The 57,671-nt window shown below is 62.0% G+C and carries 49 protein-coding genes, 2 tRNA genes, 1 pseudogene and 1 CRISPR repeat array (2 of these 53 running past the window's edge); of the genes and pseudogenes, 10 read left to right on the top strand and 42 right to left on the bottom strand.

Features of this window, described 5'->3' with window-relative positions; all coding sequences use genetic code 11:
• From moaC to rutA, 14 genes are all read right to left on the bottom strand, one after another.
• On the bottom strand, nt 1-439 hold the 5' portion of the coding sequence (moaC, locus tag CCD76_RS06930) for a cyclic pyranopterin monophosphate synthase MoaC (protein ID WP_087718808.1). 377 nt of this gene lie to the left of the window's left edge; 439 of the gene's 816 nt are visible here — the first part of the coding sequence; the start codon lies at nt 437-439; the stop codon falls past the left edge of the window.
• A 131-nt stretch (nt 440-570) separates the two neighbouring features.
• Nucleotides 571-1,146, bottom strand: coding sequence for a molybdopterin-guanine dinucleotide biosynthesis protein B (gene mobB, locus CCD76_RS06925; protein ID WP_087718807.1), 576 nt, complete (start codon nt 1,144-1,146; stop codon nt 571-573).
• Nucleotides 1,139-1,759, bottom strand: coding sequence for a molybdenum cofactor guanylyltransferase MobA (gene mobA, locus CCD76_RS06920; protein WP_087718806.1), 621 nt, complete (start codon nt 1,757-1,759; stop codon nt 1,139-1,141). The genes mobB and mobA overlap by 8 nt, the downstream gene beginning before the upstream one ends.
• Nucleotides 1,756-2,385, bottom strand: coding sequence for a uracil phosphoribosyltransferase (upp, locus tag CCD76_RS06915; RefSeq protein WP_087718805.1), 630 nt, complete (start codon nt 2,383-2,385; stop codon nt 1,756-1,758). The genes mobA and upp overlap by 4 nt, the downstream gene beginning before the upstream one ends.
• Before the next feature lie 57 nt (nt 2,386-2,442).
• The gene (gene ung, locus CCD76_RS06910) at nt 2,443-3,132 is read right to left on the bottom strand and encodes a uracil-DNA glycosylase (protein ID WP_087718804.1); all 690 of its coding nucleotides are present in this window, start codon (nt 3,130-3,132) and stop codon (nt 2,443-2,445) included.
• An 18-nt stretch (nt 3,133-3,150) separates the two neighbouring features.
• Entirely contained in the window at nt 3,151-3,639 is a 489-nt protein-coding gene (gene gpt / locus CCD76_RS06905) for a xanthine phosphoribosyltransferase (protein ID WP_087718876.1), read from the bottom strand.
• A gap of 53 nt (nt 3,640-3,692) precedes the next feature.
• Nucleotides 3,693-4,244: an adenine phosphoribosyltransferase gene (locus CCD76_RS06900; protein WP_071230149.1), complete on the bottom strand. Its 552-nt coding sequence runs from the start codon at nt 4,242-4,244 to the stop codon at nt 3,693-3,695.
• 134 nt (nt 4,245-4,378) lie between these two features.
• Nucleotides 4,379-5,005 (bottom strand): riboflavin synthase subunit alpha, encoded by a 627-nt coding sequence (locus tag CCD76_RS06895; RefSeq protein WP_087718803.1) that lies wholly within the window; start codon nt 5,003-5,005, stop codon nt 4,379-4,381.
• A 287-nt stretch (nt 5,006-5,292) separates the two neighbouring features.
• Entirely contained in the window at nt 5,293-6,807 is a 1,515-nt protein-coding gene (locus CCD76_RS06890) for an NCS1 family nucleobase:cation symporter-1 (protein WP_087718802.1), read from the bottom strand.
• Between the two features lie 97 nt (nt 6,808-6,904).
• Entirely contained in the window at nt 6,905-7,369 is a 465-nt protein-coding gene (locus CCD76_RS06885; RefSeq protein WP_256961179.1) for a flavin reductase, read from the bottom strand.
• Between the two features lie 132 nt (nt 7,370-7,501).
• Nucleotides 7,502-8,275: a pyrimidine utilization protein D gene (gene rutD / locus CCD76_RS06880; RefSeq protein ID WP_087718800.1), complete on the bottom strand. Its 774-nt coding sequence runs from the start codon at nt 8,273-8,275 to the stop codon at nt 7,502-7,504.
• A 36-nt stretch (nt 8,276-8,311) separates the two neighbouring features.
• Nucleotides 8,312-8,698, bottom strand: coding sequence for a pyrimidine utilization protein C (rutC, locus tag CCD76_RS06875; protein ID WP_087718799.1), 387 nt, complete (start codon nt 8,696-8,698; stop codon nt 8,312-8,314).
• 2 nt (nt 8,699-8,700) lie between these two features.
• Nucleotides 8,701-9,486 carry a pyrimidine utilization protein B gene (gene rutB, locus CCD76_RS06870; RefSeq protein ID WP_087718798.1) on the bottom strand — a complete coding sequence of 262 codons (786 nt, stop codon included), beginning with the start codon at nt 9,484-9,486 and terminating at the stop codon, nt 8,701-8,703.
• Nucleotides 9,483-10,586 carry a pyrimidine utilization protein A gene (gene rutA / locus CCD76_RS06865; RefSeq protein WP_087718797.1) on the bottom strand — a complete coding sequence of 368 codons (1,104 nt, stop codon included), beginning with the start codon at nt 10,584-10,586 and terminating at the stop codon, nt 9,483-9,485. The genes rutB and rutA overlap by 4 nt, the downstream gene beginning before the upstream one ends.
• A gap of 394 nt (nt 10,587-10,980) precedes the next feature.
• On the opposite strand from rutA, the gene rutR reads away from it, so the two are divergent.
• A complete protein-coding gene (gene rutR / locus CCD76_RS06860) occupies nt 10,981-11,628 on the top strand; it encodes an HTH-type transcriptional regulator RutR (RefSeq protein WP_087718796.1) in 648 nt (215 codons plus the stop codon).
• A gap of 102 nt (nt 11,629-11,730) precedes the next feature.
• Here rutR and CCD76_RS06855 read toward each other — a convergent pair whose 3' ends face one another.
• On the bottom strand, nt 11,731-12,321 hold the full coding sequence (locus CCD76_RS06855) for a malonic semialdehyde reductase (protein WP_087718795.1): 591 nt from the start codon (nt 12,319-12,321) through the stop codon (nt 11,731-11,733).
• A gap of 278 nt (nt 12,322-12,599) precedes the next feature.
• On the opposite strand from CCD76_RS06855, the gene CCD76_RS06850 reads away from it, so the two are divergent.
• From CCD76_RS06850 to CCD76_RS06835, 4 genes are all read left to right on the top strand, one after another.
• On the top strand, nt 12,600-13,643 hold the full coding sequence (locus CCD76_RS06850; RefSeq protein ID WP_087718794.1) for a methionine ABC transporter ATP-binding protein: 1,044 nt from the start codon (nt 12,600-12,602) through the stop codon (nt 13,641-13,643).
• Nucleotides 13,624-14,277 carry a methionine ABC transporter permease gene (locus CCD76_RS06845; RefSeq protein WP_087718793.1) on the top strand — a complete coding sequence of 218 codons (654 nt, stop codon included), beginning with the start codon at nt 13,624-13,626 and terminating at the stop codon, nt 14,275-14,277. Before CCD76_RS06850 ends, CCD76_RS06845 begins: the two co-directional genes overlap by 20 nt.
• 172 nt (nt 14,278-14,449) lie before the next feature.
• Complete coding sequence (locus CCD76_RS06840) at nt 14,450-15,250, top strand: MetQ/NlpA family ABC transporter substrate-binding protein (RefSeq protein WP_087718792.1); 801 nt, start codon at nt 14,450-14,452, stop codon at nt 15,248-15,250.
• Nucleotides 15,251-15,383: 133 nt separating this feature from the next.
• Nucleotides 15,384-15,857 carry a GAF domain-containing protein gene (locus tag CCD76_RS06835; protein ID WP_087718791.1) on the top strand — a complete coding sequence of 158 codons (474 nt, stop codon included), beginning with the start codon at nt 15,384-15,386 and terminating at the stop codon, nt 15,855-15,857.
• A 39-nt stretch (nt 15,858-15,896) separates the two neighbouring features.
• Here CCD76_RS06835 and CCD76_RS06830 read toward each other — a convergent pair whose 3' ends face one another.
• The 11 genes from CCD76_RS06830 to glpK form a co-directional block, all read right to left on the bottom strand.
• Nucleotides 15,897-16,730, bottom strand: coding sequence for an HDOD domain-containing protein (locus tag CCD76_RS06830; RefSeq protein ID WP_087718790.1), 834 nt, complete (start codon nt 16,728-16,730; stop codon nt 15,897-15,899).
• A 181-nt stretch (nt 16,731-16,911) separates the two neighbouring features.
• The gene (locus tag CCD76_RS06825; protein ID WP_218776988.1) at nt 16,912-18,588 is read right to left on the bottom strand and encodes an ABC transporter substrate-binding protein; all 1,677 of its coding nucleotides are present in this window, start codon (nt 18,586-18,588) and stop codon (nt 16,912-16,914) included.
• 158 nt (nt 18,589-18,746) lie between these two features.
• Entirely contained in the window at nt 18,747-19,019 is a 273-nt protein-coding gene (locus CCD76_RS06820; RefSeq protein ID WP_087718787.1) for a DUF2160 domain-containing protein, read from the bottom strand.
• Between the two features lie 29 nt (nt 19,020-19,048).
• Nucleotides 19,049-19,849, bottom strand: a complete 801-nt coding sequence (locus CCD76_RS06815; RefSeq protein WP_087718785.1) for a carbohydrate ABC transporter permease — start codon at nt 19,847-19,849, stop codon at nt 19,049-19,051.
• Between the two features lie 7 nt (nt 19,850-19,856).
• A complete protein-coding gene (locus CCD76_RS06810; protein WP_087718783.1) occupies nt 19,857-20,720 on the bottom strand; it encodes a carbohydrate ABC transporter permease in 864 nt (287 codons plus the stop codon).
• Nucleotides 20,717-21,820 carry an ABC transporter ATP-binding protein gene (locus CCD76_RS06805; protein ID WP_087718781.1) on the bottom strand — a complete coding sequence of 368 codons (1,104 nt, stop codon included), beginning with the start codon at nt 21,818-21,820 and terminating at the stop codon, nt 20,717-20,719. Before CCD76_RS06805 ends, CCD76_RS06810 begins: the two co-directional genes overlap by 4 nt.
• A gap of 12 nt (nt 21,821-21,832) precedes the next feature.
• A complete protein-coding gene (locus CCD76_RS06800; protein ID WP_087718780.1) occupies nt 21,833-22,930 on the bottom strand; it encodes an ABC transporter ATP-binding protein in 1,098 nt (365 codons plus the stop codon).
• A 394-nt stretch (nt 22,931-23,324) separates the two neighbouring features.
• Nucleotides 23,325-23,401 (bottom strand) — tRNA-Val (locus CCD76_RS06795).
• Nucleotides 23,402-23,431: 30 nt separating this feature from the next.
• Nucleotides 23,432-23,508, bottom strand: a tRNA-Val gene (locus CCD76_RS06790).
• A gap of 202 nt (nt 23,509-23,710) precedes the next feature.
• Nucleotides 23,711-24,439 (bottom strand): MIP/aquaporin family protein, encoded by a 729-nt coding sequence (locus tag CCD76_RS06785; RefSeq protein ID WP_087718778.1) that lies wholly within the window; start codon nt 24,437-24,439, stop codon nt 23,711-23,713.
• A complete protein-coding gene (glpK, locus tag CCD76_RS06780; RefSeq protein ID WP_087718776.1) occupies nt 24,436-25,941 on the bottom strand; it encodes a glycerol kinase GlpK in 1,506 nt (501 codons plus the stop codon). Before glpK ends, CCD76_RS06785 begins: the two co-directional genes overlap by 4 nt.
• A gap of 313 nt (nt 25,942-26,254) precedes the next feature.
• Here glpK and CCD76_RS06775 point away from each other — a divergent pair, with 313 nt between their 5' ends.
• From CCD76_RS06775 to CCD76_RS06765, 3 genes are all read left to right on the top strand, one after another.
• Nucleotides 26,255-27,061 carry a DeoR/GlpR family transcriptional regulator gene (locus CCD76_RS06775; protein ID WP_087718775.1) on the top strand — a complete coding sequence of 269 codons (807 nt, stop codon included), beginning with the start codon at nt 26,255-26,257 and terminating at the stop codon, nt 27,059-27,061.
• A 191-nt stretch (nt 27,062-27,252) separates the two neighbouring features.
• Nucleotides 27,253-28,779, top strand: coding sequence for a glycerol-3-phosphate dehydrogenase (gene glpD, locus CCD76_RS06770; RefSeq protein ID WP_087718774.1), 1,527 nt, complete (start codon nt 27,253-27,255; stop codon nt 28,777-28,779).
• Between the two features lie 183 nt (nt 28,780-28,962).
• Complete coding sequence (locus CCD76_RS06765; protein ID WP_087718773.1) at nt 28,963-30,039, top strand: endonuclease/exonuclease/phosphatase family protein; 1,077 nt, start codon at nt 28,963-28,965, stop codon at nt 30,037-30,039.
• A gap of 123 nt (nt 30,040-30,162) precedes the next feature.
• Here the strand turns inward: CCD76_RS06765 and CCD76_RS06760 are convergent, their stop codons facing one another.
• The 3 genes from CCD76_RS06760 to attM form a co-directional block, all read right to left on the bottom strand.
• Entirely contained in the window at nt 30,163-31,542 is a 1,380-nt protein-coding gene (locus CCD76_RS06760) for a class II fumarate hydratase (protein ID WP_087718771.1), read from the bottom strand.
• 114 nt (nt 31,543-31,656) lie between these two features.
• The gene (locus tag CCD76_RS06755; RefSeq protein ID WP_087718769.1) at nt 31,657-32,784 is read right to left on the bottom strand and encodes a zinc-dependent alcohol dehydrogenase family protein; all 1,128 of its coding nucleotides are present in this window, start codon (nt 32,782-32,784) and stop codon (nt 31,657-31,659) included.
• 98 nt (nt 32,785-32,882) lie between these two features.
• Nucleotides 32,883-33,668 carry an AttM family quorum-quenching N-acyl homoserine lactonase gene (attM, locus tag CCD76_RS06750; RefSeq protein WP_087718768.1) on the bottom strand — a complete coding sequence of 262 codons (786 nt, stop codon included), beginning with the start codon at nt 33,666-33,668 and terminating at the stop codon, nt 32,883-32,885.
• A gap of 283 nt (nt 33,669-33,951) precedes the next feature.
• Between attM and CCD76_RS06745 the strand changes: the two genes are divergently transcribed.
• Nucleotides 33,952-34,368 (top strand): secondary thiamine-phosphate synthase enzyme YjbQ, encoded by a 417-nt coding sequence (locus CCD76_RS06745; RefSeq protein WP_087718767.1) that lies wholly within the window; start codon nt 33,952-33,954, stop codon nt 34,366-34,368.
• Nucleotides 34,369-34,547: 179 nt separating this feature from the next.
• Here CCD76_RS06745 and CCD76_RS06740 read toward each other — a convergent pair whose 3' ends face one another.
• From CCD76_RS06740 to CCD76_RS06730, 3 genes are all read right to left on the bottom strand, one after another.
• Entirely contained in the window at nt 34,548-36,338 is a 1,791-nt protein-coding gene (locus tag CCD76_RS06740) for an IlvD/Edd family dehydratase (protein ID WP_087718766.1), read from the bottom strand.
• 94 nt (nt 36,339-36,432) lie between these two features.
• Nucleotides 36,433-37,833 (bottom strand): GntP family permease, encoded by a 1,401-nt coding sequence (locus CCD76_RS06735; RefSeq protein ID WP_087718765.1) that lies wholly within the window; start codon nt 37,831-37,833, stop codon nt 36,433-36,435.
• Nucleotides 37,834-38,200: 367 nt separating this feature from the next.
• Complete coding sequence (locus CCD76_RS06730) at nt 38,201-39,427, bottom strand: aldose epimerase family protein (protein WP_256961170.1); 1,227 nt, start codon at nt 39,425-39,427, stop codon at nt 38,201-38,203.
• 173 nt (nt 39,428-39,600) lie between these two features.
• Between CCD76_RS06730 and CCD76_RS06725 the strand changes: the two genes are divergently transcribed.
• Nucleotides 39,601-40,614, top strand: coding sequence for a LysR substrate-binding domain-containing protein (locus tag CCD76_RS06725; protein WP_087718763.1), 1,014 nt, complete (start codon nt 39,601-39,603; stop codon nt 40,612-40,614).
• 90 nt (nt 40,615-40,704) lie between these two features.
• On the opposite strand, the pseudogene CCD76_RS20630 reads toward CCD76_RS06725, so the two are convergent.
• The 10 genes and pseudogenes from CCD76_RS20630 to CCD76_RS06680 all read right to left on the bottom strand — a co-directional run.
• Nucleotides 40,705-40,776: pseudogene (locus tag CCD76_RS20630) on the bottom strand (HdaA/DnaA family protein); the annotation flags it as partial.
• 126 nt (nt 40,777-40,902) lie between these two features.
• Nucleotides 40,903-48,620: direct repeats of the CRISPR family, unit length 33 nt; unit sequence GTTTCTATCCGCGCGACCCGTGCGGGCCGCGAC.
• Nucleotides 48,621-48,808: 188 nt separating this feature from the next.
• Nucleotides 48,809-49,099 carry a CRISPR-associated endonuclease Cas2 gene (gene cas2, locus CCD76_RS06720; protein WP_087718762.1) on the bottom strand — a complete coding sequence of 97 codons (291 nt, stop codon included), beginning with the start codon at nt 49,097-49,099 and terminating at the stop codon, nt 48,809-48,811.
• Nucleotides 49,100-49,113: 14 nt separating this feature from the next.
• Nucleotides 49,114-50,154: a type I-C CRISPR-associated endonuclease Cas1c gene (gene cas1c / locus CCD76_RS06715; protein WP_087718761.1), complete on the bottom strand. Its 1,041-nt coding sequence runs from the start codon at nt 50,152-50,154 to the stop codon at nt 49,114-49,116.
• Nucleotides 50,155-50,160: 6 nt separating this feature from the next.
• Complete coding sequence (gene cas4 / locus CCD76_RS06710; RefSeq protein ID WP_087718755.1) at nt 50,161-50,799, bottom strand: CRISPR-associated protein Cas4; 639 nt, start codon at nt 50,797-50,799, stop codon at nt 50,161-50,163.
• Nucleotides 50,800-50,809: 10 nt separating this feature from the next.
• Nucleotides 50,810-51,691, bottom strand: a complete 882-nt coding sequence (gene cas7c, locus CCD76_RS06705; RefSeq protein WP_087718754.1) for a type I-C CRISPR-associated protein Cas7/Csd2 — start codon at nt 51,689-51,691, stop codon at nt 50,810-50,812.
• Nucleotides 51,688-53,487: a type I-C CRISPR-associated protein Cas8c/Csd1 gene (gene cas8c / locus CCD76_RS06700; RefSeq protein ID WP_087718753.1), complete on the bottom strand. Its 1,800-nt coding sequence runs from the start codon at nt 53,485-53,487 to the stop codon at nt 51,688-51,690. Before cas8c ends, cas7c begins: the two co-directional genes overlap by 4 nt.
• Nucleotides 53,484-54,152 (bottom strand): type I-C CRISPR-associated protein Cas5c, encoded by a 669-nt coding sequence (gene cas5c, locus CCD76_RS06695; RefSeq protein ID WP_087718752.1) that lies wholly within the window; start codon nt 54,150-54,152, stop codon nt 53,484-53,486. The genes cas8c and cas5c overlap by 4 nt, the downstream gene beginning before the upstream one ends.
• Nucleotides 54,153-54,194: 42 nt before the next feature.
• Nucleotides 54,195-56,435 carry a CRISPR-associated helicase/endonuclease Cas3 gene (locus CCD76_RS06690; RefSeq protein ID WP_087718751.1) on the bottom strand — a complete coding sequence of 747 codons (2,241 nt, stop codon included), beginning with the start codon at nt 56,433-56,435 and terminating at the stop codon, nt 54,195-54,197.
• A gap of 350 nt (nt 56,436-56,785) precedes the next feature.
• Entirely contained in the window at nt 56,786-57,487 is a 702-nt protein-coding gene (gene hda / locus CCD76_RS06685; protein WP_087718750.1) for a DnaA regulatory inactivator Hda, read from the bottom strand.
• Nucleotides 57,484-57,671 carry the end of an AI-2E family transporter gene (locus CCD76_RS06680; RefSeq protein WP_087718749.1) on the bottom strand. The gene runs 910 nt beyond the window's last position, so 188 of the gene's 1,098 nt are visible here — the last part of the coding sequence; its start codon lies off the right edge, out of view — the gene reads right to left on this strand; its stop codon occupies nt 57,484-57,486. The genes hda and CCD76_RS06680 overlap by 4 nt, the downstream gene beginning before the upstream one ends.

Below are 57,671 nucleotides of genomic sequence, written 5' to 3'. Positions count from 1 at the left end.
GCTTTTCTTCCAGACGTACGCCGTCGATGGTCATGCCCTTGTCGACTGCCTTGCACATATCATAGAGCGTCAGGCACGCCACCGAGACCGCCGTCAGCGCTTCCATCTCGACGCCAGTGCGCCCATTGAGCCGACAGAATGCCTCGACATGAACGCAGTTCTCGGCCGCATCCAGCGTAAATTCGATGGTGACCTTCGACAGTGCCAAGGCGTGACAGAGCGGTATCAGTTCATGGGTCCGCTTGGCCGCCTGGATGCCGGCGATTCTCGCCGTGGCCAGAACATCGCCCTTAGGCAACCCGCCCTCGGACAACAGCGCCAGGGTCGCTGCCTGCATATGAACGCTGCCACGCGCCCGTGCCTCCCGCCGCGTCTCCTGCTTGTCGGCGACATCGACCATGTGCGCTTCACCACGCGCGTTGAGATGCGTGAGCGTCATACTGAATTCGCCTCGCTTTCCAGTCATTGGATCAAACGTTGAGTGTAGTGTGGATGGCGTAACGACGCCTGTCATTCATCGGGCAAGATTCGGGGACATTCCAGGGTTTCAGCAATTTGCACCGCTGCCATTCAGCGCTTTGCGCTGCGCTGTCCCGCTGCCCAATCGACGATCCAGTCAAGAATGCCATCGAGATCATCCAGATCCAGATATGCCATCCCCGCCGGCAACCGATCGAGAATCTCGGAAGGCATCTCCTCCGGCTTGCAGGCCAGCGCCCGAACCCAGGGATCGGTGCCGGCAGCCAGCGGCCGGTCGTGGTCACCGCGATACAGCTCGAGCTTGGGGATAGGCCAGGTCTTGAAGCCCTCGACCAGAATCAACGCGGGCTTCAGGGTCGCAACCTGCGCTACCAACAGCGGCAGATCGGGCTCTTGTCGACCGGGCGTTTCCATCATCAGCGCAAAACGGCTGCCGGACGCCACCACCATCGGCGCGGCTCCCGCCTCGCGCAGACGATGGCTATCCTTGCCGGGCTTATCGACATCGAATTCGTGGTGGGCATGCTTGATGACGGCAGTCGGCCAGCCCCGTTCGCGCAGTCGCGGCAGCAAGGCTTCCAGCAGTGTCGTCTTGCCGGTGCCACTCCAGGCGGCGATACCCAGCAAGGGAATATCGCATTCGAGCCCTTCGACGCCGCTATCCATCATGGCTGCCCTGCGACGCGTTCACGTGAGCCTCGTGCTGCTCCGCCCAGGCATGCTGCTGCGGGGTGTTGAGATTGGCCAACCGTGCGCGGTGGGCCGAAAAGTCGACCTGGCACCAGCGATGCCGATCATACCAGGCGACGACCTTGCCGCCGCCCGCCTCCAGCCATTGCGACAGATCCTCTCGTAGCGAGCTGCGCACCAGCGCGATCAAGGGCTGCAGCCGCTCGCCATCATGCGCGACCGCGATATCCGCCTCGCCGATCCCGTTCGCAAGTCGGCTCAGCATGTCGGCCGGCAGCCAGGGCATGTCCACGGGCGCCAACAGAACCCAAGGCGTGGAAACCGTCTGCAGGGCACCCAGCACGCCGGTCAATGGGCCGGGATAGTCGGGCATCGGATCGGATACCACGGGGTAGCCCAGACGCCGATAGCGATCCACGTGACGGTTGGCACTGATGACGATCTGACCGACCTGAGGCGAGAGGCGCTGTAACGCATGCCCGACCAGCGGTCGGCCACCGAGGCTCAGCCAGCCCTTGTCGACGCCTCCCATGCGCTGCCCGCGCCCTCCCGCGAGCAGCACTCCCGTGACCTCGGCACGCTCGATCACCGCGTACCGAAGATCTTGTCGCCGGCGTCACCCAACCCAGGGACGATATAGCCGTTCTCGTCGAGACGCTCGTCGACGGACGCGGTGTAGATCTCGATATCGGGATACGCCTTCTGCACCCGCTCGATCCCTTCCGGAGCGGCGACCAGCACGATCACCTTGATCTGCTGACAGCCACGCTCCTTGAGCATGTCCAGCGTAGCCACCATCGATCCCCCGGTGGCCAGCATCGGGTCGATCACGATCGCCAGACGTTCGTCCAGGTCGCTCACGAACTTCTCGAAATAGGGAACCGGCTCCAGCGTCTCTTCGTTACGATAGAGCCCCACGACGCTGATACGCGCACTGGGAATGAGGTCGGTCACGCCATCGAGCATCCCCAGGCCGGCGCGCAGGATGGGAACGATGGTGACCTTCTTGCCCTTGATCTGTTCGACATCGATCGGCGAACCATTCCATCCCTCGATGGTCGCCGGTTCCACCTCCAGGTTCTGAGTCGCCTCGTAGGTCAGCAACTTCGCCACTTCGCAAGCCAGCTCACGGAAGCTCTTGGTGCTGATGTCGGCCGCCCGCATCAGTCCGAGCTTGTGTTTGACCAGGGGGTGGGAGATGGGATGCACACTCATGATGGCGCCTTCGTCTAAATGGAGGAAACGCCGGTATTGTACGCGACGAGCCGGGGGTCAGGCGACGCTGACGGGCAATTGCCAGTCGACGGGCGCCGCGCCGCGTTCCTGAAGAAAGGCGTTGGCTTGCGAGAAGTGGCGCGTGCCGAAGAATCCACGATGCGCCGACAGCGGCGAAGGGTGCGGGGCATGCAGCACCAGATGCTTGCCACGATCGACGAAGCTCGCCTTCTTCTGGGCATAACTGCCCCAAAGCAGGAACACCACGCCGCTGCAGTGTTCGTTGATGACCTGAATGGCACGATCCGTGAAGGTCTCCCAGCCGCGATTGCGATGGGAGCCGGCATTGCCCTGCTCCACCGTCAACACGCTGTTCAGCAGCATCACGCCCTGGCTAGCCCAACTTTCGAGGAAGCCGTGATTGACCGGACTCGTGCCGACATCCGTTGCCAACTCCTTGTAGATGTTCTGCAGCGAGGGCGGCGTCGGCACGCCCGGACGTACCGAAAAGCAGAGCCCATGAGCCTGGTTGGGCCCGTGGTAGGGATCCTGTCCCAGTATCACCACCTTGACCTGTTCCAGCGGCGTCAACTCGAAAGCGCGAAACCAGTTGGAAGAATGAGGATAGATGACCTTGTGGGCCGCCTTTTCCTCGGCGAGAAAGGCGCGCAGCGCCTGCATGTAAGGCGCACTGAATTCCTCGCCGAGATGAGCGTTCCAGCTATCGGGTAACGGGGATTGAGGCATCGACTCGCTCCGCATCGGTCAGGGTTTTGGCGAACGCACCTGATCCACCAGAGGCTCGACGTAGGCATGCCCCAGATCCCATGGGAACTGAATCCAGCAGTCCTGGGCCACTTCGGTCAGGTACTGGTCGACCAGCGGCCGCCCTTCCGGCTTGGCGTAGACGGTAACGAAATGCGCCTTGGGCAGCATCTCGCGCACGGCCCGGGCGGTCTTGCCGGTATCCACCAGGTCATCGACCAGCAGCCAGCCGTCGCCATCGTGGTCGACGCCTTTCATGACGTCCAGCTTGCCCTGGGACTGTTCGTCGTAGCTCTTGATGCAGACGGTATCGATGAGACGGATATTGAGCTCGCGGGCGATCAATGCTGCCGGAATCAAGCCGCCGCGCGTAATCGCGACGATGCCCTGGAAGTTTCGCTCGACGAGCTGATGACAGAGCGCCCGGACATCGCGATGGATCTGATCCCAGGAAACGGTGAAATGGTGGTGATAGCGATTGACGGTCATGGCAGGTCCAACCTGTTGATCGGGCCACCATCGGGCGATGGCGGCGGCAGGAATCATTCGTCTTCGGTAAAACTGCAAACCGCGAAGACGCTATAGCCGGCCTCACGAATCTTGGCCGAGCCGCCCAGTTCCGGCAGATCGAGGATGGTTGCCGTCTCGACGACATGGCCACCGCTGCGCTGGATCAGCGACGCGGCTGCCAGCATGGTGCCGCCCGTAGCGATGATGTCGTCGATCAGCACGATACGGTCACGCTCGCGAAACGCATCGGCATGGAGCTCGACCGTCGATTCGCCATACTCCAGCGTGTACGTCTCGCTGATGGTTCGAAACGGCAGCTTGCCCTTCTTGCGCACCGGCACGAAGCTGCAGCCCAGCTCGTAGGCCAGCGGCGCACCGACGATGAACCCGCGCGCGTCGATCGCCGCAATGGCATCGACCTCGAGCTCCTGATAGCGATGCACGAAGCTGTCGATCAGCTTGCGAAACGCGGCACTGTTCTGAAGCAGCGGCGTGATATCACGAAAATTGACGCCGGGCTGAGGCCAATCGGGCACTGTGCGGATGACCGACTTGATATAGTCGCCGTAGATACTGCTGCTCATCGAAGAAACTCCATTGACCGAACACGGCGCACCGAAGAACGATAAATCGCAAAACGATTGATCCTGGCGCAAAGGCGCCTATGTTACCCAAGCCAACGCCAGGGCGCGACCTGTCGCGACGACCGCGATTATCGTCACGCCCCGCCAGCCGATCGATCGCGCGAGACCAGCACGCGCTCCACCGTTTCGACGATGGCCTGGGTCTGCGGATCGATCTCGATGTTGACCCGATCCCCCGGCAGACGCTCGCCGATCGTCGTCCTGGCCAGCGTTTCGGGAATCAGGTTGACGCAGAAGCGCTCGGCTTCCACCTCCCCGATCGTCAGGCTGATGCCATCGATGCCGATATAGCCCTTGTCGAACACGAATCGCGCCAGCGCCGCCGGCAGCTCGAACCACAGCCGACGGTTGTTGGGCGCCTCGTCGATCTCCACCAGCCTGGCCATTCCCATGATATGGCCGGACATGGAATGACCGCCGATCTCGTCGCCGAAACGTGCCGCCCTTTCGAGATTGACCCGGTCCCCCGTGGCGAGGTCACCCAGGTTGGTCAGGCGCAGGGTTTCCCGCATCAGATCGAAACTGACATTGTCGCCATCGATGGATGTCACCGTCAGGCAGCAGCCGTTGTGAGATACCGATGCGCCCAGCGTCAGACCCTCGCGCATCACTGGCGCCATCGATACCACGTGCGTGCGCAACTGCTCACGTTCCTCGATCGCCACCACGGTCCCCACATCCTGCACGATCCCGGTAAACATGAACCTCTCCCTCGCCTGAAGCGGATGACGAGCCGCCGACGGCAGACGCCCTCGACGACCCACAAGAACGAGAATTCTAGCACGCCGCCGCTGCTCGCCAGGAAATTGACGCCCTCGTCGGCTGACTCTAAGATTGCCCACAATTCATCGCGCCGATTTGTTCCCGATTGCAGGCGCGCCGGTCTCCGGGCAATCTCGCTAAAAGGGTGTGTCCAGCGTTGATGGCCACCCGAACGGGTGGCCTTTTTTCGTTTCGATCAGCCAGCACATTCAACTGGTCAGCCTATCTAACCAACCCTGGCAGAGTCCGCCGTGTGGATGTCATAAGGCGCATCGCGCGAATGATCCAGCGCCTTGCCGGCGATGTAATAGACTACTGCGCCCAACAGCGAGCCAGTAAACCAGCCATAGTCGTAGAACCACTGCCACAGCCCCGTGGTCAACGACATCAGCGTCAGCACCACCGGTACGCCGAAGGCGATGAAACCGGCCATGTTGATTGCCGGGTAGCGGCCGTCATCGCGGTAGAGCGCGGCCACATCCAGACGCTGACGCTTGATCAGAAAGTAGTCCACCGCCATGATCCCGGCGATCGGCCCCAGCAGGCTCGAGTAACCCAGCAGCCAGTTGGAATAGAGACTCTCAAGCGTCACGTCGGAGACGATCACCCCCGCCTTCTGCAGCAGGTCATACCCCATCAGCAAGGTACCGACCAATCCGGTCAACAGCACACCGCCCGTGCGATTGATCAACTTGGGGGCGATGTTCTGGAAATCATTGGTCGGCGAAACGATATTACCCGCCGTATTGGTCGAGATCGTGGCGATCACGATCAACACCATGGCGATCGATACCCAGACTGGGCTATCGATATGACCAATCAACGTGACTGGATCGGAGACGGTCTCCCCTACCAGCGAAGCCGATGCCGCTGTCATCACTACCCCCAATGCGGCGAAGAAGAACATGGTCAGCGGAAGCCCGATAACCTGGCCTACGATCTGATCTTTCTGGCTCTTGGCGAAGCGGCTGAAATCCGGAATGTTAAGTGACAGAGTTGCCCAGAATCCGACCATCGCCGTGAGTCCCGAAAGAAAGTAGGTCGTTACCGATGCGTCTTCCGGTCGCGACGGTGGCTGCGCCATCAACTCGCTCAGCGAAACGTGCGGCAGCGCCCATATCATCAACCCGATGGCGACGAGCAACAGCAACGGCGCCGACAGTGTCTCGAGCCACTTGATCGACTCCGCACCGCGAATCACCACCCAGAGATTCATCGCCGCGAAGATGAAGAACCCGAGAACTTGTCCCCAGCCGCCCAGCGATTGCCACGGCGGCACGATCGCGGATAGCAGCAGATGAATGGCCAAACCGCCGAACATCGTCTGAATGCCGAACCAGCCGCAACCGACCAGCGCACGGATCAAGCAAGGGACATTCGAACCTCGGATGCCGAACGAAGAACGCAACACTACCGGAAAGGGAATGCCGTAGCGGGTCCCGGGAAAGGCGTTCAACGTCAGCGGAATCAACAGAATCACATTGGCCAGCAGAATCGCGACCAAGGCCTCGCCCACACTTAGCCCGAAATAGGCAGTGAGCACCCCGCCGAGGGTATAGGTCGGCACGCAAATCGAAAGTCCGACCCAGAGCGCGGCGATGTTCCATTTCGACCAGGTTCGCTCGCTGGCCGTCGTCGGCGCAATATCGTGATTGAAAAAGGCACTGTCGCGGACGTCGTCGCCGAGACTGAGCTCGATCTTGCCGTCACGTTCGACCATGCGAGAAGCGGATATTGTCATTGTGTGTCTCCGATCCCGTGGTGACCCCTCAAAGGGCCAAGAAGTTCTTGGAAGGTCGTGAAGCTCTATCCAAAGGGTCAGGAATGCTGCTTCCCGTTCAGCCGTTGGAGGTGAGCCGGGGCAAGTGATGGTACTGACGATCGAAATAGAGCAGGCATTGGCTATCGTTGCAGGTCGACATCGCCACGATCTCGCAGAACAGCACATCGTGGGTGCCTACCGCTACGCGCTGCCCGATTCGACATTCGAAATGCGCCAGCGCATTCACCAAGACCGGAACGCCTGTCTCGTGCGTCGTCCATTCCGCCTGAGCGAAACGCTCCGCCATGGGCGTCTTCCCGCCAAAGATATTGGAAACCTGCTGATGATCGGCGCTCAGCACGTTGACGCAAAGCATGGGGTTGTCGGCAAAAGCCGGAAAAGCCGAGGCACGCCGATTGATACAGACCAGCAGCGTCGGCGGTTCATCGGTCACACTGCACACGGCAGATGCCGTAAAGCCGGCGCGTCCGGCTGGTCCATTGGTGGTTACCACGTTGACCGCGGCAGCCAGTCGCGACATTGCTTCGCGGAACTCCGATGGCGAAACCGTACTTGGTGCTTCCATCGCATATTCAGGTTTTCGTAACGACGTCATCATGAAATCTCCCTCCTGTCTCTCAACTATGACGATCACGTCATCGGCGAGCGGTGATCAGGTTGTCAGGAATCGTTCTACCGAAGCGTTGAACGCCGCCGGAACGGTCACCGTCAGGCCATGCCCGCCATAGTCGAACATTTCCAGTCGTGCGTTGGGCAATGCCTCGGCAAGGCGCCGGGATTGCGTGTACGGCACCAGCAGATCGTCCCGCGAGGCAATCACCAACGTGGGCGTGTCGATCTCTCCCAGCCGAGCGTCGATGTCGAAGGCCGACAGCGCCCCGATTCTGGCCAGCACGTTCGGCTTTCCCGGGAAATGTTCGAGGGCGTGGGCTTCTTCGATCAGTAGCCTGTCGTGGTTGGCGGACAGCCAGTCGGCGGGATACAGAAACAGCGGCTGCGCGTGCAGATACGCTTCGATCCCACTGTCCTGGAGCAGCGCCAGACGTACCCGAAAACAGCGCTCGCTCTGGACATCGACACGACTCCAGGCGTTGATCACGATTAGCCGATCCAGCCGGTCCGGCGCCAGCAGCGCCATCTGCAGCCCGACCAGACCTCCCAGGGCATGGCCCATGAAATCGACGCGCTCGATGTCCAACCGGTCGAGCAAGGCCAGCACCTCCTGCGCCATGTCATCGATCGCGTAGCCGCTCGGCAGCTCGGCCGGGCTCTTACCCGTGCCGAGGTGGTCATAGATCACGACCCGGTGTGTCGTCTCCAGTGAAGCCAGCTGCGGCTCCCAGAAGCGACCGGCGCCACCCAATCCCGCGGAGAGCAGAATCGTCGGGGCGTCGGGATCCGTGCGTCCCAGTATTTCGTAATGCATTGAAAAGACCCTTCCGGCAGAGCGTCAGTCAACGACTCAGTGAGGCAAATGCGCGATCGAGGCGATCTCGATCAGCGCATCCGGCTTCACCAGCCCGCACTGAATGCAGTAACGCGCCGGCTTCTCGCCGGGAAAGAACTCTGCGTAGACCGCGTTGATCGCCGCATAGTCTTCCCAATTACGCAGAAAGATCGAGTTGAAGGTGACGTCACTCATGCTGCCTCCGGCGGTCTCGACCACGCTCTGAATGAGTTCCAGCACGTGGCGGGTCTGGGCGGCAGCGTCACCGACGTGAACCACGTTGTTCTCCTTGTCGAACGGCAGAGTGCCGGAAACGTAAAGGATATTATCGGCCTGACTACCCGGGACGAATGGGGCCAGAGGCGCACCGGAACCGGTGGGAATCACACTTGTCTTGGGCATGATCACTCTCCTGCTGCTGATGAAGTCATGGATGAAGCGTGTGGCTGCCGGGCGTCGGTTCGAGCCGCGCAGGCGTCCTCGAAGGCATCGACGCTCGACACCCAGCCGAAAAAGGTTTCGATATTGAAGATGGCGCTGCTCTGCGCCGACAGCGGACCGGCTTGATAGGTCGCGTCCTCCAGCACGGTGCCGAAATACTCGAGGAAGAAGCCATCACGCAGCGTCGACTCGACGCACACGTTGGTGGCGATGCCGGTAAACAGCAGGTGGTGGATACCCCGCGAACGCAGGATGCTGTCCAGTGCGGTGTTGAAGAATCCGCTATAGCGCGGCTTCGGCAGCACGACGTCTCCAGACTGAGGCTTCAGTTCGTCGACCAGCGCGTAATCCCAGGTACCCTTGGCCAGCAGCTGTCCATGCAGCTCGGGTTGCTGACGCATGGTTTTCAGCGCATTGGACTTATGCCAGTTGGGCGATCCCGGGCCGCCGGCCTCGACGTACTCGGCATCCCAGCCATTCTGGAAGAAGATCACCTGGATACCCGCCGCGCGCGCCAGCTTGACCGCCTTGGCAATTCGCTCGATGACCGGCCCGGTGGTGGTGACATCGAAACCGGCCAGATCGAGGTAGCCACCCCGAGTGGCATAGGCGTTCTGCATGTCGACAACGATCAATGCCGTCTCGGAGCATGGCATCGCGATCGCTTCCGGGCGACCGGCGAGCACGATCTCGTCGTTGGCGAAGACATCGCCACGACGGACCACTGGAGTCTGCTTGAGACCGCTCATTCCGCCACCTCTGCCGTCTCGGTCGGTGCGTTGACAACGTCGACCCGGGTCTTCATCAGCGGCTGCACGCGCTCACCGAAGGTATCCAGTCCTGCCAGAAAGTCATCGAATGTCAGCATCACGCCGCCGATGCCCTCGACGGTATCGATCTCGTCGAGCATTCGCGCGACGTTGGCATAGGAACCGACCAAGGTCCCCATGTTGAAGTTGACCGCCGATGTGGGGTCAGTCATTTGGCGCACGTTGGTATCCTTGCCCGAACTCTTGTCCTGGCTGCCCTGGTCGGCCATCCAGTCGAGTGCCTCCTGGTCGGCCCCGGCCTTGTAGTGCTCCCAGCGCGCCATGGCCGCTTCGTCGGTCTCGTCGGCGATCACCATGAACAGCACGTAGCAAGCGATATCGCGCCCGGATTCTCTCCCCGCCGCGTTGAGACGCCCGGCAGTATCGGCGAATGCCGTTGACGTATTCAGACCCTTGCCGAAGCAGAAGCTGTAGTCGGCGTGCTTGGCGGTGAAGGCCATGCCGGCACTCGACTGGCCGGCACAGACGATCTTGACGCCCTGTTCGGGGCGCGGGCTCAGGCGACAGTCATCCATCTGGAAAAAGTCGCCCTTCAGATCGCTGCGCCCCGTCTCCAGCAGTTCCCGCAGCACCGTGGTGTACTCGTCGAGATAGGCGTAGCGCTTGGCAAAGTACTCGTCCCCGGGCCATAGGCCCATCTGACTGTATTCCGGTTTCTGCCAGCCGGTCACCAGATTGATACCGAAACGCCCCGGGGCGATCGAATCGATGGTCGCCGCCATACGCGCGGTAATCGCCGGCGGCATCACCAACGTTGCCGCAGTGGCGTAGAGGTTGATCTTCGAGGTCACGGCCGCCAGCCCCGCCATCAGGGTGAAGGACTCCAGCGCGTGCTCCCAAAACTCGGTCTTGCCGCCAAACCCGCGCAGCTTGATCATCGACAACACGAACTCGAAGCCGTAGCTCTCGGCCTTCTGAGTCACCGCCTTGTTGAGTTCGAAGCTCGGCATGTACTGCGGCGAATTCTCGGAGATCAGCCAGCCGTTGTTGCCGATAGGGATAAAGACACCTAGTTGCATGAGTCACCTCGTCGTTCGGCTCTCGTTATCGGTATCTGCCGCCGGCCTGTATCGGCCGCGACACCTGACGAATTCCTTACAACAGACGTGCCAATGCATCGCACCGTATCCGTTTTCAATGACTTGGAACGCGACGCAAACAGTCGGTTAGACCATTTGGTCCAACCGAAAAGACAAGCCGTGCGATAATGACGCAAGAAATGGGCAATGCGAGCGATTTCGGTGCACAGCGAGACTCACCATTGACCGAGTCGAGGGATCCAGGTCGATAGCGTCAACCCCGAAAGGACATGATAAAGTGCCGCCGAATGTTGCCGACCTGTAATGGACATGGCTCGACACCTCTGGATAGGAAATCGGTGCGCCATTCAGGTCTTTGCCAACAAGGAAGCCCATGACGCCAATCACGCCCACCGCCCCGGACCGCGCCGCTGCCAGTGAAGCTCGCAAGCAACGCATTCGTGATGCAGCGCTTTCGCTGTTTTCCCAGTTCGGTTTGCGCGGGGCCAGCCTGGACGCCATTGCCGATCAGGCAGGCGTTTCCAAGACCAACCTGCTCTATTACTTTCCATCCAAGAAAAAACTCTACATCTCGGTCTTGCAGCAGATTCTGTATACCTGGCTGGAGCCGATACGCGCCATCGACGCTGAACAGTCCCCGGAAGCAGCCATCAGTCACTACATTCGTATCAAGGTGGAGCTGTCGAGGGATCATGCGCAGGCGTCGCGACTCTTCTGCCTGGAGATGATCCAGGGCGCGCCGCTGCTGAAGGAAGAACTGCAACGCGACCTGCGCGCGCTGGTGGAAGAAAAATCCAAGGTCATCGAGGGCTGGATCGCTAGCGGCAGTCTGCTACCGGTCGATCCTCACCACCTGATCTATCTGCTCTGGGGCACCACGCAGCACTACGCCGATTTCGCCGTACAGATCGAAGCAATCTCCGGAAAGACGCTGGCCGATCCCGAGTTCTTCGAGACCACCATCAACAATATCCAACGTATCGTGTTAGGCGGCTTGCTGCCGCGATCGAACGAGGCTTGAAACGACTGTCAGCTCAGCGACACCACCTTGGCGTCGATAGAACCCGCTCGACTCAATGGCCGAGCGCGTTCTCAGGGCGGGATCGAATGCCCGCTCAAAGGCTCACGCGAGCTCGCAAGCCTCTTCGAATGCCAGGCGCGGCAGGCGCGGCTTGACGCCGGATACGTCACCGTAACCCAGGTTGATCAGCAAGTTGGCCGTCCAGTCGGTACCGGCGAAAAAGGCTTCGTCCAGTGCCTCGGGATCGAAGCCGGACATCGGCCCGGTATCCAGCCCCATGGCTCGCGCCGCCAGGATCAGATAGCCGGCCTGCATCGAACTGTTGCGTAGCGCCGTCTGTTCGGCGAAGGCTTCGCTCCCGGTGAACCAGCTTTTGGCGTCAGCAACCGGGAACAGCGTCGGCAACTGATCGTAGAAGCGCTTGTCGTAGGCCACGATCACCGTGCAAGGGGCCGTCGCCGTCTTTTCGGCGTTACCGGAAGAGACGCACGGCAGCAACTTGTCCTTGCCCGCCGTTGAGCGAACGAAAACGAAGCGCGCCGGGCAGCAGTTGGCCGAGGTCGGTCCCATCTTGACCAGCTCGTAGAGTTTGCGCAGGGTCTCCTCGCTAATTTCCCGCGGTTGCCAGGCATTATGGGTATGCGCTTCCAGAAAGAGCTGGTCCAGGGCCTGATCATCGAGTGACGGCAGCATCGACTTTCTCCTTGTTGTCTTTTAAAAGTGTCTTGAAACAGAGTCTTGAGTCTTGAGGCAGAGAGTTGTCATTGAGAGCGGAAACCGTGTGGCGGCAAACCGGCCGCCGTCGCTTACGGTATCTCGCGACGGAAGCCGACGCCAGCGGTCGCTCTGGTCCGGCGAGATCCGTATACTAGCGCCCTCATCGAAGCGGGGCTGGCGCCGGTGATATCCCAAGGCGCGAGAAATCCCACCCCGCTCCCCCGACTCCCAGACAGACGCTTTCGACACGCCTAATGATCACACTGGACAACGTCTCCAAAACCTACGGCAGCGGGCCCGGTGCCGTGCAGGCGCTGAAGGATATCGACCTGCAGGTGCCCAAGGGCACGATTCACGGCGTCATCGGCCTCTCCGGCGCCGGCAAGTCGACGCTCATTCGCTGCGTCAACCTGCTCGAACGCCCGAGCGCCGGCCGCGTCATCATCGACGGGCAGGAGCTGACCGCGATGGATGCGGCCGCCCTGCGCCAGGCGCGCCATCAATGCGGCATGATCTTCCAGCACTTCAATCTGCTGACCAATCGCACCGTCTACGACAATGTCGCCCTGCCGCTCGAGCTGATGGGGCAGTCGCGCCAGACCATTCGCGAGCGCGTCCTTCCGCTGCTGGAGATGACCGGGCTGGCGGACAAGACGAAACAGTATCCGGCGCAGCTGTCCGGCGGTCAGAAACAGCGCGTGGCCATCGCTCGCGCACTCGCCAGCCGTCCCAAGGTGCTGCTGTGCGACGAAGCCACATCGGCACTCGACCCGCAGACGACAGCCTCGATCCTGACGCTGCTGCAGGAAATCAACCAGCAACTGGGGCTGACCATCCTGCTGATCACCCACGAAATGGAAGTGGTGAAAACCATTTGTCATCGCGTGGGGCTGATTTCCGACGGTCGCCTGGTCGAAGACGCCGATGTCGGCGACTTCTTCACTGCGCCGGGTACGCAGCTGGGACGGGAGTTCCTGAACGACTTTCTCAAGCTGGAAGCGCCCCAGGCGCTGATCGAGCGGCTCGAACCCGAGCCCGGCGAAACCACCCACCCCGTGGTGCGGCTGACCTTCTCCGGCGACAGCGTGTCCACTCCGCTGATCTCGCGCCTGGCCCGGGAACATGGCATCGATGTCAGCATTCTTCAGGCCAAGGTCGAATCCATCCAGGGGCGTACGCTCGGCCTGATGATCGCCGAACTGATGGGCAGTGCTTCGCAGACGCAACAAGCGCTGACAACGCTCGAATCCTTTGATCTGCAAGTGGAGGTAATGGGTCATGTCCAGCGCACTGATTGATCTCGTCTGGCAGTCCACGCTGGAAACGCTCTACATGGTCGCCGTTGCCGGCATTCTGTCGGCGCTGGTGGGCGTGCCCCTCGGCGTATTGCTGTATGTGACGCGGCCGCGCCAGATCCTCGCCCAGCCGGTCGTCAACACGATACTCGGCATCGTCACCAACGTCGGGCGTTCGGTACCGTTCATTATCCTGCTGGTGGCGATCATTCCGTTCACCCGCATGATCGTCGGCAGCTCCATCGGCACCAATGCCGCCGCCGTGCCGCTGACGATCGCCGCGATTCCGTTCGTCGCCCGGCTGGTCGAAGGCGCGCTTAACGAAGTCTCTCCCGGCCTGGTCGAAGCCGCCCAGTCGATGGGCGCGACGCCGATGCAGATCATCATGAAGGTCCTGCTGCCGGAAGCGCGTGGCGGCATCATCAATGGCCTGACGATCACCATCGTCGCTCTGGTCAGCTACTCCGCCATGGCGGGCGCGGTGGGCGGTGGCGGGCTTGGCGACCTGGGCATCCGCTACGGCTACAACCGCTTCAACCCGACCGTGATGCTGATCACCGTGGTCGTGCTTGTGGTCATGGTGCAGCTATTCCAGAGTCTGGGGGATTATCTGGTGCGCAAGAGCGATCACAAGTGATTGCGGCCCTCCACTAGACTAATAACCAGAATGAATTACCGCGTCTTCTGTTATTCCGTTATATTACAGCGGACAACGGATGACGATGAATGCGAACGCCGATCTTGGATCGCTCCACCATTCATCGTCCCTACATTGATATGAGCAACATCGTTCAGGGAGAGTCTCGCCAATGCCGATTTCACTCACACGTACGCTAAGCGCCGCCGCATTGAGCCTGGGCCTGGTCGCCGGTGCCGCGCATGCCGCCGACGATACCATCAAGGTCGGCACCATGGCCGGCCCCGAGACCGATGTCATGCAAGTGGCAAAACAGGTCGCCAAGGAGAAGTACGGCCTCGACGTCGAGATCATCGAGTTCACCGATTACGTGACGCCCAATGCCGCGCTCGCCGATGGCAGCCTGGACGCCAATGCGTACCAGCACGAGCCCTACATGCGCTCGATGGTCAACGACCGCGGCTATGATTTCGCCATTGCCGGCAAGACGTTCGTCTATCCGATCGGCGCCTATTCCGCCAAGTACGACAGCATCGACGATCTGCCCGACGGCGCGACCATCGCCGTACCCAACGATCCGACCAACGAAGGCCGCGCGCTGATCCTGATGGACAACCTCGGGCTGATCACGCTCGACGATCCGAAAAACCTGGAAGCGACGCCGATCAACATCACCGAGAATCCGCACGATTATTCGTTCAAGGAGATCGAGGCCGCCCAGATGCCGCGCGTGCTGCAGGACGTCGACATGGCGTTCATCAACAGCACCTTCACGCAGCCCGCCGGCCTGACGCTGGATGATGCGCTGATCAAGGAAGGCCCGGACTCGCCTTACGTCAACCTGATCGTGGTGCGTGGCGGCGATCAGGATCGCGAGGCGATTCAGGAACTGGTCAAGGCGTACCAGTCGGACGCCGTCGCCGACAAGGCCGAAGCGCTGTTCGAGGGTGGCGCCGTTCCCGGCTGGAAGTAAGCCGGGTCGCCAGACACCGGTCGGCGAATCCGCTGGCCGGTTCTCGCTAGCCACCGCAGCGAATCAGAAACCAGCGTCCCAGGGCGCTGGTTTCTGGTTTCGATACCCTCTCCCCGTGACAAGGAAACCCGTGATGACCGACTACGATTCCCTCGAGCGCCAGCTGCAAGCCCTGCTCGATACTCGCGACTGGCTGACCAATGCCGCACAGACCAGCGCCTTCCTGATGCAGACGCTAGGCGAGCTGAACTGGGTCGGCTTCTATCTTCAGCGCCACCCCGAGACGCTGGTTCTGGGTCCTTTCCAGGGCTTGCCGGCCTGCAACCCGATCCCGTTTACCAAGGGCGTCTGCGGCGCCGCGGCCCGTTCACGTCAGACGCAACGAGTCGACGACGTCCATGCGGTGCCGGACCATATCGCTTGCGATGCGGCCTCGCGTTCCGAGTTGGTGATACCGATCGTCGTCGGCGACAAAGTGTGGGGCGTGCTGGATATCGACAGCCCCGTTCCTGCACGTTTCAACGCCGAGGATCAGGCGGGCATCGAACGCCTGTGCAGCGTGTTCACCAAGGCCAGCGACCTGAACACCAACACCTCGGTCGTCTGAGCTCCCCGTCCCACGGCGGTCAAATCCGGCAATTCGGGCTTACTCCAGAAAAATATCCAGTTCGTCATCCGTGCGCATGCTCTGCAGGATCTCCTCGTAAAGCGAGAGCAGATCCAGTGCGAGCGGCCGACGAACGTCCCGCGGCATCTCACCCAGGGCGTGTTCTTCGCGCCGCCCATTGGCGATACCGTGGTAGAGACCAATGGCCAGGTGAACGGCAGCGGCGTACGCCGAAAACGGCACGGATTCCAGCGGTTTACCCTGGTAGGTCAGCGCATTGCAGATGGGCTCGGGGAAGCGCCAGCGACGCCCCAGCTCGGCGCCCACCTCGCTGAAGGTATAACCGAACTGGTTGGCTTCCAGCTCGGCCCGCGGCGCGCCCTCTGCGACCAGCGCGTCGATCCGCTGCATGGTTTCGGGGTGACCGATATGCATCAACGCGGAGCCCACGTGATGCAGAATGCCACAGGTGAAAGCGGTCTCCGGCGCCAGCCCTTGCAAGCGGCTATGTCGCACGATCGTGCGACTGAGATTGGCGACCATGAACGACTCGCGCCAGAACGCCTTGCGATCGAGACCGGGCACTTCCTTGAGCATAGCGACCATGCCCGAGGCAATGACCAGCGTACGCACGCGGTCGAAGCCCAGCAGCAACAAGGCGTCGTCGATCGTCGCTACATTTCGACCCACGCCATAGCGCACGGAATTGGCGGAGCGCAACAATTTCAGACTCAGGTTGGGGTCTTTATGAATCGTGGTCGAGACGCGGTGGATACTGATCTTGTCGTTATCCAGACTGGCGATCAGTTCGGTGACCACGGCGGGCACGCTGGGTAACTGATGAATATGCTCGAACAACGAATTCAGTGACATGTTCTACTCCTGCTGTCCCTCCATGGTAGCTACCGCCCGGTCAAAAGTCGTGAGGCCAGGCGCACAATAGCGCCGCTGCCGGCGAAAACGGGGCAAAAAAATCCCGCCGGACTACCGGCGGGAAGGTCGCCGCCTAGGTGACGCGAAAACCTCGAGTTGTGGCTGCAGTCCGAGAATTCACTCAGCTCTCCTGCCAGGACTTCACCATCTCGTCATACGGAACGGTCTTGCCCTGCGGCTTTTCGTTGTCGAGCTTGGGCTTGGGCGCGCCGGGCTGGTCCAGCCAGTACTGCGCATCGCGCGGCTCGTTGAGTTTCGGCCCACACTGCGGCTGGACGTTGGCGCGCTCCAGGCGCTCCATGATTCGATCCTGCGCGTCCGCCAGACCGTCCAGCGCTTCCTGGGCACTGGTCTCGCCACTGACAGCGCGGGAGATGAACTGCCACCACAGCTGTGCGAGCTTGGGATAGTCCGGCACGTTAGTGCCGGTCGGCGACCACTGCAGCCGCGCCGGGCTGCGATAGAACTCGACCAGCCCGCCCAGCTTGGGCGCGGCTTCGGTCATCGCGTCGGACTGGATGTCGGACTCGCGAATCGGCGTCAGCCCCACCAGCGTTTTCTGGAGAGAGACTGATTTCGACGTCACGAACTGCGCGTAGAGCCAGGCGGCGAGACGGTTCTTCTGGGGCGTCGACTCCATGAAGGTCCAGGAACCCACGTCCTGATAGCCCTTCTTCATGCCGTCTTCCCAGTATGGGCCCACCGGTGACGGCGCCATGCGCCATTTGGGCGTGCCGTCCTCGTTGACCACCGGCAGACCTGGCTGCGTCATGTCGGCGGTGAAGCCGGTGTACCAGAAGATCTGCTGAGCGACATTGCCCTGCGCCGGCACCGGCCCCGCTTCGGAGAACGTCATGCCCTGAGCTTCCGGCGGCGCATAGTCATGCAGCCAATCGATATACTTCTGAGTCGCGAACACCGCCGCCGGCCCATTGGTTGCACCGCCGCGGGTGACGTTCGAACCGACCGGGTGGCACTGCTCGACACGAATACCCCATTCGTCGACCGGCAGGCCGTTGGGAATGCCTTTGTCGCCGGCCCCGGCCATCGAGAACCAGGCATCGGTGAAACGCCAGCCCAGCGAGGGATCCTTCTTGCCGTAGTCCATGTGGCCGTAGACGCGCACGCCATCGATATCGTGGACATCGTTGGTGAAGAAATCGGCGATATCCTCGTAGGCCGACCAGTTCACCGGCACGCCCAGCTCGTAGCCGTACTTCTCCTTGAATTGCTGCTTGATCTCCGGATCATCGAACCAGTCGGCGCGGAACCAGTAGAGATTGGCGAATTGCTGGTCGGGTAACTGGTAGACCTTGCCGTCAGGCCCCGTGGTGAACGACAGGCCGATGAAGTCGTCGAGATCCAGCGTCGGCGACGTGACCTCGGCCCCGTCGCCCTCGATCATGTCGGAAATCGGCACCACCTTGCCGTAGCGCGCGTGGGTGCCGATCAGATCCGAATCGTTGACGTAGGCATCGTAGATATTGCGACCGGACTGCATCTGCGTCTGCAGCTTCTCGATCACGTCCCCTTCCTGAACCAGATCGTGGGTCAGTTGGATACCAGTAATCTCGCTGAACGCCCGGGCCAGCACTTCGGATTCGTATTTATGGGTCGTGAGCGTTTCCGAAACCACATTAATCTGCATGCCGCGATACGGCTTGGCGGCATCGATGAACCACTGCATCTCCGCCATCTGCTGCTCGGGCGTGAGCGTCGAGGTCGAGAACTCGTCGTCCAGCCAGCGTTTGGCGGCGTCCTGGTACTGATCAGCAACTGCGGCTCCCGATATGGCCATCAGCCCCGCGAGACTGACCCCGACGCCAATGCCAAGCGGCGTTCGGCGAGACGATTTGGCGTGCTTGATATCGAACATGGCGTTAATCCTCTTTGTTATCCTTCGTTTGTCCTATCGTGGCGCTACCCGATGAAGAACGATGATCCCAGGTCGATGCGTTACCCCCATTTCATGATGATTGCCATTCCTGCCACGCAGATCGCGGTCGCGACCCATAGCGGCCAGTCGGTCAATGCCAGCACCAGCAGATGTACGTATGCCGAAGCCAGCAGGCCGATGAACAGCCGGTCGCCGCGCGATGTGGCCAGCGGCAGGAACCCTTTGCGCTCGCGCGCCGGGGATACGGTCTGCCACACCGTCATCGCCACCAGCATCAGCGCGATCGCCGAAAAGAACAGTGCCGTCGGTAGTGTCCAGGCCATCCAGCCCATGATGATCTCCTCTCTTTCCGGCGAGCCGATCAGACGCGGCCCAGGGCAAAGCCCTTGGCAACGTGATTGCGCACGAAATAGATCACGGCGATGCCGGGTAGCAGTGCCACCACGCCGGCTGCCGCCAGCACGCCCCAGTCGATGCCGGATGCCGATACCGTGCGGGTCATCTGCGACACGATCGGCTTGGCGTCGACCGAAGTCAGCGTCCGCGCCAGCAGCAGCTCCACCCACGAGAACATGAAGCAGAAAAACGCGGTGACACCGATGCCGGGTCGAATCATCGGCAAGAAGATGCGGACGAAGAACTTGGGAAAGGTATAGCCGTCGATATAAGCCGTTTCGTCGATCTCCTTGGGCACCGACGACATGAAGCCCTCCAGAATCCACACCGCCAGCGGCACGTTGAACAGGCAGTGCGCCAGCGCCACGGCGATCGGCGTATCGAACAGCCCCACCGCCGAATAGAGTTGGAAGAACGGCAGCAGGAAAACCGCCGGTGGCGCCATCCGGTTGGTCAACAGCCAAAAGAACATGTGCTTGTCGCCCAGGAAGCGGTAGCGCGAGAACGCATAGGCGGCCGGCAACGCCACCAGCAGCGAGATCAGCATGTTCATCGACACGTAGCTGAGGGAGTTGAGATAGCTCGTGTACCAGGTCGGCTCGGTGAAGATGACCCGGTAATTGTCCAGCGTCGGCGCCGCCGGCCACAGGGTGAGACCGCCCAGAATTTCCCGGTTCGACTTCAGCGACATGTTGACGAGCCAGTAGATCGGCACCAGCACGAACAGTAGATAGATCAGCATCACCAGGCTTTTACGCAATTTCATGGCGGCGTCATCCCTTGTTGTCGTTATGCGTCATGGCGGTGTAGAACACCCAGGTCACCAGCAGGATGATCAGGAAATAGATCAGCGAGAACGCCGCGGCCCGGCCCAGGTCGAACTGGCCTAGCGCCATCTGGGTCAGCGTCTGGCTAAGGAACGTCGTCGCCGTGCCCGGCCCGCCGCCGGTGAGCACGAACGGCTCGGTGTAGATCATGAAGCTGTCCATGAATCGCAGCATCACCGCGATCAGCAGCACGTTCTTGAGCTTCGGCAGCTGGATGTAGCGGAACACCGCCCAGGACGAGGCGCGATCGATTCGCGCGGCCTGGTAGTAGACGTCCGGAATCGAGCGCAGTCCGGAGTAGCACAGCAGCGCCACCAGCGACGTCCAGTGCCAGACATCCATCACCAGCACCGTCGCCCAGGCGTCCCGCGGGTTGGAGGCGTAGTTGTAGTCGAGCCCGAGACTGTTGAGGGTCCAGCCATAGAGGCCGATGTCCTCTCGGCCGATGATCTGCCAGATCGTGCCCACCACGTTCCACGGCACCAGCAACGGCAGAGACAGCAGAATCAGACTGAACGGCACGCCCAGCCCCCGCCGCGGCATCGACAACGCGACGATGATGCCCAGCGGCACCTCGATGGCCAGCACGCAAAATGAATAGACGAACTGCCGCATCAGCGAATCCAGCAACCTGGGATCCGTGAGAATCTCCCGATACCACTCGGTGCCCACGAAGTAGCGCGTGCTCGGGTCGAAGATGTCCTGTACCGAGTAATTGACCACCGTCATCATCGGAATGATGGCGCTGAACGCCACCAGCACGAAGACGGGCAACACCAGCCACCAGGCCTTGTTGTTATAGGGTTTCATGGCATGATCTCCACCAGCCGGTCATCACGATAGAAACGTTGCCAGGCCGCCGGGAACGTCAGTCCGACACGCCCTTCCGGTACGAGCTGCTCTTCACCCAGACGCGCCTTGATCACGGCCGCCGACGGCGTGTCGAGACGCACATCGACGATCTTGAAGGTGCCCTGGTCTTGGACCAGATCCACCTGGCCGTGCAGCGTCGACGCCTCGGAGGCGACGAGCTGCACGAACTCCGGACGGATGCCGAGCTGCAGACGCCCTTCGCCTCCTCGACGCAGCTGCGCGACGATCGATTCCTCCACTGGCAGCACTCGCCCCTCGAGCTCGACCCCTGACGAGCCCAGCGTGATGTCGAGCAGGTTCATGCCGGGGCTGCCGATGAAGTAGCCGACGAAGGTATGCTGCGGATTCTCGAACAGCTCTCGCGGCGTGCCGAACTGCACGATCTGTCCCTGGTACATCACTGCGATCTTATCGGCGAAGGTGGACGCTTCGAGCTGATCATGGGTGACGTAGACCATTGTCACGTTGAAGCGCTGGTGGATCTCCTTGAGTTTGCGCCGCAGCCGCCACTTCAGCTGCGGATCGATCACCGTCAGCGGCTCGTCGAACAGGATGGCCGCCACATCGTCGCGCACCAGGCCGCGCCCCATCGACACCTTCTGCTTTTCGTCCGCAGTCAGGTTCTGTGCCTTGCGGCTCAATAGAGGTTCGATCTCCAACGCCTCGGCCACCTCGCGCACTCGATGATCGATGCGATCACGGTCATGTCCCTGATTGCGTAGCGGAAACGCCAGATTCTCGAATACGGTCATGGTGTCGTAGACCACCGGAAACTGAAAAACCTGAGCGATGTTGCGCTGCTGCGGGCTGAGATCGTTGACCGACTTGCCGTCGTAAAGCACACGCCCTTCGGAGGGCACCAATAGTCCGGAAATGATATTGAGCAGCGTGCTCTTGCCGCAGCCCGAAGGGCCTAGCAAGGCGTAAGCCCCGCCCTGTTCCCACACGTGCTCCATATGTCGCAAGGCATAGTCGGCAGGTTTCGAAGGGTTGCCGTGATAGCTGTGCGCCAACTGCTCCAGGCGAATTTCCGCCATGTCTGGATCTCCTCAAACGCTCGCAGGCGCTGGCAGCGGCGAAGACGGCGACAACACCAGGTCGCCATCCGGTTCGAACACGAACAGCTGGCGACAGGCCACCTGCATCTCCAGAGCCTGGTCGACGCCGAACTCGTGAATGCCGATCAAATGCGCCACCAGGTCGATCCGGTCATGCGATAGATGCAGGAATGTCTCGGAGCCGCTGATCTCCGCCACACGGACGATGACCGGCAGGCGAAACGCTGGCTCATCGAGCGGCTGCAGCGACCAGTGGTGTGGTCGGATACCCACCTGGTACTCACCGGCCGGCAGCGAACGCCACACGTCCGGCAGCGGCTGATGCAAGCCAGCAATCCGACACTCCTCGCCGCGTATCGTCATCGGCATCAGATTGATGGGCGGCTCGCCGAACAGGCTCGCCGCCTCCCGGTTGCAAGGGTGGCGATAGACCTCGTCGCTGGGGCCGCTCTGGACGATCCGGCCTTGGTGCAGCAGCGTGGTCGTGCCGCCCAGCGCCAGCGCTTCCGCGGGTTCGGTAGTGGCGTAGACGGCGATGGTATGGCGCGACTCGAACAGCTTGCGCATTTCCACCCGCAGAGCTTCGCGCAGCTTGTAGTCGAGGTTGACCAGTGGTTCGTCGAACAGTACCAGGTCGGCGTCCTTGACCAGTGCGCGAGCCATCGCCGTGCGTTGCTGCTGGCCGCCGGAGAGCTCCTGCGGGTATCGTCCCAGCAGGTGCTGGATGCCCAGCATCGCGGCGGTCTCCTCGACTCGTCGGGCGATCTCCTGATGAGATACCTTGGCCTGCTTGAGCGGCGAAGCGATGTTGTCGAAAACCGTCAACGTGGGATAGTTGATGAACTGCTGATAGACCATCGAGACATTGCGCTGGCGTACCGGCACATGGGTCATGTCCCGTCCGCCAAGATGCACCGTTCCCCGATCCGGCATATCCAGGCCGGCCATCAGCCGCATCAACGTCGTCTTTCCCGCCAGCGTATGCCCCAGCAGCACATTGAACGACCCTGGCTCCAGCGTCAGGCAGGCATTATCGATATAGGTCTCGCCCCGCACGGACAGTGTCACGTTGTCGAGTTGTAATGACATGAGTGGCGCCGTTCCTTTTTCTCTTTCGAGCATCCTAGAACAGCCGTTTCATAAAGCTATACGACCAAAAAAGGAATCAGCGTCACTAATAAAAAAAGAATTCTATTTGTTTGATTTGAATGAACTTAAAATATTTAACACCTTAGTCTTAACCACTAATGTCCAACACGTAGCACTCGCTTTACGATAATAACGGCAGTGGAAAGAGGCGGGTTTCCAACACTACTTGTTCGGAAACCAACACGGTCGGCGGAAGCGAATGGCGTTTCGGTGACCGATGACGATTCGTCAGCGGCGGATGGCGGATGGCGGATGGCGGATGGCGGATGGCGGATGGTAAGAATGGAATAACGGACACAAAAAACCCCGAGCCGGAGCTCGGGGTTTCGAAATCTGGTAGGACCAAGCGGATTTGAACCGCTGACCTCCACGATGTCAACGTGGCGCTCTAACCAACTGAGCTATGGTCCTGTAGGTAGTCGTCACAAGCCCAATCTGTATTGGTAGGACCGAGCGGATTTGAACCGCTGACCTCCACGATGTCAACGTGGCGCTCTAACCAACTGAGCTACGGTCCTACTTCGTGTTGCGGCGGGCTCGCCGTGACAACGGATGCGAATTCTACCCGGGCAGCCGCGGAATGCAACCCTCTACACATAAAAAATTTTCGCCAACTGCCTGTCATGTCGAGACAATTCGCTTTCGGCCGGCGAGCGACGCGCCATCTACCGCAATGCCACGTCGCATCGCCTGAATACCGCTGCCCATTGGCACCTGCCATCAAACCGGCAACAGGCGCTGCCACATCAGCGCGGCAACCACCGCGCCCGCCAGCGGCCCGACGATGGGAACCCAGGCATACTGCCAGCCCGAGTCCCCCTTGCCGTGAATGGGCAGCACGGCGTGAGCCAACCTCGGCCCCAGATCCCGTGCGGGATTGATCGCGTATCCGGTAGGCCCGCCCAGCGACAGCCCGATCGCCCAGACCAGCATGCCGACCAGGTAAGGCAGCAGACCGTCGCTGATCGTCCCGGAGCTGGCGATCGCGCCGATGCCGAAGATCAGCACCAGCGTACCAATGAGCTCGCAGAGCAGGTTGCCGGTCCGGTGCGAGACCGCCGGATCGGTACAGAATACCGCCCGCTTGACCGCGCTATCTTCAGTACACCGCCAGTGAGGCAGATAGGCGAGCCAGACACCGATAGCCCCCACGAAGGCGCCCGCCATCTGCGCGGCGATCATCGAGCCTACCAGCTCGACCCCCTGATGGATGCCCAGAATCCATTTGGACAAGGTAACGGCGGGGTTGAGATCGGCCTGCGGCGATCCGGTGGCCATCGCCACGAAGACGCCGATCATGACCGCAAAGCCCCACCCCGTCGCGATGACGATCCACCCCGAACCGTTACCCTTGGTGTTGGTGAGCACGACATTGGCGACGACACCACCGCCGAACACGATCAGGAACATCGTGCCGAGGAATTCGCCGCGCATGACCTCCCAGATCATGCTTCCGCACCTGTCTGGTCACGACACTTCACGCGGGATATGGCATCGAGCCAGCCGCTGTAGAGCCGTTCCCGCTCGGCTTCTGTCATCTGCGGTTCGAAGGTACGCTCGCAGCGCCAGAGCGCGCTGATCTCCTCGAGGTTCGAATACCAGCCGACCTGCAATCCGGCCAGATAGGCCGCGCCCAGCGCGGTGGTCTCCAGAATCGTGGGCCGGTCCACCGGGACGCCCAGCATGTCCGCCAGGAACTGCATGACCCAATTGTTGCTGACCATGCCGCCGTCGACGCGCAGGCGGTCGATGCGAGCCTCGATGTCGTCGTCCATGCAACCCTGCAGATCGCGCGTCTGGTAGCAGACGGCCTGCAACCCGGCCGCCACGATCTCGGCGATACCGGTATCCCGCGTCAAGCCGAAGATCGCCCCCCTGGCCTGCGGATCCCAATGCGGCGCCCCCAGACCGGTGAACGCCGGCACCAGATAGACGCCGTGCCCCATCCGAGTCTTGCGGGCCAGCGCTTCGGTTTCGGAAGCCGTGCCGAAGAGCTTGAGACCGTCCCGCATCCATTGCACGGTGGCACCCGCCACGAAAATGCTGCCTTCCATGGCGTAGGTCGGCTTGCCGTTCAGGCGGTAGGCCACCGTCGTCAGAAGACGGTTTCTGGAAACCTCCGGCGTATCGCCGGTATTCATGATCATGAAACAGCCGGTACCGTAGGTGCTCTTGCACATGCCGGGAGAAAAGCAGGTCTGGCCGATCAGCGCGGCCTGCTGATCGCCGGCAATCCCCGCGATGGGGATCGGGCCGCCCAGCAATTCCGGTGTGGTGATGCCGAACTCGGCGCTGGAGTCTAGCACTTCGGGCATGAGCGACGCCGGAATCTGGAACAGATCGAGCAGCTCCTGATCCCAGGCCTGGGTATGGATGTTGAACAGACAGGTACGGCAAGCGTTGGTCGCATCGGTGGCGTGCACCTTGCCGCCGGTGAGTTTCCACAGCAGGAAACTGTCGACCGTCCCGAAAGCCAGATCGCCACGCTCGGCCCGCTCCCGAGCGCCTTCCACGTTGTCCAGCAGCCAACGAATCTTGGTCGCCGAGAAGTAAGGGTCGATCAGCAGCCCCGTGCGCTCCTGGATGAAGTTCTCGTGGCCCTGCTGGATCAGTTCCCGGCAATAGCTGCTGGTGCGTCGATCCTGCCAGACGATGGCGTTGTGAAGCGTTTCGCCCGTCTTGCGATCCCACAGCACGGTGGTTTCGCGCTGGTTGGTAATTCCGATGCCGGCAACGTCACTGGAGGAAACGCCCAGGTTCTGCATGACCTGACGAGAGGTTCGCAACACCGACTGCCAGATATCGTCGGTATGGTGCTCGACCCAACCATCATGCGGAAAATGCTGAGCGAACTCTTCCTGAGCCACGCCCGCGACCTGACCCTGGCGGTCGAACAGTATCGCCCGGGAGCTCGTCGTCCCCTGATCGATAGACAGAATATATGAAGCCATCGTTTTACTCCTTGATGGTCACGTTCAGCCGGAACGCGACCCATGATCGGAATCGCTACACCGGAAGGTTCGTTTTCAGACTATCAACCCTATTTTTATTTTCGATTGACAACAATATGAATTCGCTTTCCAACACTTAGACCATGGTCGAACTCACAAGGAACGCCGCGGCCTTACCCGAAGCAACGGCAATGCGGTCGGCTTTGGTAAACTGGCGCCAACCCACTCTTTCTAAAAACGCTTTCTAGAAAGACTTTGTAGAGCCAATCAACCCTTTTCCAGAATAGCCATCGGGCCGCGGCAGGGAATCAACATGACACAGCAGGAACGTCACGCAGCCATCGTCGAGCTGGTCAAGCGCCAGGGCTATGCGTCGATCGAACAACTCGCGAGAGACTTCGATGTCACGCCCCAGACGGTGCGCCGGGACCTCAATCAACTGGCGGAAGAAGGTGTCGTCAAGCGCGTCCATGGCGGCGCCGGACTCGAGTCGAGCACCGTCAACACCGCCTATCACACCCGCAAGACGTTGAACCTGGACGCCAAGCGTCGCATCGCCGAGATGCTCGCCAGCCATATTCCCGACTCTTCGTCACTGTTCATCAACATCGGGACCAGCAACGAGTTCATTGCAGAGGCGCTATGCCAGCACAGCGGACTCGAAGTCATCACCAACAACCTCAACGTGGCCGCCATTCTGCAGCACAAGACCGACTTCAACGTCATCGTCGCCGGCGGCCAGGTTCGCTCTCGCGACGGCGGCATCATCGGCGAGGCCACCATCGATTTCATCAACCAGTTCAAGGTGGACTACGGCATCATCGGGATCAGCGGCATCGATGGCGATGGCTCATTGCTGGAGTTCGATTATCAGGAAGTCCGCGTAGCGCAGGCCATCCTGCGCAACTCCCGCCAGGTCTTCCTGGCAGCGGATCACTCGAAGTTCCATCGCAACGCCGTGGTGCGTCAGGGCAATCTCAGCCAGATCAATGCCTTCTTCACCGACCGCCAGCCCCCGGAGATGCTGTGCCGTCTGATGCGCGAACACGACGTCGCACTTTACGTCGCCGACCCGTCGGTCCCTGCCGACAGAGAAGCCGTCACGGCCTACGCCGGCTGAAGTCTCTACCCTTCTCTTTTGACAAAGCCGGCCTCGCGCCGGCTTTGTCGTTTCGCCATATGGCCCCGCTGGCTGCTCTTCCCCTCCCCAATTGGTCTATGAAAACACCCTGCCACTATTGATGTTCGGAAGTGATTAAACTATTTTCGCAATCGAACATATCCAACTCCATCACCTTTTCGGAGGACGGCATGGCCTCAACGACAGGGCACCACGTTTACGATCTCATCGTTGTCGGAGGCGGCATCAACGGTACCGGCATCGCCAACGACGCCGCCGGACGAGGCCTTTCCGTGCTCCTGTGCGAACAGGACGATCTGGCCAGCGCGACCTCCTCCGCCAGCAGCAAGCTGATCCATGGCGGCCTTCGCTATCTCGAGCATCGGGAATTCCGCCTCGTTCGCGAGGCGCTGAGGGAGCGCGAAGTCATGCTGCGCAAGGCGCCTCACATCGTCTGGCCGCTACGCTTCATCCTTCCGCATCAGCCCCACCTTCGTCCGGGCTGGATGATTCGTACCGGGCTGTTCCTCTACGATCACCTGAGCCACCGGGACAGCCTGCCCAACGCCAGGAGCCTGCGCTTCGGCAGCGAGAGCCCACTGGTGCCGACGATCAAGCGCGGGTTCGAATACTCAGACTGCTGGGTGGATGATGCCCGGCTGGTGGTCCTCAATGCGCTGCAGGCGCAGGAAAAAGGCGCGGACATCCGGGTTCGCACCCGCTGCACCGAGGCTCGCGAGGAATCGGGGCACTGGGTGGTCAGCCTCGAAGACCGGGACACCGGCGAACGCCACGAGCATCGGGGCAAGGTGCTGGTCAACGCCGCCGGCCCCTGGGTGGAATCCTTCGTCAAAGGCAATGCCAAGCGTGATTCGCGTTACGGCATCCGCATGATTCAGGGCAGCCACCTGATCGTGCCGCGACTCAACGACGACGATCGGGCCTACATTCTTCAGAACCAGGATGGTCGCATCGTTTTCGTGCTCCCCTACCAGCAGCGTTTCAGCCTGATCGGCACGACCGATCGCCGCTACCAGGGCGACCCGGCCAAGGTCAGCATCAACGACGAAGAGATCGACTACCTGCTCGACGTACTCAATGCGCACTTCGTCAGGAAGCTGAGCCGAGCGGATGTCATTTCGACCTATGCCGGCGTCCGGCCGCTATGCGATGACGAATCGGAAAACCCCTCCGCCATGACGCGCGATTACACGCTCGATCTCGACAAGCACGGCGTGCCGATGCTGTCGATCTTCGGCGGCAAGATCACGACCTACCGCAAGCTCGCCGAAGCGGCCATGCACAAACTGCAACCACTGCTGCCGCACATGGGGCAAGCCTGGACGGCCGACGCTCGACTCCCTGGCGGGGATATCGAATCGCGTCAGGCATTCGTCACACAGTTGCTGCGCGAGTATCCGTTCCTCGGCCGGGAGCGTGCCGAACGCTTTGGCTCCAGTTACGGCACGCTGTGCCTTAATTTCCTGGAAGGCAAACAGAGCCAGGAAGACCTCGGCCAGCATTTCGGCGGCGGCTTGACGCGCGCCGAGGTCGACTACCTGATCGAACACGAATGGGCACATGGCAGAGAGGATATTCTGTGGCGTCGCAGCAAGCTGGGGCTACGTTTGACCCAGGATGAACAACAGGCGCTGACGCACTACCTGGAGCAGCATCCGGCCATCGCCAATCAGGGGGTTCTTTCCAAGGTTTCATGAGCCAGGTTCATGAACGCAGCCCGGGCAAGATGGCTGTGAAGTTCCTGGCCAACCCCTTCTAAAGTCTCACGAATTTCGCTCTGTCGGGAATCGTCGCCAGGCCATACTGGCCGTGGGTGCCGGTCATGTTTCTGTTAACCTTGGCCGAACACGGCGTCCTATCCCGACACAAGGAACCACCAGTTGCTGCAACTTCTTCTTACCGGTCTCGGCTGCCTCGTCCTGCTGATCACCATGGCGCCCTACATGCGGATCCGTCACTGGAGTGTTCGCAGTTTCGATTTCCCGCTGCTCCAGATCGCCATCGTCGCCACCTTACTGGCACTGGTTCAGCTCGCTTTTCATCCCGATGCCTGGTGGCACTGGGCCGGGATCGCCGCCAGCGGGGTCGCTGCCGCCATTCAGTGGGTGCGAATCTACCCATGGACGCCTTTGGCTCGGCGCACCGTGGTCAAGGCCAAGTCGCACGAGCCGGAGGGCGAGCTCAAGCTGCTCATCTCCAACGTGCTGACGCCCAATCGCCAGGCCGACAAACTGATCGCTCTCGTCGAGAAGCACCAGCCCGATATTCTGCTGACCCTGGAATCCGATCAGTGGTGGGGAGATCAGATGGATGCCGCCATTGGCGAAGCGATGCCGGAAGCCGTGCGCATTCCTCTCGACAATCTTTACGGCATGCACCTCTATTCCCGGCTACCGCTGGAAGACGTCGAGGTCCAGTGGCTGATCCAGGACGACATCCCCTCGATTCATGCCTGGGTCAAACTCAGGAGCGGTAAGCGCATTCGCTTCCACGCGCTGCACCCGCGGCCGCCCGCACCCTCGGAAAGCGACGAATCATTATGGCGAGATGCCGAATTGCTGCTGGTCGGCCAGACGATTGCCAAGAACAACTGCCCGACCATCGTTGCTGGCGATCTCAACGACGTGGCGTGGTCACCCACGACCAAACTGTTCTGCAAGATCAGCGGCATGCTCGATCTGCGACGGGGCCGCGGCCGGTATAGCACCTTCCACGCCAAGTATCCCCTGCTGCGCTGGCCACTGGATCATGTGTTCGTGACCGAGCATTTCACGCTCGTTCATATGCAGCGGTTGTCCGAGATCGGGTCGGACCATTTCCCGATTCTGGTCACGCTATGTCACAACCCTTCTCGCGCCGACGAGAACGAGTCCGAAAAGGCCGACACGGAGGAGCGCGAAGAGGCCGCGGACACCATCGAAGAGGCTCAGGAACGGCGTGGCGAAGCGCCGGTTTGAGGCCGTCTCCGCAGCGATAGTCTTACAGACGACAACGCCACCCGAACGGGTGGCGTTGTCGTCTTGCTTTCGGCCGGGAACGTCGGAATAACGACGTTCGGAGAAGGAATCCATTCGAAGTCGTTACTCCGGAATTCCCCCTTCGGTCAGTTTGGCAGGATCGAGCAGACGCTCCAGCTCCTCACGGGAGAGATCGGTCTCTTCCTCGGCGACATCAATGATCGGCCGTCCTGCCTGATAGGCTTTCTTGGCCACCGCCGCTGCCGCGTTGTAACCGATCACCGAATTGAGCGCCGTTACCAGAATCGGGTTGCGGGACAGCGGACTCTCGATGTTGTCGCGACGCACGTTGAACGTGGCGATGGCGCGGTCTGCCAGCAGGCGGCTGACGTTGGTCAGCAGCGTGATCGAACCCAGCAGATTGTGCGCGATCAGCGGCAGCATGACGTTGAGCTGGAAATTGCCGCTTTGCCCGCCGACGGTGATCGCCGCATCGTTACCGATGACCTGTGCCGCAACCTGGGCGGCGGACTCGGGAATCACCGGGTTGACCTTGCCCGGCATGATCGAACTGCCCGGCTGCAGCGCCTCCAGCTCGATCTCCCCCAGACCGGCCAGCGGGCCGGAGTTCATCCAGCGCAGATCGTTGGCGATCTTCATCACCGCGACGGCGTACGTCTTGAGATGTCCCGAAAGCTCCACCGCCGCGTCCTGCGACGCCAGGCTGGCAAAAAAGCTGTCGTTGGGGCGGAAATCGAGATGGGTATCGCTGGCCAGACGCTGCGCCACCTTGTCGGCAAACTCGGGATGCGCATTGACGCCGGTGCCGACCGCCGTACCGCCCAGGGCCAGGCGAGTGATACGCTTCAACCCGTCTTCCAGTCGCGCGATCGCCTGACCGACCTGGCTGGACCAGCCACCCAGTTCCTGGCTCAGGCGCACCGGCATCGCGTCCATCAGATGCGTGCGGCCAGTCTTGACCACGTCGTCGACATCCTTCGCCTTGTCGTCGATGACCGAGCGCAAGTAGCCGAGCGCCGGCAGCAGGCGCTCGCGAACCTGGACCGCCGCCGCCAGATGGATGGCCGTGGGGATCACATCATTGCTCGACTGCCCCATGTTGACATGATCGTTGGGGCCGACTTCGAGCCCATCGCGACTCGCGAGGTGCGAGATGACCTCGTTGACGTTCATGTTGGTCGAGGTGCCCGACCCCGTCTGGAACACATCGACCGGGAACTGGTCGGGATGCTTGCCGTCGATGATCTCGTCGGCTGCGGCCACGATAGCCCTGGCCCGGGCTTCGTCCAGCAGCCCCAGCTCCTGATTGACCTGCGCCGCAGCACGCTTGATACGGGCCACCGCCGCGATGAATGCCGGTGGCAACGGCTGACCACTGACCGGAAAATTGTTCACCGCACGCTGCGTTTGAGCGCCATAGAGCGCGCTCTCCGGGACTTCCAGTTCGCCCATGCTATCGCGCTCGACTCGTGTCTGAGCCATGACCTTCTCCTATCGATGACGGATGAAATGCAAAGGCGCAGCCCGAACGTCGGACTACGCCTTCGAGACTCATTCAAGACTAGCAGCCGGAGCATGCCCCGTCCGGTTCGAGGCTCAATCGAAATCGATGATCTGACGTATCGCCTCGCCACTCGCCAGACGGTCGAAACCGAGGTTGATCTCGTCGAGTTTCAATCGGTGCGTCAGCAGCCGATCCACCGGCAGGCGGCCGGACTGATAGAGCGCGATATATTCGGGCACGTCCAGCGATGGCACGTGACCGCCCAGGTAGGAGCCCTTGAGCGTGCGCTCCTCGGCCACCATGCGCGTCGGGCTGATGGCGAACCGCACGTCAGGATGCGGCAGGCCGGAAGTCACGGTCGTACCGCCGCGGGCGGTGGACTCGTAGGCGAACTCCAGCGCCTTGGCCACACCCGCGAATTCGGCCGCGATGTCCACCCCGCCGCCGCTGATCTCGCGCACCTGCTCTACCGCATCCGGATCGCCGCTGTTGACGATATGCGTGGCGCCCATCGCCTTGGCGGTCTCCAGCTTGTCCGGCGCAATATCCGCCGCGATCACCTGTCGCGCGCCGCCACCGACGGCGCCCATGACCGCCGCTAGCCCGACGCCGCCCAGGCCGACGACCAGCACCGACTGGCCCAATCTCAGGCCCGCCGTATGCACCAGCGCACCGACGCCTGTCAGCACCGCGCATCCGAACAGCGCCGCGATATGGAAAGGCAGGTCCGGATCGATCCGGGTCAGGGAGCGGCGCGACGCCACCGTGTACTCGGCAAAACCGGAAACGCCGATATGGTGATAGATCTTCTGGCCATTCTTGTGCAGACGCATCCCGCCACCCAGCAGATGCCCGGCGGTGTTGGCTGCCGCACCGGGCTGACACAACGCCGCCCGCCCGGAAAGACACGACGAACACGCACCGCAGCTGGGCGCAAAGGAGAACACCACGTGATCGCCGGGGGCGAGATCGGTCACGCCCTCGCCGACTTCGGCGACTTCACCGGCCGCCTCGTGGCCCAACACCATGGGCAACGGGCGCGGACGATCGCCATTGATCGTGGACAGATCCGAATGACACAGACCGGCGGCACGCATCTTGACCAGCACCTCCCCCGGCCCTGGCCCATCCAGCTCGACCTCCTCGACCGACATCGGCAGCGACTCCCGATACGGGCGAGGCCTCTTCATTTCATGAATCACGGCGGCACGAATTTTCATACAAGCTCTCCAGTGATACGCGATCAGTAGCGCCTACCATCGACGCCGGTCGACGGGCACTGTCATGCAATGGATGTATCGATCGGTCGCCTCGCCGATCAAGCGTAGTATTCCGGGGCGTGACGGAAGGTTGGCCATGCCTCGGGATCGTGTCCGGTCACCACCAGCGCACCGGTCTTTTCCGCCAGGGCATGCAGTTTTCGAACGGAGCGCACCGCATCGACGGTCGAGGCCAGAAAGCCCGGCAGAGCCTTTTCGTCCCAATGATCGGTGGTATAGGCAGCATCCACGGCCAGCAGCACCGGCCCGGTTTCCGGCAAGCGAAGCAGGAAACTGGAATGTCCCGGCGCGTGCCCAGGCGTGAAGATGAACCGGATCGTGTCGTCGCCGAAGACATCGTAGCCATCGTCGTGGTCTTCCAGCAGATGCCATTTCACGTCGGGCCGATCGAAATCCGCACGAATGTAGCCACCCGCCGAAAACCAATCCGGCGCCATCGCATACTCGTATTCGCAGCGTCGCACGATATGGATGGCATTCGGGAAGCGCCCGGTGGCACCGGTGTGGTCCAGATGCAGATGGCTGTGCAGAACATAGCGAACGTCGGCGGGTTCGATCCCGAACGCCTTCAAGGCCTGGACGCAGCCCTCTTCTTCCCGCATGACCGGCCAGTAGACAGAAGTGATATCGCCCCAGTATCCCTTCGGATCGCTCGCGCATTCGACCGCGCACCCGCCGTCGATGACCACGTTGCCCTTGGGATGAGTGATCAGATACCAGGGAACGGGGATCTCGTAATCATCCAGTCCCGCGTTCATCTTGATGTTGCACACACGACACTTCAGCGTTCCTGTCTGGAACATATAGAGACGTGGAGCGGCCATGACATCCCTCCTGAAACGGGCAATTTCGGATAGAACCCATCTGGCGTGACGACATCGCCATCCCTTTCAAAGCCACGGCGAACCCTTTACCGTCAAGGGGGAGCGAATGTCTCGTCCGTCGATCTTGCAGCGACGATGGAGCTGCCAACGCAGCCAGTATAGGCACGCCCATTCTCGGCTGACCAGTCAAACTTTGGTCTCACAGATCAGCGCCATTTTTACGAAACGTCGATGAAATGGTCATCGAGCGCATCCACACCAACGTTACCAAGGAGCCAACTCCATGTGGCATCGTCAACAGTTCTCGCTCAAACCCCGTTCGCGCGGCTTTCATCTGGTCACCGACGAGATTCTCGGCGCGCTTTCCGGCATGCACGACATCCGCACCGGGCTTCTGCATCTGCAGCTGATGCATACCTCCGCATCACTGACGCTCAACGAGAATGCCGACCCCGACGTGCGGCACGACATGGCGCTGTTCGCCAGCAAGCTGGCACCGGAAAACCTGCCCGGCATGCGGCATACGCTCGAAGGCCCGGACATGCCCGCCCACGTACTGGCCAGCCTGTTCGGCGCCGAACTGACCCTCGCGGCCGACAAAGGACGCCTGCTCACCGGCACCTGGCAAGGCATCTGGCTGGGCGAACATCGCGAGCATGGCGGTGCCCGGAAGATCACCGCCACATTGATGGGCGAGTAATCAACCGAGTCATTACGCTCCTTTCAAATAATCGTAGTGATATCGTTTGAAAAGCTGGCGAGCGAAGATCAGGCAAGGCAAAAATCGGCGAAGAAGCGGAGTTTACGGGGTGTAAATGAGCATTCTAAGCCGATTTTTAACACAGCCTGATCGAGCGCAGTCGCTTATCAAGCGATATTTCAATGCGAATGGCGCGGCACCTCGGCACCCCGGCAACCGCGCAGGAAGTCGAAATCGCAGCCCTCGTCCGCCTGCAGCACCCGCTCGATATAGAGCTGGCGGTAGCCGCCGGTCGTGGCGATCTGGTTCGATGCCGCCATGGGATCGGCTTCCGCCAGCCGCCGGGCGATCTCGGCGTCGTCGACCTCGAGATTGAGCGCGCCGCTGTCGCAATCCATCGAGATCCAGTCGCCGTTGTGGACCGCGGCCAATGGACCACCGGCGGCGGCTTCCGGCGCCACGTGCAATACCACGGTACCGTAGGCGGTGCCGCTCATGCGGGCGTCGGAGATGCGCACCATGTCGGTAATGCCCTGCTCGAGAATCTTCGGCGGCAGGCCCATGTTGCCGACTTCGGCCATACCGTGATACCCGCGCGGGCCGCAGTGTTTCAGGACCAGAATATCATTGGCCTCGACTTCCAGGTTCGGGTCGTTGATCCGCGCCTTGTAGTCGTCGAAATTCTCGAACACCACCGCCCGGCCGCGATGCTTCATCAGCTCGGGGCTGGCCGCCGAGGGCTTGAGCACCGCGCCATTGGGCGCCAGATTGCCGCGCAGAATGCAGATGCCACCATCTTCACGCAGCGGATTGTCCAGCGGCCGGATCACCTCGTCGTTATAGTGTGGCGCGTCCTGCACGTTTTCCCAGATCGTCTTGCCGTTGACGGTCAACGCATCCTTGTGCGGCAACCGATCGGCTTCGCCCAGTCGACGCAACACGGCGGGTAGGCCACCGGCATAGTAGAACTCTTCCATCAAGAAGCGCCCGGAGGGCTGCAGATCGACGATGGTCGGCGTGCCTCGGCCAACCCGAGTCCAGTCATCCAATGGCAAGTCGACGCCAATGCGTCCGGCTATCGCCTTCAGGTGAATGACCGCGTTGGTCGAGCCGCCGATCGCGGCGTTGGTGCGAATGGCGTTCTCGAAGGCTTGCTTGGTGAGCACCTTGGAGAGCTTGAGGTCCTCGTGGACCATCTCGACGATACGGTTGCCGGAGAGATGCGCCAGGACATAGCGGCGCGAATCGACCGCCGGAATCGCCGCGTTGTGGGGTAACGAGGTGCCCAGCGATTCAGCCATGCAGGCCATGGTCGAGGCGGTTCCCATGGTGTTGCAGGTACCGGCGGAGCGTGACATCCCGGCCTCGGCGGCCATGAAGTCGTGGATCGATATCTTGCCGGCCTTGACCTCTTCCGAGAGCTTCCAGACCACGGTACCGGAGCCGATGTCCTTGCCTTCGTGCTTGCCGTTGAGCATCGGCCCGCCGGTCACCACGATCGTCGGGATGTCACAGCTCGCCGCGCCCATCAACAGCGCCGGTGTGGTCTTGTCACAGCCCACCAGCAGTACCACGGCGTCCATGGGGTTGCCGCGAATGGCCTCCTCGACATCCATGCTGGCCAGGTTGCGGGTGAACATCGCCGTCGGCCGCAAGTTGGACTCGCCGTTGGAGAACACCGGAAACTCCACCGGATAGCCGCCGGCTTCGAGCACGCCTTTCTTGACGTGTTCCGCCAGCTTGCGGAAATGCGCGTTGCACGGCGTCAGCTCCGACCAGGTATTGCAGATGCCGATGATCGGCTTGCCCTGGAACTCATGGTCGGGGATACCCTGGTTCTTCATCCAGCTGCGGTACATGAAGCCGTTCTTGTCGGCGCTGCCGAACCACTGGGCGGAGCGCAGCTGGCGCTTCTTCTGGGACTCTGTCTTTTGGGACGGTTTTTGGGACTTATCCGATGAATCGCTCATTTTTCTCTCCTCGAGCCACCGTCAGTGCAGTGGCGGTCAGGGCCATCATCAAGTGTGTTCATCAACCGGTGCTATCAACGCGTGTCATCAAGAATCACAGCAAGGAAAACACCAACCACGCCAAGCCAAAGGCCATCAGCGAAATACCGATGGAGATCACCGTCCAAGTCTTGAGCATGGTCTTGGTGTCGACACCGAGGAAGCGCCCGACCAGCCAGAATCCGGAGTCGTTGACGTGGGAATAGCCGATGGCACCGGCGACGATCGCGACGGTAATGCAAGCCGCCGGCAATCCGGCAAGCGTGGGATCTCCCAGCACCACCGGCGCCATGATCCCCGCCGCCGTGGTACCGGCCACCGTGGCCGAACCCTGGGCGATCCGGATCACCGACGCGATCACGTAACCGGCCAGAATCACCGGCAGCCCGAACGCCTGGAGGCTGTCCGCCAGCGCGTCGCCGATGCCGCTGGCCGTCAGCACGCCACCGAACATGCCGCCGGCACCAGTGATCAGGATGATGCTGCAGACCGGGGAGAGCGCCTGTTCGACGATCTCGTTGATGGAATCCATTGCCCCGCGTTCACTGGCACGAATGACCAGCAGCCACATGGCAATACAAGTACTGATCAGCAGCGCGATAGGTGTCTCGCCGATCACCATCAGCGCGGAAACCAGCGGGTTGTCGCCATCGATCACGCCGCTCTGACCCAGCGTCGACAGCCCCGTGTTGAGGAAGATCAGGACCAGCGGCAGCAACAGCACCAGCAGTACCGTGCCGAACGCCGGGCGCTTGTCGGGCGGGATCTCCTCGCTCTCCGTCCCCATGAAGTTCGGCACCGGCTGGAACGGCAACCGCTTGGCCAGCATCAGCGACAGTCGATAGCCCATCGCGTACCAGGTCGGCAACCCGACCAGCAGCGCGACGAACAGCACCTGACCGATATCCGCGTGCAGGAACACGGCTGCCGCGACCGGGCCGGGATGCGGTGGCATCAGGGCGTGCATGACCAGGAACGCACCCGCGGCCGGCAACCCGTACAGCAGCAATGACGCCTTGAGCTCACGAGCGACCGAATAGATGACCGGCAGCATGACCACGAAGGCCGCATCCAGAAAGATCGGAAAGCCGAACAGCAGGCAGGCGATCGACAGACCCAGCGGCGCTCGCTTGCTGCCGAACAGACTAATCAGCGTGTCGGCCAGCACCCGCGCCCCGCCGGAAACGGCAACCAGGCGCCCCAGTACCGCCCCGAAACCGATCAGCAGCGCCACATTGCCCAGCGTCTTGCCGAAGCCGCCCAGCAATGTGGGAAGCAGATCGGCCACCGTAATGCCGGTCGCCAGTGCCGTACCGATACTGACGATGACCAGCGCAAAAAAGGGATGCAGACGCACCCGAATGATCAAAACCAACAGAATGGCGATAGCCGCGACGGCGACCCCCATCAGCCCTAATGTGGATAGGCCGGCGGCCGCTTGTGTCGTGTCTTGCATGGCGTTCTCCTGACGACTGTCACGGCTTCGATTGGACATGTCCGCCGTGGGTACGGCCACAGTAGTGCCAAGCATCAATAACCTTGAAATGCCAAAAATAGGCAAAACCAATATCAATATGGTTATTAGATGGGCCGCATCATGCGTAAGAACACGTGATCGTCATACAAGCTCGTGGTTTCGACGCGACCAAAGTTGCAAGTTGCGTGCCGGGACTCGTCAGCCACCGGCTCGGCGAGTCTGCTTCCAGCGATCGAACATGACCGCGAGCGACAGAATCACGCCCCATCAGGTATCTAGTCAGAACGGGGGAAAACGTTTAGCGGCGGTCTGCATGCCCCGTACGCCAGCGACCGATGCTAGCGAGTTACGGCATCGCCTGCGTTGTCGAGAAGCGATAGACAGTCTGCGAGTGATACGTTTCGTCGGGCTTCAGGATCGTCGTGGGGAAGTTCGGCCGATTGGGCGAATCGGGAAAGTGCTGCGTTTCCAGTGCCAGCCCGGAACGCTCGGTATAAGGGCGACCGCTTTTGCCCACGAGGCTGCCATCGAGGGAATTGCCCGAGTAGAACTGCAGACCGGGTTCTGTGGTGGAAACCTCGAGCACCCGGCCGCTGTTCGGCTCGATGACCCTGGCTGCCAGCGCCGGCCGGTCGCCCTGCCCGGGATTCTTGCTCAGCACGAAATTGTGGTCATAGCCTCCGGCGTAGGCGAGCTGGGCATTCTTCCGCCCCAGGCGCGCGCCGATGGCGGTCGGCTGGCGGAAATCGAATGGCGTGCCGCTGACATCGGCGATGTCGCCGGTGGGGATCAAGGTTTCATTTACCGGCGTGTAAGCGCTCGCATTGATCAGCACCTGGTGATCCAGAACGCTGCCGCTTCCCTCGCCTTGTAGATTGAAATAGCTGTGCTGGGTCAGGTTCACCGGCGTCGCGCGGGTTGTCCTTGCCCGGTAATCGATCATCAGTTCGTTATCGTCGGTCAGTGTGTAGCTGACTCTCGTCGAGAGCCGCCCCGGGAACCCCTGCTCGCCGTCGTCGCTCGTGTAGGTGAGCACCAGCCCTCGGCCCTCGGAAGAGGAGAAAGGTTCGGCATGCCACAGGCGCTGATCGAATCCCGTATCGCCACCGTGCAGCGTGTTGGCTCCGTCGTTGGTCGGCAACGTGTAGCTCTCGCCCTCGAGCGCGAAGCGGCCGTTGGCGATACGGTTGCCGTAGCGCCCGATCAAGGCACCAAAGTAGGGGTTGGCCTGGCGATAGGTATCGGAGAGATAATCGTCGAGCGAATCGAAGCCCAGCACGATGTCATTCATCTTCCCGTGCCGATCGGGCGTCTTCAGCGACACGATGATGCCACCGTAGTTGATGACCCGCATCTCGATCCCGTTGTCGTTGGTGATTCGGTAGCAGTCGACCTCGCGACCATCCGGCAACCGACCGAAGACCGAACGCTCGATGCCCGGCGGCAAGGCACTGGAGGATGGCGAATTCGCCGGCATCGTCTGTGCCTGGGCTTGTAAAAAGGCCTGGCCGATCATCAGCCCGAACAGACCGATGCCTACACATCGGGGAAGGGAAAGGACATGGCGTATCATCGCAAGCTCCTGTTTCGTTTCGGCATGATGCTCTGGTTATCATTCGTTGATGCTCGACCGGCCCATTATCGCCGTCGTTCGTTTACACCGTAGACTGGTCGTCATCATCTGACTATGCGAGAACTTCACGCCATGCCTCATGCCAACGTCGAACCCGTCATCGGAAAAGCGCCATGAAATCCCAGCCTCTCGATCTGCTGCCCCCGGACTGGTTCCTGCGCGTGAGGCTCAAATTTCGCCATCTTCAGCTGTTCGTGGCCCTGGACGACTACCGCAATCTCCACCGGGCCGCGGAACGTCTGGGCATGAGTCAGCCGGCGGCCTCCAAGCTGTTGGGGGATCTCGAACACATGCTCGGCGTCTCGCTATTCGATCGGCATTCGCGGGGCGTCACACCCAACTGGTACGGGGAGAGTCTGATCCGGCACGCCCGCGGCATGCTGACCTCGCTGGCCCAGGCCGGTGACGAGATCAACGCGCTCAACGAAGGCAACGCGGGGACGGTGTCGATCGGCACGGTTCTGGCACCGGCGGTGACGCTACTGGCCAGCGCGGTCGAACGCGTCCATCGCGACAGCCCTCATCTCGAGGTCAATATCGACGTGGGCGTCAGCCGTAACCTGGTACCGAGACTGCGCGACGGCGAGTTCGATTTCGCCATCGCCCGCATTCCCGGCGGCATGCCGGCGGGGGATTTCGTGTTCGAGGAGATTGGCGAGGAAGCGTTGTGCTTCGTTTGCCGTGCCGGCCACCCGCTCGCGGCGCAGGAGTCCTTCGACCTGACCTCGATGCTGGACTTCCCGTGGGTACTCCAGCCGCCGGGGGCGCTGATGCGGCAGCGTGTCGAGCATCTGTTTCTGCATCACAAGGTGGCGCCACCCCAGCGCATCATCAACACGCCGGACATCTACATGGCGCTGGCCATGGTCGACAAGTCGGATTCGATCACGGTCACGACACGCGAGGTCGCGGATCTGCTCTGCACCCAGCCGCGCTTCGCGATTCTGCCGTCTACCGATGCGCTCAGCGTGCAGCCTTTCGGCCTGATCAGCCTGCGAGAACGGCGCATGTCGCCCGGCGCCGCCAAGTTGATGAGCACGCTGCATCAGATGATCCGCGAACGTCGGGCGCGCGAGCCCGGCGAACCGAGCGCGACGCTTGCTCACTACAGTGACGTCACGCTCTGAGTCGGCGTCGACGATCTGAGCCGGCGTCGACGATCTGAGCCGGCAAAGGTCAAGGAAGAAGCAACGGTCAGAGCAGGAAACCGATCCGGCTCACCACTCCAGCGCCTGCTTGACGAAGGGAATGGTCAATTTGCGCTTGGCCGACAGCGAGGCGCGATCGAGCCGTGACTTGGTACGGCAGCCGCGACTTGTATCAGGACACGGTGTGGTTGCACTTCACGATGTTTCTATCCGCGCGGCCGTGCGGGCCGCGACGCCGCGCTGCAATTCGGCCTTGATCATCAGCACGTTTCTATCCGCGCGACCCGTGCGGGCCGCGACGCGCTGGTTTCTGTCGCCAGTGCGGTGATGCGCTGCTCGTTTCTATCCGCGCGACCCGTGCGGGCCGCGACTAGAAGTCGACCCGTTGGGCGACCCAGCCGTAGAGGTTTCTATCCGCGCGACCCGTGCGGGCCGCGACCTGCCGCGCCCGGATCGTCCTGACGTCATCAACGAAGTTTCTATCCGCGCGACCCGTGCGGGCCGCGACCAGCCCTAACACTTGTCCGTGTTGAAGATGGTGAAGTTTCTATCCGCGCGACCCGTGCGGGCCGCGACTCGTGAAGCTCGAACGCCAGAGCTACGGCATGGATGTTTCTATCCGCGCGACCCGTGCGGGCCGCGACCCTGGTGCCGATGGCGGCTTAGACGAAAGGAGAGGTTTCTATCCGCGCGACCCGTGCGGGCCGCGACTCTCGAGGACGTGACAGCGACCATCACCGGCTGCGAGTTTCTATCCGCGCGACCCGTGCGGGCCGCGACACTATTGAACCTGCCCGGTACGCCCGGGCCCTTTGGTTTCTATCCGCGCGACCCGTGCGGGCCGCGACTTCAGCCCGCGATTGCGCAGCCGCGAACCCTGTTCGTTTCTATCCGCGCGACCCGTGCGGGCCGCGACCTCGCCAGCGCCGCAGACAGCAGCCGGCGGATACGGTTTCTATCCGCGCGACCCGTGCGGGCCGCGACGTATTTCGTTGGTCTTGAGGCCAGCCTGAGCGAGGTTTCTATCCGCGCGACCCGTGCGGGCCGCGACCCTCGCTGGTATCGCCGCCGATGTCGGCGGTGGGCGTTTCTATCCGCGCGACCCGTGCGGGCCGCGACACGTCCACCGAGTGGTTGCTGAGGATCTCGGCTTCGTTTCTATCCGCGCGACCCGTGCGGGCCGCGACGACGTGGGTATCCGACTCCGTGCCGGGCGAGACGGTGTTTCTATCCGCGCGACCCGTGCGGGCCGCGACGTTGTCGCCCAGGGCACCGTCGTTGCAGCCCTTNTATCCGCGCGACCCGTGCGGGCCGCGACCTTCTACAGCGACGGATACGCGACGCACTTCGGTGAGTTTCTATCCGCGCGACCCGTGCGGGCCGCGACCTGCCATACGGGGTCGTGGCCGTCGACGACCTGTGGTTTCTATCCGCGCGACCCGTGCGGGCCGCGACGGCTTACGACGTGTATGCGCTGCTGGTCGAGTGCCAGTTTCTATCCGCGCGACCCGTGCGGGCCGCGACGCACGACCAAACATGCCCACATCGTGACGCGTGTGTTTCTATCCGCGCGACCCGTGCGGGCCGCGACGTCCGACGATCAGGCGTGGGAACGCCGGCAAAGGAGTTTCTATCCGCGCGACCCGTGCGGGCCGCGACGCCGCCTGGCTCGAGCTGGTCATGGGTCAGACCGTGTTTCTATCCGCGCGACCCGTGCGGGCCGCGACGCCGCCTGGCTCGAGCTGGTCATGGGTCAGACCGTGTTTCTATCCGCGCGACCCGTGCGGGCCGCGACGCCGCCTGGCTCGAGCTGGTCATGGGTCAGACCGTGTTTCTATCCGCGCGACCCGTGCGGGCCGCGACGCCGCCTGGCTCGAGCTGGTCATGGGTCAGACCGTGTTTCTATCCGCGCGACCCGTGCGGGCCGCGACGCCGCCTGGCTCGAGCTGGTCATGGGTCAGACCGTGTTTCTATCCGCGCGACCCGTGCGGGCCGCGACGCCGCCTGGCTCGAGCTGGTCATGGGTCAGACCGTGTTTCTATCCGCGCGACCCGTGCGGGCCGCGACGCCGCCTGGCTCGAGCTGGTCATGGGTCAGACCGTGTTTCTATCCGCGCGACCCGTGCGGGCCGCGACGCCGCCTGGCTCGAGCTGGTCATGGGTCAGACCGTGTTTCTATCCGCGCGACCCGTGCGGGCCGCGACGCCGCCTGGCTCGAGCTGGTCATGGGTCAGACCGTGTTTCTATCCGCGCGACCCGTGCGGGCCGCGACGCCCGAGCGCGAACTCTGTCTCGCGGGGCTCGAATGTTTCTATCCGCGCGACCCGTGCGGGCCGCGACGTCCAGGGGCAGCGAGGTCAGCACCACGGCGTTGTTTCTATCCGCGCGACCCGTGCGGGCCGCGACATCGCCAGCGCCGCAGACAGCAGCCGGCGGATACGGTTTCTATCCGCGCGACCCGTGCGGGCCGCGACTGGCTGAACGAGGAGCTCAACACCCAGGAGTCCCTGTTTCTATCCGCGCGACCCGTGCGGGCCGCGACGGCCCTCGCGCAGGATCAGGGTGGCGGAGACGGTGTTTCTATCCGCGCGACCCGTGCGGGCCGCGACGTATTTCGTTGGTCTTGAGGCCAGCCTGNNNCTATCCGCGCGACCCGTGCGGGCCGCGACCACGTCATGCCGGCGCGACAGGCGATGCTGCATTGTTTCTATCCGCGCGACCCGTGCGGGCCGCGACGAGCGGCAGCTTCCGCCTGGGCGGCGGAACGACTGTGTTTCTATCCGCGCGACCCGTGCGGGCCGCGACGCCCTACAGCGCCGCGCCGCCGGTTGCGGCTGCGGTGTTTCTATCCGCGCGACCCGTGCGGGCCGCGACGTCCGACTATCAGGCGTGGGAACGCCGGCAAAGGAGTTTCTATCCGCGCGACCCGTGCGGGCCGCGACGCCGCCTGGCTCGAGCTGGTCATGGGTCAGACCGTGTTTCTATCCGCGCGACCCGTGCGGGCCGCGACGCCGCGACCAGCTCGAGATGCTCTATCGGGCGAAGTTTCTATCCGCGCGACCCGTGCGGGCCGCGACGCCACTCGGCATAACGGACTCGTGGACGCCATCAATGTTTCTATCCGCGCGACCCGTGCGGGCCGCGACCACCACCTGCACCGAGTGCCAATCCATCCGGGAGTTTCTATCCGCGCGACCCGTGCGGGCCGCGACGTCACGACCAGGTAGGCCATAGGGGCGTCCTCTTAGTTTCTATCCGCGCGACCCGTGCGGGCCGCGACCGCCGCACGATACCTGCGTGAATTCACGTTCCGCTGTTTCTATCCGCGCGACCCGTGCGGGCCGCGACGCCGTACAGCGCCGCGCCGCCGGTTGCGGCTGCGGTGTTTCTATCCGCGCGACCCGTGCGGGCCGCGACGTCCGACTATCAGGCGTGGGAACGCCGGCAAAGGAGTTTCTATCCGCGCGACCCGTGCGGGCCGCGACGCCGCCTGGCTCGAGCTGGTCATGGGTCAGACCGTGTTTCTATCCGCGCGACCCGTGCGGGCCGCGACGCCGCGACCAGCTCGAGATGCTCTATCGGGCGAAGTTTCTATCCGCGCGACCCGTGCGGGCCGCGACGCCACTCGGCATAACGGACTCGTGGACGCCATCAATGTTTCTATCCGCGCGACCCGTGCGGGCCGCGACCGCGGGCTCGCACCAACCGCAGCGCCGCCGCCGAGTTTCTATCCGCGCGACCCGTGCGGGCCGCGACAGCTCCCGCCAAAGGTCATCAATGGCGCAGATTACCGTTTCTATCCGCGCGACCCGTGCGGGCCGCGACCATCGTCGCCTTCAACCCGGCCACGCTGGTCGATGTTTCTATCCGCGCGACCCGTGCGGGCCGCGACGTCACGACCAGGTAGGCCATAGGGGCGTCCTCNTACCGTTTCTATCCGCGCGACCCGTGCGGGCCGCGACCATCGTCGCCTTCAACCCGGCCACGCTGGTCGATGTTTCTATCCGCGCGACCCGTGCGGGCCGCGACGAGGCGCATGAAAGGCGGCAAGCATTCGCTAGAGTTTCTATCCGCGCGACCCGTGCGGGCCGCGACAACCTGCTCTCGCAGATCTTCGCGCTGATCTATCTGTTTCTATCCGCGCGACCCGTGCGGGCCGCGACGACGGGCGCGGTGTACGGCGGCGCCGCGGCATCCGGTGTTTCTATCCGCGCGACCCGTGCGGGCCGCGACAGCCGTCGGTCACCGGGACCGGGTCACCGAAGCTGTTTCTATCCGCGCGACCCGTGCGGGCCGCGACTTCGCAGGAGCGTAGCCGTCGGCATCCGCGTCAGTTTCTATCCGCGCGACCCGTGCGGGCCGCGACGCATTCGAACCATTCCCAATCTGGGGCGACGTCAGTTTCTATCCGCGCGACCCGTGCGGGCCGCGACTGCCGCGATCTAGCCGCCACTTACATGCTGGAGTTTCTATCCGCGCGACCCGTGCGGGCCGCGACAGCCGTCGGTCACCGGGACCGGGTCACCGAAGCTGTTTCTATCCGCGCGACCCGTGCGGGCCGCGACGCAATGGCACCATGACGGTGTCGAGATCCTCGGCGTTTCTATCCGCGCGACCCGTGCGGGCCGCGACAAGGACAGCATCACCGGCATGGCCAGCAGCGTGAAGTTTCTATCCGCGCGACCCGTGCGGGCCGCGACTGCCGCGATCTAGCCGCCACTTACATGCTGGAGTTTCTATCCGCGCGACCCGTGCGGGCCGCGACTCCGAGCCTGGATGGATAGAGGCAAGTCATGAAGTTTCTATCCGCGCGACCCGTGCGGGCCGCGACAAGGACAGCATCACCGGCATGGCCAGCAGCGTGAAGTTTCTATCCGCGCGACCCGTGCGGGCCGCGACCCCGATCGCGAGCGCGCCCTCCAGGTCACCGATATCGTTTCTATCCGCGCGACCCGTGCGGGCCGCGACTCCGAGCCTGGATGGATAGAGGCAAGTCATGAAGTTTCTATCCGCGCGACCCGTGCGGGCCGCGACTTCTGGAAAGAGCAGCAGGGTGACTGCGACAGCTGGGTTTCTATCCGCGCGACCCGTGCGGGCCGCGACCTTCACTGAGCCGGATCCCTCGCTGGGATAAGCGAGGTTTCTATCCGCGCGACCCGTGCGGGCCGCGACCCCGATCGCGAGCGCGCCCTCCAGGTCACCGATANGATGTGGTTGACGGTTTGCTTGTATTCGGTCTGAGGTTTCTATCCGCGCGACCCGTGCGGGCCGCGACTCTGGCGACATAGATTCACCGATCACTCTGAGCACGTTTCTATCCGCGCGACCCGTGCGGGCCGCGACGTCGCCACCAGTGGGTTTGCGCTCGATGTCCTTGAGTTTCTATCCGCGCGACCCGTGCGGGCCGCGACCGGGCCGGCATGACAGGCCGTCAGCGCACGTCGGAGTTTCTATCCGCGCGACCCGTGCGGGCCGCGACCTGGCCATGGATTCGGCGACCCGCTTCGAGCACGAGTTTCTATCCGCGCGACCCGTGCGGGCCGCGACACCCAGACCATCGATAGCCGCACCCAGATGGCCAACGTTTCTATCCGCGCGACCCGTGCGGGCCGCGACTCGTTGCCGCCTTGCGGCTGGCTTCATTCCGCCGCGTTTCTATCCGCGCGACCCGTGCGGGCCGCGACTAGGACTTGCTCCGTCACCGCGCCAGTGCGCCCGTTTCTATCCGCGCGACCCGTGCGGGCCGCGACTCGTTGCCGCCTTGCGGCTGGCTTCATTCCGCCGCGTTTCTATCCGCGCGACCCGTGCGGGCCGCGACTACCAGACGGCCATCGCCTCCGGAGCGGAGAGCGTGTTTCTATCCGCGCGACCCGTGCGGGCCGCGACGTCGCCACCAGTGGGTTTGCGCTCGATGTCCTTGAGTTTCTATCCGCGCGACCCGTGCGGGCCGCGACGCCGCCTGGCTCGAGCTGGTCATGGGTCAGACCACGTTTCTATCCGCGCGACCCGTGCGGGCCGCGACTCGTTGCCGCCTTGCGGCTGGCTTCATTCCGCCGCGTTTCTATCCGCGCGACCCGTGCGGGCCGCGACTACCAGACGGCCATCGCCTCCGGAGCGGAGAGCGTGTTTCTATCCGCGCGACCCGTGCGGGCCGCGACGCCGCCTGGCTCGAGCTGGTCATGGGTCAGACCGTGTTTCTATCCGCGCGACCCGTGCGGGCCGCGACGACCGAGCGCGAACTCTGTCTCGCGGGGCTCGAATGTTTCTATCCGCGCGACCCGTGCGGGCCGCGACATGAGTGGCAGTACCAGGACAAAAACGTCGAAGGTGTTTCTATCCGCGCGACCCGTGCGGGCCGCGACGTTCGTCTTGGTGTTGTTGTTCTCGTTGCCATTGTTGTTTCTATCCGCGCGACCCGTGCGGGCCGCGACTCAGGCTCTTTTTCGTGCCGTGGTTGGCCGGGTTGTTTCTATCCGCGCGACCCGTGCGGGCCGCGACACGAAGAGTTCGAGCGTCTGTTCGAGGTCGCCCCGGTTTCTATCCGCGCGACCCGTGCGGGCCGCGACGAGGACTTGCTCCGTCACCGCGCCAGTGCGCCCGTTTCTATCCGCGCGACCCGTGCGGGCCGCGACTGTCCAGCCGGGACAGTGGGTCAATGGTATCTATCAGGTTTCTATCCGCGCGACCCGTGCGGGCCGCGACTCTGTTCAACAGCTTCATCCGCCATGCGCGTGATGTTTCTATCCGCGCGACCCGTGCGGGCCGCGACCTGCCATGCCTGAACCAGTCGCTGCCAACTTATTGTTTCTATCCGCGCGACCCGTGCGGGCCGCGACGATCCATCAGGGCTTGTATGCTCCATCTGGTTCTTGTTTCTATCCGCGCGACCCGTGCGGGCCGCGACACGCAGCAGCAGCTCGCGGTAGGCGCTTTCCTCGAGGTTTCTATCCGCGCGACCCGTGCGGGCCGCGACTTTCCAGCCGATCGATCTGCTGGGTCAGGTTGTCGTTTCTATCCGCGCGACCCGTGCGGGCCGCGACACCAGACGGGTGCGATGATCGTCGTGGTGCGCGTTGTTTCTATCCGCGCGACCCGTGCGGGCCGCGACGACTGGCCATCGGCAGGCGCCGCACACTCGCGCCAGTTTCTATCCGCGCGACCCGTGCGGGCCGCGACACGAGATCTTCCAGGCCTACTTCGACTGCCGCCAGTTTCTATCCGCGCGACCCGTGCGGGCCGCGACATGAATCGTTCTCCTCGATGCTGAGTTCCCAGCGGATGTTTCTATCCGCGCGACCCGTGCGGGCCGCGACACCTTATCCGCCGTATCCTGAACCACGGGCACCAGTTTCTATCCGCGCGACCCGTGCGGGCCGCGACTCGAGTAGGTTTGACATATCCCAAAATACCATTAGTTTCTATCCGCGCGACCCGTGCGGGCCGCGACCAGCCTGTTTGCTTGCACAGCCGCTGTCTTAGGGGTTTCTATCCGCGCGACCCGTGCGGGCCGCGACAGGCGTTAGGGCGCGTGGTGTCGCGGGTGCAGTCTGTTTCTATCCGCGCGACCCGTGCGGGCCGCGACAACTCCACAATGTCCGTACAAGCACCTTCGTCGGGTTTCTATCCGCGCGACCCGTGCGGGCCGCGACGTGCTGATCGTGAAATATTGGTTGCTGGGCGGCTGGTTTCTATCCGCGCGACCCGTGCGGGCCGCGACTAGTGCGATTGGGCCGGCGGGGTGTCAAGGTCACGTTTCTATCCGCGCGACCCGTGCGGGCCGCGACGATGTGGTTGACGGTTTGCTTGTATTCGGTCTGAGGTTTCTATCCGCGCGACCCGTGCGGGCCGCGACGGCGCTACCTCGCTGCCGCCATGCGCCACGAGCTGTTTCTATCCGCGCGACCCGTGCGGGCCGCGACGCCGCAATGGCGGCAGTCTCACCCTGCCCGGCAAGTTTCTATCCGCGCGACCCGTGCGGGCCGCGACTGCTCGTTTATAACTCATTGAACGATAAAACAAAATCGCTGTACATCAGCGAACCCTTACTTGATATGCAGCCTATGGAGCGCCGTTAACCACGTAAAGCGTTCGATTGCTCTTGAATCAACTTGTTAAAGAGCTGCGAACCTGGCGGGAAAGAGAGGGACACTTGAGGTTCGCAGAGGAAAAATCTTTCAGAACACGAGGGGACCATTCATATCCAGCGCCGGCTTGGCGCCAACATGTTCGATACGCTTCTGCCAGTTACGTCCGAGAAAATAGAAACGCAGACTATCGACCTCTTCATCGATCAAGTCGATCAGGCTCTGTCGCAGTCGAGCCCACTGGTCCGGTTCGACTTCGATTTCAAAGACGGAGAACTGTACACGCTGCCCGAAATCACGGCAGGCTTTCGCCACTCGTCTTAGCCGGCGTGGGCCGCCCTCAGAGGTAACGCTGACATCGTAGCTGACCAGTACCAGCATGAAGAACTCCCGATCTATTTCCAGAGAAAGGGCGGATAGGCATCGAGATCGCCGCGCAGATGACGCGCCAATAGCTGCGCCTGAAGAAAAGGCAACATGCCGATCGGCGCCTTCTCGCCAATGAAGGCGTGATTGAGCTCTTCACGCTTGCGTTCCTGATAGGCGGTCAGCACCGTCTTACGGGCCTCTTCCGTCAAGGTGACGCCACCACTTTCGGCAATGATGAAGTCCTTTTCCCGTAGCTGACGTCGATTGATCAGCGACAGCGCCAGGCGGTCTCCCAGCAGCGGCCGGAACTCCTCGGCGAGATCGAGGGCAAGGCTGGATCGCCCGGGCCGATCGCGATGCAGAAAGCCGACCGCCGGGTCGAGGCCGACGCTCTCCAGCGCCGAGCGGCAGTCGTGAGTCAGCAGCGTATAGAGAAACGAAAGCAGCGCATTGGTGCAGTCACGCGGCGGACGGCGATTACGCCCCGTAAAGCGAAACGCGTCGCTCTCATGACGAATCAATAGATCGAACACGCTGAAATAGCGCTGCGCCGCCTCCCCTTCCAATCCACGCAGCCTGTCTGTGGCGGGTTCGATCAGCAGGTCGCGTGCAATCCGGCTCATGCGCGAGCGCTCCCCTTCAAGCCGCGCCTTTTCCTCTTCCGGCAGCTTGGCACCGTAGTCGCGCAGGCCACGCGATAACACGGCGCGCTGGTTATGCACCTTGCCGATCAGCACGCCACACACGATGGCGGCACAGCCGGTTTCGTCATCGCTCACGCGATATTGCGCGCGGCGCAGCAGCACGTTGCCCGACACGGGCCCCTCGATGCGCGCCAGAAATTTACCGTAAGGTGTGAGATGGGTGATGGTCACGCCCCGCTCGGCACAGAATCCCATCAGCGGCGGTGAGACCAGCACTCGACCGAAACAGACCAGCGATTCGAGCATGTGAATCGGCAGGCGGGCGCGCTCCTTGCCTTCCACTTCCATGACGATGTTGGCGCCGTCCTTCCTGAGCCAGGCACCTTCGGTAGTGATGTAAAGCGTATTGAGCTGACGGCGCATCGGATTCTACTCATCCAGTGATTGCAACTGACGCGCCAACCAGCGGCTCGCCGAGCGCTGCTTGCCCATTATCTGCGGCTGGCAGGCGTCGATCAGCGAGCAACGGTCGCAGCGTTTGGCCTCGTATACCGCGGGCGGCGTGCGGTTGTTATCGAACAGCGCACGGGTGCTGGCGATCACATCCAACGTCAACGCCCGCAACGTCTTGTCGAAAGGCACGTCCTTGCGCCGCCGCGTCTTGCCGTAAAAAAGTGCGCCGTGTTCGATTTCCACGTTCAACATCTCTTCCAGACAAAGCGCCTGGGCGCAGAGCTGCACTTCGTCGGCGCGATGCGCCTTGGGCCGCCCGCGTTTGTACTCGATGGGTCGGACGATGGTCTGCGCTTCTCGCTCATCGAACTCGACCACGTCAGCAATACCGGTCAATCCCCACCGCTCACTGGCCAGCGGTAGCGCCATGGCGGTATGTACGCCGCGCCGACGCTCGTGGCCGAGACGGTCGGCGCGTTCATGCAAGATGCGTCCCTCGGCGGTGTAGCGGTTCTCCGCCCACTGTTGTTCGATATGGATCAACGCACACTGGCGCGGGCAATATAGATAGTGCTGCAACGCCGAGAGCGGGATCAGGCGGACCTCGTCCTCCATTCCCGCTGGCCTACAGGCGCTCTTCGACGCTGACCCCGGCCGGTAGTGCTTCGGCATCGACCGTGACCCGGTAATCGCCGTAATGCCGCGCGGGGGTATCGGCTTCGCCTTCGACCCGCTCGACTTTCACGCTGTCGAACAGCCGATGCGCCGGCGCATTGCCCATCGGGTGGTCGTGCTTGAAGACGATCAGCTTGCGCGCCGACATCTCGCCACGCGCCGCGGAGCGGTCATGCTCGAACATGTTGATCAGGGCGCGCCACAGCAGTTCGAGATCGTCTTCGGAAAAGCCGGTGCGCTCGGAGAGCTTCGCCGACACATAGCCGTGAGCACGATAAAGCCCATAGGGAATGATGTGCTTGCGGCCCATGGTGCGATTATCGCCGTGCTGCTTTTCGGCTTCCGCTCTGGTGGTAACCGCCATCCGCGTGATTGACACCTCCATTGGCACCACCGGATCGATCGAACTGGCAAAGGCCATCTGTACCGGACCACGTACCTGGCCGGAGTTGACCCCGGTAGTCATCACCGCGCCGAAGGTGCGCACATCGAAGAAGTTCTGGCACATCCATGCAGTAAGAGAACGTGCTTTTTCTTCATCCTTCGGCAATTTCCCCTTTTCTACATCAATTTTTAAAGCGTCATAGGCTTTTTGATGTTGATCATTCAGGACCGATTTTTCCTGCATGTAGATGGCATAACCGGCGTCGTCTTCCTTTTCCAACGCGACGTAGTTGCGAATCTTGCGCTTGAGGCAAACATCGGTGACCAGCCCCTGATTGGTTTCCGGATCAAGCCGGGGCAGGTTGCCGGCATCAGGATCACCATTGGGATTGCCATTGGTAACGTCGAACAGCAGCACGAATTCATAACGGTTGGCGATGGCGGTCATGCGTCTTCTCCCTGCGTGGATTCTTCTGGTGTCATTGCACTGTCGCGCTTGGCGAAACGCGCCTGTGACTGATGGTAATAACCGATAGCGAACCGCCCTTGATCTTCGATCTTGAGGTGTCTGGGAAAGGTATCGCCGAGACCATCGATAATGGTGCTGATCTCTTGCTCGATTCTATAGGCCAGCCCGCCCTTGTCCTTCTTGCGCATATTTGACAGATGGTTCTGGGCATTACGCAGCAGCATCGGGAAGACGCTGGCCGGCGTCGCCGACGCCGCGCCGTAGTAGCGGTCACGGATGGTGGCATTGACCTGGTCGCCGAGGGCGCCACGCTGGGCGCTTTCAAGTTCGGCGAACAGTCGTCCAAGCAAATAACCGGGATGGGTGGATTGTCGATCGAGACTCACGGGCACCTCCTGAGCATGGAAATTCGAACGCGCCGCGAGTCGCGCTTCGCGCGCAAGCACGGCCTTGCAGAGCGCCACGCGAATGCCGCTGATATCACCGTCGTTACGCAGACGCATGATGACGTTGCTCAGCAGCGCACGCGGATAGCGGCTACCGGTGAGAATGGCACGAGCCAGCTCACCGGCGAGTTGGGGCGGAATATCCTCGGCCTTCGCTTTACCATCGCGACTGGGCGCGGTGGCATACAAAAGCCGCCACATGGCCGGGCCGATTCCCTTCCAGGGTGCGGGCTCCAGCTGTAGATCACGGTGATGATCGGCATAATGGCGAGCCAGTTGGTCTAGGCGATTGACACACCAGAAGCGGATCGATAATCGCGCAGCATTAGGCGCCAGCCCGAGCACGAAGAAGCGGGTATCATCTTCAAGTGCGGGGTCGAACGAGGCTAGCGGACGGCCCTGGGCGATGCCATCCAGCAACGTCTTGAGTCGCGCGGCTTCCTGTTCGTCATTCGGTGGCTCGTTGAGCATGGCGAAGAAGCCTTCGGCGGCCTCGGCATGCGCCGCATCGCTGGCCTCGGCCCAGAACACTACAGTAGCGTCACCGATCGAGAGGCACTGATGGTTGTCGCTATCGCCACGAAGCAGATAGTTGAGTGCCGTGGAGTAACCAAAGATGGCCGATTTCGAGATCGAGGCATTGTCCTGCCCCTTGTGGCCGTAGGAATTGTAGGCGTCGCTGTTGAAGGAGACGAGCGAGGCACCAGATGACTGAGCACCTCTCACGCCGCGAATGGCCGGATGATCGGTGCCTAGTGGAGCCGTCTCACCGGTAATCAGACACTGACCGGCTGTACCTTCATCGCTGTCCAGCGCATCCCGCCAAAGGCTACATGCCGACAGGTTTTCATGCAGATAGTGCTGCTGCCCATCGAGACGAAACACGATATTGGTATCCAGCACCTCTTCGCTATAGCCGGGAAGCGTGGCCAATCTCTCTGGCAACCATTGGTCGAGCAGTGCCAGGAAAGCCTGTAATTCAGGGTCATCACTGCCAGCGAACAGTGCTACCTGACGCATCTTGAACGCGGCGTGTTCATCCGCCAGCCGCTTTCCTTCACTCGCGGTCACGCCCAGCGCATAGGCGGTCTTGTCCCATAGTGGATAGGCATGAATCCCGGAAGTGCGACGCTTGTCGACCGGTACTTGCTTCGATCTTGGCCTTGGTTTCTTTCCTGACGTATCGCGCAAATCATCAATGGCAACCGGCTCACCGTCACTTGAAAATACCAGCGCATAGCTGACCTTCTCGCTGCTGAAGCCGGGTACCGGCACCTTGTCCTGAGCCGCGAGACGCCGATAGTAGTCGTTGAGTGCGGAGAGAATCATGCCAGCGCCTCCGCAAATGGCGGCACCTCGATCACGCCGTCCTTCATCCTGGCGCGAAAGAAGCGCGGCGTCTTGCCGTTGGCGAAGTCGATGTCATGGAGCATGAAACCAAGATCGCGCTCGCCACTCAGATCATCGTCTGCCGCCGGCACCTGCTCATCGGACTCGACCAACTCGAAGGCGGCCGGAAACTCCCGGGTGCCCAGGCACGGCATGTGAAAGCACTGCCCCTGGCGGGCGCGACGATTGAAGATATCGAGATGCTTGCCGGGTGTGTCGCTGTCGTCGGCGCGGGACGTGAACTCGAAGTGCGCTTCGATCACGTAGCCGACATCACGCAGAATGGTCGCGGCGCGCTGCTGGCGGTTCTGATCGACGAAATAATTGACATCATCGACACGACCCGCTTTCATCGCCTTGGACACCGTGCCTGCCGATAATTTACCGGCTACTTCGTTGCGGCGGATCGATTCGAAGCGAATCGGCTTCAGTACATGAATACGATCGATACACCAGCGAATCGCCGGCTTCCAGTGGATGGCCTCCAGAATGCCACGCGCCGCCGAAGGCGTAATCACGTCATAGGAGACTCTTTCTACCTTCATCTCTGGCCGGGTAAAGCAGGCCCGCTCCCCCCAGATATGTAGCCGAACGCCAAAACTCATGCGCCGCTCCTTGTTGTGTTCTCTAATAAATCATCGGCCGTTTCACCAAATATTTGATTCACTGGCACGAAAAGTCGGTTCGCTCCAATTCAATCCCAGCCGCTTGTCGTAGAGATCTTCATTGATCAGCACTATGAACTGCTCGCCGAACTTGTCCGGTTCGATAGCTGCAATAGCCCCAGCACGCTCCAACGCCGCGAAGCCCTGGTGCGGTACTTGCACCGTGTAAGGCTGGAGCTTACGGGCGATGCCGCCCACACCTTCGGCATAGGACAGCTCCCGGAGCGCATCCCGAGCCGTCTTGTCGAAGGGGATGATTACGGCGCGCTGAGCGTTCTCGATCATGCGGAACTTCTGCTCGAGCGTTTCGAACGGTAACCCGTCGAGGCGGCCGTGTTCGATAAGTTGCAAGAGATCGTGCCGGTCGAGCTGCTGTGGTCCCTGCTGCCAGTAGAGCAGGCGGAAGTAGGCGTCGATGGCATCCAAAGAGAGTGGATCGTCACGATGACTTCTGAGCACTTCACGGCTGACCTGGGCAAATTGCTTGAGCTCCGGCGGCGGCGCCCACTCTTCATTGGCGGTGGCGAAAATGCGCACTTCGCTGTCCGCTTTCGAGCGCTTGCCTTCCCGGTTGCAGCGCCCCGCGGCCTGAGCGATGGCGTCGAGCCCGGCCTCAGCGCGCAGCACGCGGGGAAAGTCGACGTCGACGCCGGCTTCGATCAGCGACGTAGAGACGACGCGGCAGGGCCGGCCATCCTTCAATTGCTGGCGAATCTCGGCCAGCACTTGGCGGCGATGCACGGCACACATCGATGTGGTGAGATGATAGGCACCGGGCTGTTCGGCCATCGCTTCGAACAACGCTCGTGCATGACGGCGGTTATTGACGATGCACAGCGTCTGCTCGGTAGCGAGCAGTTCGTCGCGCAGCGTCTCATCATCCAGCGTGCCAACATGGCGCACGGTGACACGCTCAAGCTGGCGATAGAGCTTCTTCGGGCAGGGCGCCAGCTCGTGCAGGTCGCGCAAGCCGCCAACGAAACTTCGTTCAGGGTCATCGGTCTCGGCCAATGCCGGCTGGGTGGCGGTGCAGAGCACGACACTGGTACGGTAGTTGAGCGCCAGCTCATCCAGCGCCGCCACGCTGGGGCGTAGCAGCGGAAGCGGCATGGTCTGCGCCTCGTCGAGAATCACCACGCTGCCCGCAATGTTATGCAGCTTGCGGCAACGCGATGTCTTGGCGGCGAACAGGCTCTCGAAGAATTGTACCGTGGTGGTGACAATAATCGGTGCGTCCCAGTTCTCGCTGTCACGGCGCAGTTTATCGATGCTGCTTCGCGTGCGTGACTGACCACTGGCGCTTCCATCGACATCGAAAGCACTGTGATGTTCAAGCACGGCGGCTTCGCCATGCTCACCCAGCGCGCGACGAAACACCGCCGCGTTTTGCTCGACGATGCTGGTAAAGGGGATGACATAAATGACACGGTCCATGCCGTGGGCAATGGCATGATCCAGTGCAAATGCCAGCGAGGCCAGCGTCTTGCCACCGCCGGTGGGCACCGTCAGCGTAAAACGGCCGGGGGCTTTTTCGGCCTGATTACGCACATGGGTCAGTATCTCACCGCGTAGCCGATTGACGTCGCTATCGGCCTTGAATGCTGCCAGATGAGCGTTCAGCGCATCACGCAGTACATCGAGCCCAGGACCGCCGCCACGTGAATGGGGCAGACCCTTTTCATGCAGCGCATAGAAATTCTCGGTATCGATGAAGTCGGCATCGACCAGACAGGAAAACAGCATTCGGGTCAGGAAGGCGTATTGAAAGAAACCGCGATCACGGCGCAACGTGAAGTGTGCAGGTGGCCTCAACTGGGCAGGCAAAGTGAGCGCTTGCTGCCAACATGGATCGAGTTCGGGCAGGTCTGCCTTGAGCCGGTTTGTCAGCGGCGTGCGCTCACCCGCGTCGCGGCCATTGGCCAGTCCGGCGTGATGGCCGGCGATGGCATAGGCCAGCAGATGCCCCAGCGGGCCCAATCGCTCTTTGGCAACGGCTGCACCGGCCGTGGCGTGATCGACCCGGAGTGCCGCTCCTTGCAGGCGGCGTTGAAACTCATGACTGTATTTGCCTAGATCGTGCAGCAACCCGGCCGCATAAGCGGCTTCTGGCATTCCAAACCGCTCCGCGCGCTGTGAGGCTAGCTTGGCGACCGTTTCGAGATGATCGCTCAGCGTCTGCCAATCGTGCCGGTCACTAGAAGCAGTTGAGTGGGCATAGAGCATTATGATGGAACGCTTTGTATCTATTGGTAACAATTAAATACATAATGCCGATAAATACAAGCATCCAGATTCTTTTCAGCGTTACCCATCAGTTATCGTTGTGCTTCTTTCCCGCCTCCCACATCGTTCAAATCGTCAACATCAATACTCAAGTCGCTCCCCGTGCTCCAAAACACCGCTTCGGTCATCTCTGCGCAACAGGTGGCGTCCTGCTACACCGCGTCCGCCCATGCTTCGCCCGATCGCCCCGCGCAGCAAGGCGAAACCACGGAATTATCGGTGGTGGATTTACGGGCATCTCCTCGACGCCTGGCACTACCGCACGCGCGCCCCATCGGGCTGCTAGCGGCTCACCACTCCAGCGCCTGCTTGACGAAGGGGATGGTCAACTTGCGCTTGGCCGACAGCGAGGCGCGATCGAGCCGCGACAGGATTTCGAACAGCGGGTCCAGCTGGCGTGGGCCGCGATGGAGAATATAACGCCCCACTTCTGCCGGCAGTTCCATCCCGCGCACCTGCGCACGCAGTTGCAGGGCCGCCAGCCGCTGGGTGTCGTCCAGCGGCTGGGCGTGAAACACCATGCCCCAGTTCAGGCGGGAAGCCAGATCCGGTAGCTTGACCTCGAGTTGACGCGGCGAGCGGTCGGCGGCGATCACCAGTCGCTTGCCGGCATCACGCAGACGATTGAAGCCGTGAAACAGCGCCTCCTCCCAACGCTTGCGCCCGACCACCAATTGCAGGTCGTCGATCGCCAGCAGATCGAGGCGCTCCGGCTCCTCGAGAATATCCGGCGGGAAATGCCCCAGCATATCCAGCGGCAGATAGAGTGCTCGCTTGCCCCGGGCATCGGCGTTGTGGCACGCCGCCTGCAACAGATGGCTACAGCCCACGCCCTCGCTGCCCCAGAGGTAGAGGAAAGATTCCCCGCTCTCGTCGAGCTGCTTCATGAGATGCGCCACCAGTGACGCGTTGTCGCCCGGCAGATAGTTGGCGAAAGTGGCATCATCGCGTAGCCCGACGCCGAGCGGCAGTTGGGACGGCCCCGGACTCATGTCGATCCATCTCCTTGGCTCTGGTCTTGGGAAAGCGCGCCGCTGCGCGAACGATTGTAGAGCTGGCTACCACGATAGCGATGGTAGGCGTAACGGAGCAACACCATGACGACGGCGGCCACCGGCAGCGCCAGCAGAATGCCGGTGAAGCCGAACAGTTGGCCGCCGGCGAGTACCGCGAAGA

The organism is Salinicola salarius, from assembly GCF_002179555.1.
Lineage (GTDB): Bacteria > Pseudomonadota > Gammaproteobacteria > Pseudomonadales > Halomonadaceae > Salinicola > Salinicola salarius_A.
The sequence above is the reverse complement of the archived record's forward strand: the minus strand, read 5'-3'. Positions and strand labels throughout refer to the sequence as shown.

Coding starts and splice junctions, on each gene's coding strand:
- mobB (WP_087718807.1), bottom strand. CDS start 1,146: ATGGATAGCGGCGTCGAAGGGCTCGAATGCGATATTCCCTTGCTGGGT.
- upp (WP_087718805.1), bottom strand. CDS start 2,385: ATGAGTGTGCATCCCATCTCCCACCCCCTGGTCAAACACAAGCTCGGA.
- ung (WP_087718804.1), bottom strand. CDS start 3,132: ATGCCTCAATCCCCGTTACCCGATAGCTGGAACGCTCATCTCGGCGAG.
- gpt (WP_087718876.1), bottom strand. CDS start 3,639: ATGACCGTCAATCGCTATCACCACCATTTCACCGTTTCCTGGGATCAG.
- CCD76_RS06900 (WP_071230149.1), bottom strand. CDS start 4,244: ATGAGCAGCAGTATCTACGGCGACTATATCAAGTCGGTCATCCGCACA.
- CCD76_RS06895 (WP_087718803.1), bottom strand. CDS start 5,005: ATGTTTACCGGGATCGTGCAGGATGTGGGGACCGTGGTGGCGATCGAG.
- CCD76_RS06890 (WP_087718802.1), bottom strand. CDS start 6,807: ATGACAATATCCGCTTCTCGCATGGTCGAACGTGACGGCAAGATCGAG.
- CCD76_RS06885 (WP_256961179.1), bottom strand. CDS start 7,369: ATGTCGCGACTGGCTGCCGCGGTCAACGTGGTAACCACCAATGGACCA.
- rutD (WP_087718800.1), bottom strand. CDS start 8,275: ATGCATTACGAAATACTGGGACGCACGGATCCCGACGCCCCGACGATT.
- rutC (WP_087718799.1), bottom strand. CDS start 8,698: ATGCCCAAGACAAGTGTGATTCCCACCGGTTCCGGTGCGCCTCTGGCC.
- rutB (WP_087718798.1), bottom strand. CDS start 9,486: ATGAGCGGTCTCAAGCAGACTCCAGTGGTCCGTCGTGGCGATGTCTTC.
- rutA (WP_087718797.1), bottom strand. CDS start 10,586: ATGCAACTAGGTGTCTTTATCCCTATCGGCAACAACGGCTGGCTGATC.
- rutR (WP_087718796.1), top strand. CDS start 10,981: ATGACGCCAATCACGCCCACCGCCCCGGACCGCGCCGCTGCCAGTGAA.
- CCD76_RS06855 (WP_087718795.1), bottom strand. CDS start 12,321: ATGCTGCCGTCACTCGATGATCAGGCCCTGGACCAGCTCTTTCTGGAA.
- CCD76_RS06850 (WP_087718794.1), top strand. CDS start 12,600: ATGATCACACTGGACAACGTCTCCAAAACCTACGGCAGCGGGCCCGGT.
- CCD76_RS06845 (WP_087718793.1), top strand. CDS start 13,624: ATGTCCAGCGCACTGATTGATCTCGTCTGGCAGTCCACGCTGGAAACG.
- CCD76_RS06840 (WP_087718792.1), top strand. CDS start 14,450: ATGCCGATTTCACTCACACGTACGCTAAGCGCCGCCGCATTGAGCCTG.
- CCD76_RS06835 (WP_087718791.1), top strand. CDS start 15,384: ATGACCGACTACGATTCCCTCGAGCGCCAGCTGCAAGCCCTGCTCGAT.
- CCD76_RS06830 (WP_087718790.1), bottom strand. CDS start 16,730: ATGTCACTGAATTCGTTGTTCGAGCATATTCATCAGTTACCCAGCGTG.
- CCD76_RS06825 (WP_218776988.1), bottom strand. CDS start 18,588: ATGGCCATATCGGGAGCCGCAGTTGCTGATCAGTACCAGGACGCCGCC.
- CCD76_RS06820 (WP_087718787.1), bottom strand. CDS start 19,019: ATGGGCTGGATGGCCTGGACACTACCGACGGCACTGTTCTTTTCGGCG.
- CCD76_RS06815 (WP_087718785.1), bottom strand. CDS start 19,849: ATGAAATTGCGTAAAAGCCTGGTGATGCTGATCTATCTACTGTTCGTG.
- CCD76_RS06810 (WP_087718783.1), bottom strand. CDS start 20,720: ATGAAACCCTATAACAACAAGGCCTGGTGGCTGGTGTTGCCCGTCTTC.
- CCD76_RS06805 (WP_087718781.1), bottom strand. CDS start 21,820: ATGGCGGAAATTCGCCTGGAGCAGTTGGCGCACAGCTATCACGGCAAC.
- CCD76_RS06800 (WP_087718780.1), bottom strand. CDS start 22,930: ATGTCATTACAACTCGACAACGTGACACTGTCCGTGCGGGGCGAGACC.
- CCD76_RS06785 (WP_087718778.1), bottom strand. CDS start 24,439: ATGATCTGGGAGGTCATGCGCGGCGAATTCCTCGGCACGATGTTCCTG.
- glpK (WP_087718776.1), bottom strand. CDS start 25,941: ATGGCTTCATATATTCTGTCTATCGATCAGGGGACGACGAGCTCCCGG.
- CCD76_RS06775 (WP_087718775.1), top strand. CDS start 26,255: ATGACACAGCAGGAACGTCACGCAGCCATCGTCGAGCTGGTCAAGCGC.
- glpD (WP_087718774.1), top strand. CDS start 27,253: ATGGCCTCAACGACAGGGCACCACGTTTACGATCTCATCGTTGTCGGA.
- CCD76_RS06760 (WP_087718771.1), bottom strand. CDS start 31,542: ATGGCTCAGACACGAGTCGAGCGCGATAGCATGGGCGAACTGGAAGTC.
- CCD76_RS06755 (WP_087718769.1), bottom strand. CDS start 32,784: ATGAAAATTCGTGCCGCCGTGATTCATGAAATGAAGAGGCCTCGCCCG.
- attM (WP_087718768.1), bottom strand. CDS start 33,668: ATGGCCGCTCCACGTCTCTATATGTTCCAGACAGGAACGCTGAAGTGT.
- CCD76_RS06745 (WP_087718767.1), top strand. CDS start 33,952: ATGTGGCATCGTCAACAGTTCTCGCTCAAACCCCGTTCGCGCGGCTTT.
- CCD76_RS06740 (WP_087718766.1), bottom strand. CDS start 36,338: ATGAGCGATTCATCGGATAAGTCCCAAAAACCGTCCCAAAAGACAGAG.
- CCD76_RS06735 (WP_087718765.1), bottom strand. CDS start 37,833: ATGCAAGACACGACACAAGCGGCCGCCGGCCTATCCACATTAGGGCTG.
- CCD76_RS06730 (WP_256961170.1), bottom strand. CDS start 39,427: ATGATACGCCATGTCCTTTCCCTTCCCCGATGTGTAGGCATCGGTCTG.
- CCD76_RS06725 (WP_087718763.1), top strand. CDS start 39,601: ATGAAATCCCAGCCTCTCGATCTGCTGCCCCCGGACTGGTTCCTGCGC.
- cas2 (WP_087718762.1), bottom strand. CDS start 49,099: ATGCTGGTACTGGTCAGCTACGATGTCAGCGTTACCTCTGAGGGCGGC.
- cas1c (WP_087718761.1), bottom strand. CDS start 50,154: ATGCGCCGTCAGCTCAATACGCTTTACATCACTACCGAAGGTGCCTGG.
- cas4 (WP_087718755.1), bottom strand. CDS start 50,799: ATGGAGGACGAGGTCCGCCTGATCCCGCTCTCGGCGTTGCAGCACTAT.
- cas7c (WP_087718754.1), bottom strand. CDS start 51,691: ATGACCGCCATCGCCAACCGTTATGAATTCGTGCTGCTGTTCGACGTT.
- cas8c (WP_087718753.1), bottom strand. CDS start 53,487: ATGATTCTCTCCGCACTCAACGACTACTATCGGCGTCTCGCGGCTCAG.
- cas5c (WP_087718752.1), bottom strand. CDS start 54,152: ATGAGTTTTGGCGTTCGGCTACATATCTGGGGGGAGCGGGCCTGCTTT.
- CCD76_RS06690 (WP_087718751.1), bottom strand. CDS start 56,435: ATGCTCTATGCCCACTCAACTGCTTCTAGTGACCGGCACGATTGGCAG.
- hda (WP_087718750.1), bottom strand. CDS start 57,487: ATGAGTCCGGGGCCGTCCCAACTGCCGCTCGGCGTCGGGCTACGCGAT.